The organism is Luteimonas dalianensis, from assembly GCF_049339425.1.
In the GTDB taxonomy this organism is placed as follows: Bacteria; Pseudomonadota; Gammaproteobacteria; order Xanthomonadales; family Xanthomonadaceae; genus Luteimonas; species Luteimonas dalianensis.
The window spans coordinates 55,830-111,949 of the sequence record NZ_JBMPPO010000005.1 but is presented as its reverse complement, the minus strand read 5'-3'; the positions used below and the strand labels follow the sequence as shown (position 1 = coordinate 111,949).

Annotated in this window: 51 protein-coding genes and 2 tRNA genes (1 of these 53 only partly in view); 37 read left to right on the top strand and 16 right to left on the bottom strand. The window is 69.2% G+C overall.

From position 1 onward, the window contains the following. Positions 1-61 precede the first annotated feature (61 nt). The gene (locus ACOZ90_RS08765; RefSeq protein WP_422893278.1) at positions 62-1,231 is read left to right on the top strand and encodes an acyl-CoA dehydrogenase family protein; all 1,170 of its coding nucleotides are present in this window, start codon (positions 62-64) and stop codon (positions 1,229-1,231) included. Between the two features lie 146 nt (positions 1,232-1,377). After that, on the top strand, positions 1,378-3,648 hold the full coding sequence (locus ACOZ90_RS08760; protein WP_422893277.1) for a thiamine pyrophosphate-dependent enzyme: 2,271 nt from the start codon (positions 1,378-1,380) through the stop codon (positions 3,646-3,648). 41 nt (positions 3,649-3,689) lie between these two features. Here ACOZ90_RS08760 and ACOZ90_RS08755 read toward each other — a convergent pair whose 3' ends face one another. Together ACOZ90_RS08755 and ygfZ are read right to left on the bottom strand one after the other, a co-directional pair. Then, positions 3,690-4,181, bottom strand: coding sequence for an OmpA family protein (locus ACOZ90_RS08755; protein ID WP_422893276.1), 492 nt, complete (start codon positions 4,179-4,181; stop codon positions 3,690-3,692). A 96-nt stretch (positions 4,182-4,277) separates the two neighbouring features. Beyond that, positions 4,278-5,135, bottom strand: a complete 858-nt coding sequence (gene ygfZ / locus ACOZ90_RS08750) for a CAF17-like 4Fe-4S cluster assembly/insertion protein YgfZ (RefSeq protein WP_422893275.1) — start codon at positions 5,133-5,135, stop codon at positions 4,278-4,280. Here ygfZ and ACOZ90_RS08745 point away from each other — a divergent pair. From ACOZ90_RS08745 to ACOZ90_RS08610, 28 genes are all read left to right on the top strand, one after another. Beyond that, positions 5,092-5,328, top strand: a complete 237-nt coding sequence (locus tag ACOZ90_RS08745) for a DUF1674 domain-containing protein (RefSeq protein WP_422893274.1) — start codon at positions 5,092-5,094, stop codon at positions 5,326-5,328. The two genes, ygfZ and ACOZ90_RS08745, sit on opposite strands and share 44 nt — an antisense overlap. Before the next feature lie 65 nt (positions 5,329-5,393). Beyond that, a complete protein-coding gene (gene sdhC / locus ACOZ90_RS08740) occupies positions 5,394-5,789 on the top strand; it encodes a succinate dehydrogenase, cytochrome b556 subunit (protein WP_422893273.1) in 396 nt (131 codons plus the stop codon). Continuing rightward, positions 5,786-6,202, top strand: coding sequence for a succinate dehydrogenase, hydrophobic membrane anchor protein (sdhD, locus tag ACOZ90_RS08735; protein ID WP_422893272.1), 417 nt, complete (start codon positions 5,786-5,788; stop codon positions 6,200-6,202). The genes sdhC and sdhD overlap by 4 nt, the downstream gene beginning before the upstream one ends. Before the next feature lie 21 nt (positions 6,203-6,223). Further along, on the top strand, positions 6,224-8,014 hold the full coding sequence (sdhA, locus tag ACOZ90_RS08730; RefSeq protein WP_422893271.1) for a succinate dehydrogenase flavoprotein subunit: 1,791 nt from the start codon (positions 6,224-6,226) through the stop codon (positions 8,012-8,014). An 18-nt stretch (positions 8,015-8,032) separates the two neighbouring features. Further along, on the top strand, positions 8,033-8,815 hold the full coding sequence (locus ACOZ90_RS08725; protein ID WP_422893270.1) for a succinate dehydrogenase iron-sulfur subunit: 783 nt from the start codon (positions 8,033-8,035) through the stop codon (positions 8,813-8,815). A gap of 10 nt (positions 8,816-8,825) precedes the next feature. Further along, the gene (locus ACOZ90_RS08720) at positions 8,826-9,080 is read left to right on the top strand and encodes an FAD assembly factor SdhE (RefSeq protein ID WP_422893269.1); all 255 of its coding nucleotides are present in this window, start codon (positions 8,826-8,828) and stop codon (positions 9,078-9,080) included. Between the two features lie 28 nt (positions 9,081-9,108). Next, the gene (locus tag ACOZ90_RS08715) at positions 9,109-9,483 is read left to right on the top strand and encodes a hypothetical protein (RefSeq protein WP_422893268.1); all 375 of its coding nucleotides are present in this window, start codon (positions 9,109-9,111) and stop codon (positions 9,481-9,483) included. A 52-nt stretch (positions 9,484-9,535) separates the two neighbouring features. Then, the gene (locus ACOZ90_RS08710; RefSeq protein ID WP_422893267.1) at positions 9,536-10,777 is read left to right on the top strand and encodes a lipoprotein-releasing ABC transporter permease subunit; all 1,242 of its coding nucleotides are present in this window, start codon (positions 9,536-9,538) and stop codon (positions 10,775-10,777) included. Then, positions 10,770-11,465 (top strand): lipoprotein-releasing ABC transporter ATP-binding protein LolD, encoded by a 696-nt coding sequence (gene lolD / locus ACOZ90_RS08705; RefSeq protein WP_422893266.1) that lies wholly within the window; start codon positions 10,770-10,772, stop codon positions 11,463-11,465. Before ACOZ90_RS08710 ends, lolD begins: the two co-directional genes overlap by 8 nt. Before the next feature lie 215 nt (positions 11,466-11,680). Next, a complete protein-coding gene (locus ACOZ90_RS08700; RefSeq protein ID WP_422893265.1) occupies positions 11,681-14,245 on the top strand; it encodes a TonB-dependent receptor in 2,565 nt (854 codons plus the stop codon). Positions 14,246-14,364: 119 nt separating this feature from the next. After that, the gene (locus ACOZ90_RS08695) at positions 14,365-14,862 is read left to right on the top strand and encodes a CinA family protein (protein ID WP_422893264.1); all 498 of its coding nucleotides are present in this window, start codon (positions 14,365-14,367) and stop codon (positions 14,860-14,862) included. 31 nt (positions 14,863-14,893) lie between these two features. Beyond that, positions 14,894-16,582: an ABC1 kinase family protein gene (locus ACOZ90_RS08690; protein WP_422893263.1), complete on the top strand. Its 1,689-nt coding sequence runs from the start codon at positions 14,894-14,896 to the stop codon at positions 16,580-16,582. A 100-nt stretch (positions 16,583-16,682) separates the two neighbouring features. Then, the gene (gene lexA, locus ACOZ90_RS08685; protein WP_422893262.1) at positions 16,683-17,351 is read left to right on the top strand and encodes a transcriptional repressor LexA; all 669 of its coding nucleotides are present in this window, start codon (positions 16,683-16,685) and stop codon (positions 17,349-17,351) included. Positions 17,352-17,539: 188 nt separating this feature from the next. Continuing rightward, positions 17,540-18,577 (top strand): recombinase RecA, encoded by a 1,038-nt coding sequence (gene recA / locus ACOZ90_RS08680; protein ID WP_422893261.1) that lies wholly within the window; start codon positions 17,540-17,542, stop codon positions 18,575-18,577. Beyond that, a complete protein-coding gene (locus tag ACOZ90_RS08675; RefSeq protein WP_422893435.1) occupies positions 18,574-19,068 on the top strand; it encodes a regulatory protein RecX in 495 nt (164 codons plus the stop codon). Before recA ends, ACOZ90_RS08675 begins: the two co-directional genes overlap by 4 nt. A gap of 171 nt (positions 19,069-19,239) precedes the next feature. After that, positions 19,240-21,870 (top strand): alanine--tRNA ligase, encoded by a 2,631-nt coding sequence (gene alaS / locus ACOZ90_RS08670; protein ID WP_422893260.1) that lies wholly within the window; start codon positions 19,240-19,242, stop codon positions 21,868-21,870. 149 nt (positions 21,871-22,019) lie between these two features. Next, on the top strand, positions 22,020-22,223 hold the full coding sequence (gene csrA, locus ACOZ90_RS08665; RefSeq protein WP_422893259.1) for a carbon storage regulator CsrA: 204 nt from the start codon (positions 22,020-22,022) through the stop codon (positions 22,221-22,223). A 79-nt stretch (positions 22,224-22,302) separates the two neighbouring features. Then, positions 22,303-22,395: transfer RNA gene (locus ACOZ90_RS08660), tRNA-Ser, on the top strand. Between the two features lie 71 nt (positions 22,396-22,466). Beyond that, positions 22,467-22,543: transfer RNA gene (locus ACOZ90_RS08655), tRNA-Arg, on the top strand. 103 nt (positions 22,544-22,646) lie between these two features. Further along, positions 22,647-23,042, top strand: coding sequence for a DUF2946 family protein (locus ACOZ90_RS08650; RefSeq protein ID WP_422893258.1), 396 nt, complete (start codon positions 22,647-22,649; stop codon positions 23,040-23,042). Positions 23,043-23,102: 60 nt separating this feature from the next. Further along, complete coding sequence (locus ACOZ90_RS08645) at positions 23,103-25,178, top strand: TonB-dependent copper receptor (protein WP_422893257.1); 2,076 nt, start codon at positions 23,103-23,105, stop codon at positions 25,176-25,178. An 11-nt stretch (positions 25,179-25,189) separates the two neighbouring features. Next, positions 25,190-25,666 (top strand): copper chaperone PCu(A)C, encoded by a 477-nt coding sequence (locus ACOZ90_RS08640; protein WP_422893256.1) that lies wholly within the window; start codon positions 25,190-25,192, stop codon positions 25,664-25,666. Positions 25,667-25,808: 142 nt separating this feature from the next. After that, a complete protein-coding gene (locus tag ACOZ90_RS08635; RefSeq protein ID WP_422893255.1) occupies positions 25,809-26,630 on the top strand; it encodes an EcsC family protein in 822 nt (273 codons plus the stop codon). A 256-nt stretch (positions 26,631-26,886) separates the two neighbouring features. Further along, positions 26,887-27,993 carry a glycosyltransferase family 4 protein gene (locus ACOZ90_RS08630; RefSeq protein WP_422893254.1) on the top strand — a complete coding sequence of 369 codons (1,107 nt, stop codon included), beginning with the start codon at positions 26,887-26,889 and terminating at the stop codon, positions 27,991-27,993. Between the two features lie 82 nt (positions 27,994-28,075). Beyond that, a complete protein-coding gene (locus ACOZ90_RS08625) occupies positions 28,076-29,749 on the top strand; it encodes a GMC oxidoreductase (protein ID WP_422893253.1) in 1,674 nt (557 codons plus the stop codon). Then, positions 29,749-31,395, top strand: a complete 1,647-nt coding sequence (locus ACOZ90_RS08620; RefSeq protein ID WP_422893252.1) for a hypothetical protein — start codon at positions 29,749-29,751, stop codon at positions 31,393-31,395. Before ACOZ90_RS08625 ends, ACOZ90_RS08620 begins: the two co-directional genes overlap by 1 nt. Beyond that, entirely contained in the window at positions 31,377-32,993 is a 1,617-nt protein-coding gene (locus ACOZ90_RS08615; RefSeq protein WP_422893251.1) for an FG-GAP repeat domain-containing protein, read from the top strand. Before ACOZ90_RS08620 ends, ACOZ90_RS08615 begins: the two co-directional genes overlap by 19 nt. 101 nt (positions 32,994-33,094) lie before the next feature. Continuing rightward, entirely contained in the window at positions 33,095-33,976 is an 882-nt protein-coding gene (locus tag ACOZ90_RS08610; RefSeq protein WP_422893250.1) for a class I SAM-dependent methyltransferase, read from the top strand. A gap of 28 nt (positions 33,977-34,004) precedes the next feature. On the opposite strand, the gene ACOZ90_RS08605 is transcribed toward ACOZ90_RS08610, so the two are convergent. The 13 genes from ACOZ90_RS08605 to ACOZ90_RS08545 are packed head-to-tail and all read right to left on the bottom strand — an operon-like array spanning position 34,005 to position 48,492. Then, positions 34,005-35,162 carry a hypothetical protein gene (locus tag ACOZ90_RS08605; RefSeq protein ID WP_422893249.1) on the bottom strand — a complete coding sequence of 386 codons (1,158 nt, stop codon included), beginning with the start codon at positions 35,160-35,162 and terminating at the stop codon, positions 34,005-34,007. A 9-nt stretch (positions 35,163-35,171) separates the two neighbouring features. Then, positions 35,172-36,176 carry a glycosyltransferase family 2 protein gene (locus ACOZ90_RS08600; RefSeq protein WP_422893248.1) on the bottom strand — a complete coding sequence of 335 codons (1,005 nt, stop codon included), beginning with the start codon at positions 36,174-36,176 and terminating at the stop codon, positions 35,172-35,174. A gap of 35 nt (positions 36,177-36,211) precedes the next feature. Beyond that, on the bottom strand, positions 36,212-36,982 hold the full coding sequence (locus tag ACOZ90_RS08595; protein WP_422893247.1) for a glycosyltransferase family 2 protein: 771 nt from the start codon (positions 36,980-36,982) through the stop codon (positions 36,212-36,214). Continuing rightward, positions 36,979-37,920 (bottom strand): methyltransferase domain-containing protein, encoded by a 942-nt coding sequence (locus ACOZ90_RS08590; RefSeq protein ID WP_422893246.1) that lies wholly within the window; start codon positions 37,918-37,920, stop codon positions 36,979-36,981. The genes ACOZ90_RS08595 and ACOZ90_RS08590 overlap by 4 nt, the downstream gene beginning before the upstream one ends. After that, entirely contained in the window at positions 37,908-39,149 is a 1,242-nt protein-coding gene (locus ACOZ90_RS08585; RefSeq protein ID WP_422893245.1) for a hypothetical protein, read from the bottom strand. The genes ACOZ90_RS08590 and ACOZ90_RS08585 overlap by 13 nt, the downstream gene beginning before the upstream one ends. A gap of 2 nt (positions 39,150-39,151) precedes the next feature. Next, complete coding sequence (locus tag ACOZ90_RS08580; protein ID WP_422893244.1) at positions 39,152-40,315, bottom strand: glycosyltransferase; 1,164 nt, start codon at positions 40,313-40,315, stop codon at positions 39,152-39,154. Continuing rightward, positions 40,312-40,953 (bottom strand): polysaccharide deacetylase family protein, encoded by a 642-nt coding sequence (locus ACOZ90_RS08575; RefSeq protein WP_422893243.1) that lies wholly within the window; start codon positions 40,951-40,953, stop codon positions 40,312-40,314. Before ACOZ90_RS08575 ends, ACOZ90_RS08580 begins: the two co-directional genes overlap by 4 nt. An 8-nt stretch (positions 40,954-40,961) precedes the next feature. Further along, positions 40,962-42,122: a glycosyltransferase family 4 protein gene (locus tag ACOZ90_RS08570; protein ID WP_422893242.1), complete on the bottom strand. Its 1,161-nt coding sequence runs from the start codon at positions 42,120-42,122 to the stop codon at positions 40,962-40,964. Next, entirely contained in the window at positions 42,119-43,228 is a 1,110-nt protein-coding gene (locus ACOZ90_RS08565; protein WP_422893241.1) for a glycosyltransferase, read from the bottom strand. Before ACOZ90_RS08565 ends, ACOZ90_RS08570 begins: the two co-directional genes overlap by 4 nt. Further along, complete coding sequence (locus ACOZ90_RS08560; RefSeq protein ID WP_422893240.1) at positions 43,225-44,580, bottom strand: phenylacetate--CoA ligase family protein; 1,356 nt, start codon at positions 44,578-44,580, stop codon at positions 43,225-43,227. Before ACOZ90_RS08560 ends, ACOZ90_RS08565 begins: the two co-directional genes overlap by 4 nt. Further along, the gene (locus tag ACOZ90_RS08555) at positions 44,577-46,127 is read right to left on the bottom strand and encodes an oligosaccharide flippase family protein (protein ID WP_422893239.1); all 1,551 of its coding nucleotides are present in this window, start codon (positions 46,125-46,127) and stop codon (positions 44,577-44,579) included. The genes ACOZ90_RS08560 and ACOZ90_RS08555 overlap by 4 nt, the downstream gene beginning before the upstream one ends. After that, entirely contained in the window at positions 46,127-47,398 is a 1,272-nt protein-coding gene (locus ACOZ90_RS08550) for an O-antigen ligase family protein (protein ID WP_422893434.1), read from the bottom strand. Before ACOZ90_RS08550 ends, ACOZ90_RS08555 begins: the two co-directional genes overlap by 1 nt. After that, on the bottom strand, positions 47,398-48,492 hold the full coding sequence (locus tag ACOZ90_RS08545; RefSeq protein WP_422893238.1) for a polysaccharide deacetylase family protein: 1,095 nt from the start codon (positions 48,490-48,492) through the stop codon (positions 47,398-47,400). Before ACOZ90_RS08545 ends, ACOZ90_RS08550 begins: the two co-directional genes overlap by 1 nt. Before the next feature lie 73 nt (positions 48,493-48,565). Here ACOZ90_RS08545 and ACOZ90_RS08540 point away from each other — a divergent pair, with 73 nt between their 5' ends. From ACOZ90_RS08540 to asnB, 3 genes are read left to right on the top strand one after another with little or no spacing between them, the layout of a single operon-like run. After that, a complete protein-coding gene (locus tag ACOZ90_RS08540) occupies positions 48,566-49,261 on the top strand; it encodes a J domain-containing protein (RefSeq protein ID WP_422893237.1) in 696 nt (231 codons plus the stop codon). Positions 49,262-49,284: 23 nt separating this feature from the next. After that, positions 49,285-49,896, top strand: a complete 612-nt coding sequence (locus ACOZ90_RS08535) for a class I SAM-dependent methyltransferase (RefSeq protein WP_422893236.1) — start codon at positions 49,285-49,287, stop codon at positions 49,894-49,896. Positions 49,897-49,943: 47 nt separating this feature from the next. Next, on the top strand, positions 49,944-51,890 hold the full coding sequence (gene asnB / locus ACOZ90_RS08530) for an asparagine synthase (glutamine-hydrolyzing) (protein ID WP_422893235.1): 1,947 nt from the start codon (positions 49,944-49,946) through the stop codon (positions 51,888-51,890). On the opposite strand, the gene ACOZ90_RS08525 is transcribed toward asnB, so the two are convergent. Next, a complete protein-coding gene (locus ACOZ90_RS08525) occupies positions 51,887-53,134 on the bottom strand; it encodes a PQQ-dependent sugar dehydrogenase (RefSeq protein WP_422893234.1) in 1,248 nt (415 codons plus the stop codon). The genes asnB and ACOZ90_RS08525 overlap by 4 nt on opposite strands. Before the next feature lie 12 nt (positions 53,135-53,146). Here ACOZ90_RS08525 and ACOZ90_RS08520 point away from each other — a divergent pair, with 12 nt between their 5' ends. The 4 genes in view from ACOZ90_RS08520 to ACOZ90_RS08505 are tightly spaced (at most 11 nt apart) and all read left to right on the top strand, a layout consistent with a single transcriptional unit that may run on beyond the window. Continuing rightward, on the top strand, positions 53,147-53,413 hold the full coding sequence (locus ACOZ90_RS08520; protein WP_422893233.1) for an acyl carrier protein: 267 nt from the start codon (positions 53,147-53,149) through the stop codon (positions 53,411-53,413). 11 nt (positions 53,414-53,424) lie between these two features. Beyond that, complete coding sequence (locus ACOZ90_RS08515; RefSeq protein WP_422893232.1) at positions 53,425-54,921, top strand: class I adenylate-forming enzyme family protein; 1,497 nt, start codon at positions 53,425-53,427, stop codon at positions 54,919-54,921. Continuing rightward, on the top strand, positions 54,921-55,907 hold the full coding sequence (gene nadE, locus ACOZ90_RS08510; RefSeq protein WP_422893231.1) for an NAD(+) synthase: 987 nt from the start codon (positions 54,921-54,923) through the stop codon (positions 55,905-55,907). The genes ACOZ90_RS08515 and nadE overlap by 1 nt, the downstream gene beginning before the upstream one ends. 3 nt (positions 55,908-55,910) lie before the next feature. Continuing rightward, a protein-coding gene (locus ACOZ90_RS08505) for a hypothetical protein (RefSeq protein ID WP_422893230.1) crosses the window boundary here: on the top strand, positions 55,911-56,120 show its 5' portion. 810 nt of this gene lie beyond the right edge of the window; the window shows 210 of its 1,020 coding nt (coding positions 1-210); its start codon is at positions 55,911-55,913; the stop codon falls past the right edge of the window.

The following is a 56,120-nucleotide window of genomic DNA, read 5'->3' as shown; positions in this document are numbered from 1 at the left end:
CCCCGTTTTCTTTGCCGCGGGTCGATACAATGGCGGTTTCCCGTCAAACCCCGCGAGCATCATGGCCCTTGATCCCCTCGACCTCTACGACGTCCGTTCCCTGCTCAGCGACGAGGAGCGCGCGGTGCAGGACACCGTGGCCCGTTTCACCAACGAGAAGGTGTTGCCGATCATCGGCGAGTGCTTCGACGAGGGCCGGTTCCCGGCCGAACTGATCCCCGAGATCGCGGGCCTTGGCCTGCTGGGCGCGACCCTGCCGGCCGAGTACGGCGGCTCGGAGCTCAACTACGTCAGCTACGGCCTGATCTGCCAGGAGCTGGAGCGCGGCGATTCCGGCCTGCGCAGCTTCGCCAGCGTGCAGTCCTCGCTGTGCATGTACCCGATCTTCGCCTACGGCACCGAGGAGCAGAAGAAGCGCTGGCTGCCGGACATGGCCGCGGGCAAGGTGATCGGCTGCTTCGGCCTGACCGAGCCGCACGGCGGCTCCGACCCGGCCAACATGAAGACCCACGCCAGGCGCGACGGCGACGACTGGATCCTCAACGGCTCCAAGATGTGGATCACCAACGGCAACCTGGCCGATATCGCCATCGTCTGGGCACAGACCGACGACGGCATCCAGGGTTTCGTGGTGGAGAAGGATTTCGCCGGCTACAAGGCGCAGCTGGTCAAGCACAAGATGAGCCTGCGCGCCTCGGTGACCAGCGGGCTGTTTTTCGACAACGTGCGCGTGCCCGAGGCCAACCGGCTGCCCAATGTGAAGGGCCTGAAGGGCCCGCTGGGCTGCCTGACCCAGGCCCGCTACGGCATCACCTGGGGCCCGATCGGCGCCGCCATCGCCTGCCTGGACGAGGCGCTGGAGTACAGCAAGGAGCGGATCCTGTTCGGGCGTCCGGTGGCGGCGACGCAGAGCGCGCAGATCAAGATGGCCGACTGGGCGCGCCGGATCACTTCCGCGCAGCTGCTGAGCCTGCAGCTGGGCCGGTTGAAGGACGCCGGCAGGATGCAGCCGACCCAGGTGAGCGTGGCCAAGTGGAACAACTGCCGCATGGCCATCGACATCGCCCGCGAGGCGCGTGACCTGCTGGGCGGCGCCGGCATCACCACCGAGCATTCGCCCATCCGCCACGCGCTGAACCTGGAGTCGGTGATCACCTACGAGGGCACCGAGACCGTGCACCAGCTGGTGGTGGGCCGCGAGCTGACCGGGATCAACGCGTTCGCCGGCTGACGGCCGCTGCCCGCCACATTGGCGGGCGGGTTCCGCGCGCGGCGGCCTCGCAGAAAGGTGGCCGCGCGCTGGGGTTTGACCCTGCGCGGCCCCGGCCGCCTGCCGCCGCCGCGCGTTCGCACTTCATTCGACAGGACGGCAATCACATGTTCGCAGCAGTTCCCAATCCCATCCCGGCCCGCATGAAGGGCCTCAACCGCGCCGAGATCTGCGACGTCAACTTCAGCGAGTTCGTGCGCGGCTGGAGCGGCGGCGCCGGGCGCGCGCCCGGGCCGGGCGAGGCGGTGCTGGAAGGCAGCGCGCTGGATGTGCAGGGATTCCGCGAGCTGTTCGAATCGCAGCTGATCAGCCGCCACCTCGACCTGATGGCGCGGGTGCTGCGGGTGCAGAACAAGGTCTTCTACACCATTGGTTCCAGCGGCCACGAGGGCAACGCGATGGTCGCGCGGGCCACGCGCCATACCGATCCGGCGTTCCTGCACTACCGCTCCGGCGGCTTCATGGCCGAGCGCTTCCGCAAGCTGCCGGGAATGGATCCGGTGATGGATTCTGCGCTGTCGTTTGCCGCGTCGAAGGACGATCCGGCCAGCGGGGGGCGGCACAAGGTGTGGGGCAGCAGGCCGCTGTGGGTGCTGCCGCAGACCTCCACCATCGCCTCGCACCTGCCCAAGGCGTTCGGCACCGCGGTGGCGATCGAGCAGGGCCGGCGCATTGGCCATGCGCTGCCGGTGCCCGATGACAGCATCGTGGTGTGCTCGTTCGGCGACGCCTCCAGCAACCATGCCACCGCCCAGACCGCGTTCAACGCCGCGGCCTGGACTGCCTACCAGAAGCTGCCCGCGCCGGTGCTGTTCGTGTGCGAGGACAACGGTATCGGCATCTCGGTCAAGACGCCGGACGGCTGGGTGGCGCGCAACTTCGCCAACCGCCCCGACCTGGACTACTTCACCGCCGACGGCCTGGATCTGGCCGGCGGCTACGGCGACGTGCGGCGGGCGGTGGAGCACTGCCGCCGCACCCGCCGGCCGACCTTCCTGCACCTGCGCACCACCCGGATCATGGGCCACGCCGGCACCGACTTCGAGATCGAATGGCGCTCGATCGAGGAGCTGTGCAAGGTGGAGGCGACCGATCCGCTGCTGCGCTCGGCCGCCATCGCGCTCGAATCGGGCCTGATGACGAAGGACGAGGTGCTCGAAGTCTACGAGTCCACCCGCGCCAGGTGCTTCGCCGCCGCCGAGGACGCCGACCGCCGCCCGCGCCTGGAATCGCTGGAAGACGTGATGGCCCCGCTGGCGCCGTACACGCCGGAAGCGGTGAAGGCCGAGGCCGAGCGCGCCGACTATGCCGGCCGCCGCAGCGAGGTGTTCGGCGACGAAAAGAAGCTGCCGGAAAACCAGCCGCCCAGGCATCTGGCGATCCTGATCAACCAGGCCCTGCACGACCAGTTCGCCAAGTACCCCGAGGCGCTGCTGTTCGGCGAGGACGTGGCCCAGAAGGGCGGCGTGTACACGGTGACCAAGGGCCTGCAGAAGACGTTCGGCCCGCGCCGGGTGTTCAACACCCTGCTCGACGAGACCGTGATCCTGGGCCTGGCCCAGGGCTACGCCAACATGGGCATGCTGCCGCTGCCGGAGATCCAGTACCTGGCCTATTTCCACAACGCCGGCGACCAGATCCGCGGCGAGGCGGCCAGCCTGCAGTTCTTCTCCAACGGCCAGTACCGCAACCCGATGGTGATGCGGATCGCCTCGCTGGGCTACCAGCGCGGCTTCGGCGGCCATTTCCACAACGACAACTCGATCACCGCGCTGCGCGACATCCCCGGCCTGGTGATCGGCTGCCCCAGCCGCGGCGACGACGCGGTGACCATGCTGCGCACGCTGATGGCGCTGGCGAAGGTGGACGGCCGGGTGTGCGCCTTGCTGGAGCCGATCGCGCTGTACATGGCCAAGGATCTTTACGAGGCCGGCGACGGCGGCTGGCTGACGTCGTTCCCGGCGCCGGGCGAGGCGATGGAGGTCGGCGCCGAGCGCGTCTACGACCCGGAGGCCAGCGACTGCGTGATCCTGACCTTCGGCAACGGCGTGCCGATGAGCCTGCGCGCCGCGCGCCGGATCCAGGCCGAACACGGCTGGAAGACGCGGGTGGTGGATCTGCGCTGGCTGCTGCCGCTCAACGAGGAGGCCATCGTCCGCCACGTGGGCGAGTGCGCGCGGGTGATCGTGGTCGACGAGGGCCGCCGCAGCGCCGGGGTGGGCGAGGGCATCATCACCGCGATCAGCGAGGGCGGGCTGGGCGAGCGTCCGCTGCAGCGGGTGGTGGGTGCGGACACCTTCACCCCGCTGGCCGGCGCCGCGTTCCTGGTGATTCCGTCCGACGACGACATCGTCGCCGCCGCCGCCAGGCTCCGGTAGGAGCGCGTCTTACGCGCTCCTACAGGCCAGTCCTGCAGAGGTCAGTCGGCGAACTGGACGCGCACTTCCACCCGGCGGTTGGGCGCCAGGCAGTCGATGGCGTCCTGGCTGCTGCCGCCCTCGCATTCCACAACCGGCTCGACGCTGCCGCGGCCAACCGCGGTGATGCGGTCTTCCGGCACGCCGCGTTCGATCAGGTAGTCGCGCACGGCATTGGCGCGCTCGCTGGAGACCCGGTGGATCGCGACCGGGGTGCCGATGCGGTCGCTGTGGCCGATCACGTGCACGATTTCCACCTGGCGCTCCGCCAGCCGTGCGGCCAGGTCGTCAAGCGCCACGCGGCCTTCCGCGCTGAGGTCATCGATGCCGGACTTGCCGAAGGCGAACAGGCCGTCAGCGGACAGGCGCTCCAGGAACGTGGAGGGCAGCGGCGTGACATCTTCCACCGGCGGCGGCTCGGGCGCGGTGGCGCAGGCGGACAGCAAGGCAACGCACGCCGCGGCCGCGGCGGACAACATGAGCTTCGAGTTCATTTCCCCTTCCCCGTATTGAGTCCCCCCGTTGCGGCCGAATATAGCAGCCGGAGTCGGGGCTTGCGTGCACGTCCCGTGACGCTTTGCGTCGCGCTGTCAGCGCGCCAGTCCGTCCATCATTTCCGCCGCTGTGGCGGCGGTGCCGGCGATATCCAGCGATCCCGGGGGCAGTTCCAGCGGCAGCATGGCAAGCGCCTCGCCGCCGGCGGCGCAGATCACGCGCCCGATCTCGCTCCCGCCGGCGGCGACCGCCGCGCCGGCGGCGACCGGCTGCGCCAGCTGCAGCCGTACCAGCCCGCGCTTGGCCTGGCCCAGGAAGTGGGTGCGGGCGACGATTTCCTGGCCCGGATAGCAGCCCTTCTTGACGCTGTAGCCGTTCAGCCGCTGCAGCGCAAGCTGCTGGGGCGTCCACTGTTCGGCCTGGCCGGCTTCCAGCCGCGGCAGGCCGTGGGCCAGGTCGAAGGTTTTCCAACGTCGGGCGCCTTCAGCGTCGTCGTCGCCAGGCGCATTGGACAGCCGCAGCGAGCGAGGGCCGCCGTCGCCGCCCATGTCCAGCTCCACGGCCTGCTCCGGGGCGCCGCCGATGCGCGCGCCGGAGGCCAGCCCGGGTGCGGCGAACGCGCCGGCGGCGTGGATCTCCTCCAGCGGGCGCAGCGCCACCTTCGAACGGAACACGAACCGCTGCAGCTGCTCCGCCAGGGCGGCCGGGTCGGCATCGGGCAGCACCAGCCACAGCTGTTCGGGGCCGAAGCGCAGCAGCGCGAACAGGGCGATCACCCGGCCCTTGGGGGTGAGCCATCCGCTCCACTGCCAGTGCCCGTTTTCCAGCGCCTCCACGTCGGTGGTGAACTGGGCCTGGGCGAACTTCAGCGCGTCGCGGCCCTCCAAGGCCAGCACGCGATGGCCGGGAATGGTGAAAAAAGCATCAGGGGAAGCGTTCGACTTGTCGGACATGGGGGCGGGACTTAAACTCGACAACGTGAAAGACCCGGCCATCATAGGCGAAAGCACCCCGGCTCCCGAGCAGTCCGGGCCCGGATCCCCGGAGCAGGAGCCGCCGCGCCAGAAGGAAATTGGCGGCCGGGAGGGGCCCGATCCGACCCGCTACGGGGATTGGGAAAAGAACGGCCGCTGCATCGATTTCTAAGACGGCAACGCCCGCCAACAGCCACGCGGCCCCGCCAGGGCCGCCCAGCGAGGACCTGTCCAGCGATGAGTCACCCCGAACGTCCACTGTCCCCCTTCATGCTGGGACAGACCTACCGTTTCCAGCTCACTTCGCTGATGTCCATCCTGCACCGCGTCAGCGGCGTGGTGCTGGTCGCCGGGGCGATCGGCCTGGCCTGGTGGCTGATGGCCGCCGCCCAGGGCGGCGAGTCCTGGGCCCGCGCCAGCGAATGCCTGGCCTCGCCGCTGGGCATGATCGCGCTGTTCGGCTTCTCGCTGGCGCTGGTCTACCACCTGCTCAACGGCATCCGCCACCTGATGTGGGACATGGGCCACGGCATGTCGATCCCCGAGGTCTACCGCTCCGGCTACGTGGTGGCCGGCCTGACGGTGGTGCTGACGGCCGTGATCTGGTTCTTTGCGATGCGGGGTGGGGCATGAGCAACAACAGGGTGGGCGTGGAGGAGGGGCCGCGCGAGTTCCGCACGCCGCTGGCGCGCGCGCGCGGCCTGGGTTCGGCCAAGTCGGGCACCAGCCACTTCTGGTGGCAGCGGGTGACCGCAGTGGCGCTGGTGCCGCTGGTGGCCTGGTTCGTGGGCACCGTGGTGTCGCTGGTAGGCGCCGACCTGGCGACCGTGCAGGCCACCATCGCCAGGCCCTGGAACGCGATCCTGTTCGCGGTCTTCATGGTGGCGATGTTCTGGCACGCGAAGATGGGCCTGCAGGTGGTGGTGGAGGACTACATCCACACCCGCTGGCTGCTGCTGGCGCTGCAGATCATCGTCATCGCCGTGTGCGCGCTTGGCGCGTTCGCCTCGCTGTATGCCATCGCGCGTATCGCGCTGCTGGCCTGAGCCCCTTTTGAAAGAGCCGCAATGACTACTGCCTATCCGATTACCGAACACCACTACGACATGATCGTCGTCGGCGCCGGCGGCGCCGGCCTGCGCGCCACCTTCGGGCTGGCGCACAAGGGCCTGAAGACGGCGTGCATCACCAAGGTGTTCCCGACCCGTTCGCACACCGTGGCCGCGCAGGGCGGGATCTCCGCCGCGCTGGGCAACATGGGCGAGGACGACTGGCGCTTCCACTTCTACGACACCATCAAGGGCTCGGACTGGCTGGGCGACCAGGACGCCATCCAGTACATGTGCCGCGAGGCGATCCCGGCGATCATCGAGCTCGAGCACCAGGGCGTGCCGTTCTCGCGTACCGAGGAAGGCAAGATCTACCAGCGCCCGTTCGGCGGCATGACCACGCACTACGGCAAGGGCACCGCGCAGCGCACCTGCGCCGCGGCCGACCGCACCGGCCACGCGATCCTGCACACCCTGTACCAGCAGTCGCTGGCGCATGATGCCGAGTTCTTCATCGAATACTTCGCGCTCGACCTGATCATGGACGAGGAGGGCGTGTGCCGCGGGGTGCTGGCCCTGGACATGGCCGAGGGCACCCTGCACCTGTTCCGCGCCCACGGCACGGTGCTGGCCACCGGCGGCTACGGCCGCGCGTACTTCTCGGCCACCAGCGCCCACACCTGCACCGGCGACGGCGGCGGCATGGCGCTGCGCGCCGGGCTGGGCCTGCAGGACATGGAGTTCGTGCAGTTCCACCCGACCGGCATCTATGGCGCCGGCTGCCTGATCACCGAGGGCGTGCGCGGCGAAGGCGGGATCCTGCGCAACGCCAGCGGCGAGCGCTTCATGGAGCGCTACGCGCCCAACGCCAAGGACCTGGCCAGCCGCGACGTGGTCAGCCGCTCGATGACCGTCGAGATCCGCGAGGGCCGCGGCGTGGGCGAGCACAAGGACCACATCCACCTGGATCTGACCCACCTGGACCCGGCCGATATCCACAAGAAGCTGCCGGGCATCGCCGAGAGCGCGCGCATCTTCGCCGGCGTGGACGTGGAGAAGCAGCCGATCCCGGTGATCCCGACCGTGCACTACAACATGGGCGGGGTGCCGACCAACTACCACGGCGAGGTGGTGCAGCTGAAGAACGGCGATCCGGACACGGTGGTGCCGGGCCTGTACGCGATCGGCGAGGCCGGCTGCGTGTCGGTGCACGGCGCCAACCGCCTGGGCTCCAACTCGCTGCTCGACCTGGTGGTGTTCGGGCGCGCGGTGGCCAACCGCTGCGCCGAGACCATCAGGCCGGGCCAGCCGCACAAGAAACTGGCCGGTGACGCCTGCGACCGCTCGCTGTCCAACTTCGACCGCGTGCGCAACGCCAACGGCAGCCTGCCCACGGCGGTGATCCGCGACAACATGCAGCGCACCATGCAAAGCCACGCCGCGGTGTTCCGCACCCAGGAGACCCTGGCCGAGGGCGTGGACAAGGTGCGTGACATCCGCGAGTCGTTTGCCGATGTCAAGGTCAGCGACCGTTCGCTGGTGTGGAACTCGGATCTGGTGGAGACACTGGAGCTGCAGAACCTGCTGGGCCAGGCGCTGGTGACCATCACCTCGGCCGAGAACCGCAAGGAGTCGCGCGGCGCCCACGCCCGCGAGGACTTCCCGGATCGCGACGACGACCAGTGGCACAAGCACACCCTGTGCTGGCTGGACGACAACGGCGGCACCAGCATCGACTACCGCCCGGTGCACATGTACACCCTCGACGACGAAGTCGAAGTCGTGCCGCCCGTGGCGCGCGTTTACTGACCGGGAGAAGGACGAGACATGGCTGAGCTGACACTCCCGAAGAACTCCAGGGTCCAGAAGGGCCGGCATTTCCCCGCCAAGGGCGCCAAGCGCACCCGCACCTTCAAGGTCTACCGCTGGAGCCCGGACGAGAACCGCAATCCGACCGTGGACACCTACGAGGTGGACCTGGACACCTGCGGGCCGATGGTCCTGGACGCGCTGATCAAGATCAAGAACGAGATCGACCCGACGCTCACGTTCCGGCGCTCCTGCCGCGAGGGCATCTGCGGTTCGTGCGCGATGAACATCGACGGCACCAACACCCTGGCCTGCACCCGCGCGATCGAGGACTGCAAGGCTTCCGACGTACCGGTGTACCCGCTGCCGCACATGCCGGTAATCAAGGACCTGGTGCCGGATCTGACCCATTTCTACGCCCAGTACGCCTCGATCAAGCCGTGGATCCGCACCCAGAGCCCGGCGCCGGCCGGCCGCGAGCGGTTGCAGTCGCCGGAAGAGCGCGATCGCCTGGACGGCCTGTACGAGTGCATCCTGTGCGCCTGCTGCAGCACCGCCTGCCCGAGCTACTGGTGGAACGGCGACCGCTACCTGGGCCCGGCGATCCTGCTCCAGGCCTACCGCTGGATCGTCGACAGCCGCGACGAGGACACCGGCGCGCGCCTGGACGACCTGGAAGACCCGTTCAAGCTCTACCGCTGCCACACGATCATGAACTGCGCCCGCACCTGCCCCAAGGGCCTGAACCCGGGCAAGGCGATCGGCGAGATCAAGCGGCTGATGCTCGAACGCCAGGTCTGACCTGGGCGCCATGAGCCCGGAAGACCAGGCCGAGCTGCGCCGCCTGCGCTGGCGCGCGCGGCGCGGCATGCGCGAGCTGGACGTGCTGTTCAACCGCTACCTGGACCAGGCGTGGGCGGAGGATTCCGAGCAGCAGCGCGGGGTTTTCCTACGGCTGCTGGACTGCGAGGACGATAAGCTCTGGCGCTGGTTCATGGGCTACGAGGACGTCCCCGATGCCGAGCTCGCCGCGTTCGTCCGCAGGATGCTCGACCTGCCGCATTGAGTGGAGGCCCTCGCGCCTGCTGGGCGCGATGCTGGTGGTGCTGGCGCTGGTCGCCGTGTTTGCGATCCTGGCCTCGGAAATGCCCCGCATTGCCGCCTGGCCGCTGGCGGCGCTGGCGCTCGGCCACGGACTGCGCCGGGCGTGGCAGGAACAGCGGCGTCCGCGTTCGCGCTTCGTCTTCGCCGGCCAGGAGGCGCCGGTGCAGGTGGATGGCCGCACGGTGCGCGATGCCAGCGTGACCTGGCGCGGCCCGCTTGCGTTCGTGCGTTGGCGCGCGGACGACGGCCGCCGCCGGCACCTGGCCTGGTGGCCCGACACCCTGCCGGCCGCGGCGCGGCGTGAACTGCGGCTGGCCGCGCCGCTGCGCAGGGCTGCGCGCAGGGCGGCTTCGGTGGCACCATAGCGGGCCTTGCGCCGCGCACCGCCGCGGCGTCCCGTCCAGCCTGCGAGAGCCGATGTTCAAGCCTGTTCCCGTCGCGATCGGCCTGCGCTACCTGCGTGCAAAGCGCCGCAACGGCTTCATTTCCTTCATTTCCCTGGCCTCGATCCTGGGCATCGCCATCGGCGTGGCGGTGCTGATCACCGCGCTGTCGGTGATGAGCGGCTTCCAGCGCGAGATCCGCGATCGCATGCTGGAGATGGCGGCCCACGCCACCATCAGCGCCCACGGCGAGCCGATGGCCAACTGGGAAGGCGCGGTGGACGAGGCGATGGTGGACAGCCGCGTCGCCGGCGCCGCGCCCTACATCGAGACCCAGGCCCTGATCGCCGGCCCGCGCCGCGAGCCCGCGCTGCTGCAGGGCATTTCCCCGGAGCATGAAAAGCAGGTGTCCAAGATCGCCGAGCGCATGGTGGCCGGCAGCCTCGACGACCTGGTACCGGGCGAGTTCAACATCGTGCTCGGCCGCGACCTGGCGCTGTGGCTGGGGGTGGGGGTGGGCGATACGGTGATCGTCACCATCGACTTCCAGACCACGCCGATGGGCGCGGTGCCGCAGCTCAAGCGCTTCACCGTCAGTGGCCTGTTCCAGGTCGGCCACCAGCAGTTCGACCGCAACCTGGCGGTGGCCAGCATGCACGACCTGCAGCGGGTGCTGCGGATGGGCGAGGGCGTGACCGGGGTGCGCCTGCGCCTGCACGACATGGACCAGGCCTGGCAGGTGGCGCGCGACCTGGCCGTGCGCCTGGAGGGGCCGTACATGGTCAGCGACTGGAGCAGCGAGAATGCCAACATGTTCCGCGCCCTGCGCCTGGAGAAGACCATGATCGCGATCCTGCTGTCGCTGATCATCGCCATGGGCGCGTTCAACCTGGTGTCCTCGCAGGTGATGCTGGTGACCGACAAGCAGGCCGACATCGCGATCCTGCGCACCCTGGGCCTGAGCCCGGGCGGGGTGATGAAGGCCTTCATGGTGCAGGGCTCGATGATCGGCATCTTCGGCACCGCCCTGGGCGTGGCCGGCGGGATCCTGCTCACGCTCAACCTGGAGCACATCCTGCGGGCGATCGAGCGCGCCTTCAACGTGGTGCTGATCCCCGCGGACGTGTACTACATCACCGGCCTGCCGACCGAGCTGAGCGCCCACGACGTGGTGCTGATCGCCGCGGTCGCGCTGGTGATGGCGCTGGTGGCCACCGTGTACCCGGCCTGGCGCGCGGCGCGCACGGCACCGGCGGAGGCGCTGCGCTATGAATGAGGCCGTGGTACGCGCCGAGGCGCTCGGCAAGACCTATCGCGAGGGCGGGCTCAACACCCGGGTGTTCGAGGATCTGGACTTCGAGGTCGCCCGCGGCGAGACGGTGGCGATCCTCGGCGCGTCCGGCGCCGGCAAGAGCACCCTGCTGCACCTGCTGGGCGGACTGGATACGCCCACCGCCGGCGAGGTCTACGTGAGCGGGCGGAAGATGAGCGCGCTGTCCGATGCGGCCCGCGGCAGGCTGCGCAACAGCGAGCTGGGCTTCGTCTACCAGTTCCACCACCTGCTGCCCGAGTTCACCGCGCTGGAGAACGTGATGTTGCCGGTGCTGCTGGGCCAGGCCGACGTGAAGCAGGCTGGCGCGCGCGCGCGGGAGCTGCTGGAGGCGGTGGGACTTGGCCACCGCCTTGACCACAAGCCGGGCGAGCTGTCGGGCGGCGAGCGCCAGCGCGCGGCCGTGGCGCGTGCCCTGGTGAACCGGCCGGCCTGCGTGCTGGGCGACGAGCCCACCGGCAACCTGGACGAGAAGACCGCTGCCACCGTGTTCGAGCTGATGCTCGGGCTCAACCGGGAGCAGGGCACCAGCCTGGTGGTGGTCACCCACGACCGGGGCCTGGCGCGGCGGCTGGACCGGGTGATGGAACTGCACGAAGGCCGTCTGCGCGAGGTCGCCCCGCAGGCGGCATAGCACGCCCGCAAATTTCCATACGCTTGCGTCCGGAGTTGTGTTAGCTTTCCGTTCAAGGCACGCCGGAGCACGGGTGCCAGGCGCAGGTCACGACCCCCACCGGGACCGAGCCGACAACAGCGGACGCGCATGCGTCCGTTCCACCTGTCGACTTGATTTCTAAGGTTTGGGGGACATCCATGCATTCGATCCATCCGCAACGCAATCTTCTGGCCGTGGCCGTGTTCACCGGCCTGCTGGCCCTGTCCCACGGTTCCCTGGCCCAGGCGCAGGGCCAGGCGCAGCCGGCCGCGGCCGAGCCTGCCGACGAGCCGACCACGCTCGCCACCATGACGGTCACCGCGCAGAAGCGCGAAGAGGCCCTGCAGGATGTGCCGATCGTGGTCAACGTGCTGCCCGAACAGCTGCTGCTGGATACCGGCGTGGAGGACATCAAGGACCTGCAGGTGCTGGTGCCCGGCCTGACCGTGACCAGCACGCAGTCCGCCGCGCAGACCACCGCGCGCATCCGCGGCATCGGTACCGTGGGCGACAACCCGGGCCTGGAGTCGTCCGTGGGCGTGGTGATCGACGGCGTCTACCGTGCACGCAACAGCGTCGGCTTCGGCGACCTGGGCGAGCTTGACCGCATCGAGGTGCTCAAGGGGCCCCAGGGCACGGTGTTCGGCAAGAACACCTCGGCCGGCGTCATCAACGTGGTCACCCGCCGCCCCAGCTATTCGCAGGAGGTCGAGGGCGAGGTGACGGTGGGCAACTTCGGCCTGGTCGGGGTCGGGGGTTCCTACAACGATGCGCTGGGCGACAACGCGGCCTTCCGCATCTATGCCACCAAGCGCAAGCGTGACGGCGTGGACGACGTGTTCACGGCCGGCGGCCCGCGCCAGGAAACCGACGACGGCGACATGAACTACCACTCCATGCGCATGCAGCTGCTGCTGGAGCCCAGCCCGGACCTGAGCATCAACTTCGCCGGTGACTACACCAGCCGCGAGGAGAACTGCTGCGTCAGCGTGACCACCCACCGCGGCCCGACCGCGGCGATCATCGATGCCCTGACCCCGGGCGGGGAGGGCATCATCCCGGTGCCGGATCCCGACCGCCGCCTGGCCTACGCCAACCGCACCACCGAGCAGGACATCAAGGACAAGGGCGTGTCGGGCGAGGTCAACTGGACCACGCCGTGGCTGAACAACGCGCAGTTCACCTCGATCACCGCGGCACGTACCTGGGACGCGATCACCAGCATCGACTTCGACTACAGCGCGGCGGACATCATGTTCCGGCCGCCGGAGGAGGACTACTCGCTGGTCGCCTTCGACACCTTCAGCCAGGAGTTCCGGCTGACCGGTTCCACCGACCGGGTGGACTGGATGGTGGGCGTGTTCTATTCCGACGAGGACCTGGTCCGAAACGATTCGTACTTCATGGGGCCGGCCTACGAGCCGTACCTGTCGACGCTGATCGGCAGCCAGGTGCTGCCGGGGCTGGCGGCGGCGGTCGGCCAGCTGCCGCCGCAGCTGGGGCTGAGCGTGAACACCGCCAATCCGGCCCTGTTCCTGTCCGAGGTCACCGGGCTGCCGTTCGGCAGCAACTTCACCGGCATCGGCGCGCACGACCGCTACCAGCAGAACGCCAAGAGCGCGGCGATCTTCACCAACAACACCTTCCACGTGAGCGATGCGCTCGATATCACCCTGGGCCTGCGCTATACGCGTGAGAAGAAGACCCTGGATTCGCAGTTCAGCAACCCCAACGGAAGCGCCGCCTGCGGCATCACCCTGTCCGATCCCGCGGCCGCCGTGGGCGGGGCGCTGGTCGGCCGGGTGAACGGCTTCGCCAACCTGCCGCCGCAGGTGCAGCAGCAGCTGATGGCGCAGATGCTGCCGTTGATGACGCCGGCCATCCAGCAGGTGGCCGGCTACATGTGCCTGCCGTGGGCGAACGTGCTCCACAACGGGCGCGACACCCGGCAGGAGGCAACGGAGAAGGAGTGGTCGGGCACCCTCAAGGTGGCCTACGACTTCTCCGACGACGTGATGGGCTACGTCTCTGCGGCGCGCGGTTACAAGGCCGGCGGCTTCAACCTCGACCGCGTCCAGGTCGGCGTGACCCCGCAGGACGACACCTACTTCCCCGGCGAGTTCGTGGACAGCTACGAGCTGGGCCTGAAGACCACCTGGGCCGACGGCAACCTGCTGTTCAACGCTGCGGTGTTCCACCAGGAGTACGAGGACTTCCAGCTCAACAGCTTCCTGGGCACGGCGTTCGTGGTCCGCGCGATCCCGGAGGTCACCTCCACCGGCGTGGACATGGACGTGCTGTGGCAGACCGGCATCACCGGCCTGATGCTGCAGGGCGGCCTGACCTATGCGAAGACCGAGTACGGCAACGACCTGCTGCCCGATCCCGACCTGCACCTGCTGCCCGGCGGCCGGATGAGCTTTGCACCCGAGTGGTCGGGCAACGCGTCGCTGACCTATGACTGGGATATCGGCTCCAACCTGATGGGCCGGTTCAACGTCGGCGCCAAGTACATGTCCGACTACAACACCGGCTCGGATCTGGATCCGGAGAAGGAGCAGGATGCCTACACGCTGCTCAACGCCCGCATCGGTTTCGGCCGCCAGGATCGGCGCTGGATGGTCGAGTTCTGGGGCCAGAACCTGACCGACGAGACCTACAAGCAGGTCGGCATCGATGCGCCGATCCAGGCCGGTTCGTGGAACGCCTTCCTCGGCGCGCCGCGCACCTACGGCATGACCCTGCGCGTGCGCTACTGAGCCGTCGCGGTACGGGGCCCGCGCATCTCCGGATGCGCGGGCTTTTCTTTGCCTGATACGGCATCTGCGGCCGCGTTCTACAATCGGGCCCGTATCCGAACCCGCGAGTACCGCCAGCGATGGATCAGGTTCCCAACGACGACACCCTGCATGAGCTTGCCGCCGCGTTCGGCGAAAAGCTGCGCGCCGGGCGCGACATGCTGGTCACCGCCGAAAGCTGCACCGGCGGCTGGATCGCCAAGGCGATGACCGACGTGCCCGGGTCTTCGGAGTGGTTCGACTGCGGCATGGTCGCCTACAGCTACGAGGCCAAGCAGGCCCTGCTGGGGGTGCGCCCCGGCACCCTGGAGGAGCACGGCGCGGTCAGCCGCGAGACCGCGGTGGAGATGGTGTCCGGCGCGCTGGTGCATTCGGGGGCAACGCTCGCGGTCGCGGTGACCGGGATCGCCGGGCCGGGCGGCGGCACTGATGACAAGCCGGTGGGCACGGTCTGGATCGCGTGGAAGCGCCGCGCCGGCTACACCCGGGCCGAACTGTTCCACTTCGACGGCGACCGCGACGCAGTGCGCCGCCGCACCGTCCTGGCGGCGCTGCAGGGGCTGGAGCCGCTGCTGTGAACCGGCTCGCCGCCCGCGGAGGGCCCGGCTGATGTGGGAGACCATCGGTACCGTCCGCGACCTGGGCCGGCTGCAGGAAATCGCCTCGATCCTGATCCGCTTCGGCTTCGGCGAGTTCGTGCAGAGGATCGGTCTGGTCGGCGCGCTGGAGCGGGCAGGGCGGCTGCTGCATATCGGGCAGCACCACGAGGAGCGCGAGCGCCCGGAGCCGGCGGTGCGCTTCAGGCAGGCGCTGCAGGAGCTGGGCCCCACCTTCGTCAAGTTCGGCCAGGTGCTGGCCACCCGCATCGACCTGCTGCCGCCGGAGTGGGTGGCCGAACTGGGCAAGCTGCAGAACGCCGTGCCCGCCCTGGGCTGGGAAGAGATCCGTCCGCAGCTGGTCGAGGATCTGGGAGCGGAGCCGGAGGAGGTGTTCGCGCGGGTCGAGAAGGAGCCGCTGGCGGCGGCCTCGCTGGCGCAGACCCACCGCGCATGGCTCGAGGACGGCAGCCCGGTGGTGCTCAAGGTGCGCCGGCCCGGCATCCGCGAGGTGGTGGAAGCCGACCTGCGGCTGATGATGCGGGCGGCGGAGATCATCCAGTCGCAGGTGCCCGACCTGCGCCGCTATCGCCCGACCGGAGTCGTGCAGCAGTTCGCCAGTTCGCTGCGGGCCGAGCTGGATTTCGCCGGCGAGTGCCGCAACGCCGAGCGCATCGCGGAGAACTTCGCCGGTGACGCGCGTCTTGCCATCCCCGGCATCCACTGGCACTGGACCTGCGAGCGGCTCAACGTGCAGGACTTCATGGACGGCATTGCCGGAAACGAGCTGGCGATCGTGGACGCCGCCGGCCTGGATCGCCACGAGCTGGCGCGCACCGGCGCCGACCTCGTGCTCAAGATGGTGCTCGAGGACGGCCTGTTCCATGCCGACCCGCACCCGGGCAACATCTTCTACCTCTACGACGGCCGCATCGGGCTGATCGACTTCGGCATGGTCGGCCGGGTGGGCGAGCGGCGGCGCCAGCAGGTGGCGCAGCTGCTGCACGGCATGGTGTCCCAGGACGCCGAGGCGGTGGCCGACATCCTGCTGGACTGGACGGATGGCGACGCCGACGTGGAGGAGGGGCGACTGCAGACCGACGTCGACGCGCTGGTGGATCAGTACCGCGGCGTGCCGCTGAAGGAACTGCGGATGGGGCAGATGCTGCTCGACGTGTCCGCGATGCTGCGCAGGAACCGGCTGACCCTGCCGCCCGACCTGGCGCTGATGATCAAGGCCTTCCTGACCCTGGAAGGCCTGGGCCGGCAGCTGGATCCGGACTTCGACATGGCCAGCGAGGCGCAGCCATACCTGGAGCGCGCGCTGATGCAGCGCTATTCGCCGGCGGCGGTGGCGCGGCGCGGGCGGCGCACGGTGTCCGGGATGCTGGATCTGGTCGGCAGCCTGCCGCGCGACCTGCGCCGGCTGATGCAGGCGGCCCGGCGCGGACGCCTGCGCACCCAGGTGGAAATCACCTCGCTCAAGGCCTTCGGTGACCAGATCAACAGCGCCGCCAACCGCCTGACGGTGGGGGTGATCACCGCGGCCCTGATCATCGGTTCGTCGATCGTGACCAACGCCGTCGGCGGCGGGATCTCCAGCCGCGGGCTGATGGCGCTGGGGGTGATGGGCTTCATCGGCGCCACCCTGAGCGGGGTCTGGATCGTGTTTTCCATCTGGCGCAGCGGCCGCCGCAAGTAACCGGTTTCACGCGCCATGCGCGCGAAGCCGCGTGACTCCCGGCACCGGACGAACAGCCGCCCATTGACCGAAACCCCCGTTAGTAGTATTACTACTAACCATGGATCTCACCGACACCCAGCGCGACATCCTCACCCTCATCGCCGAGCGCATCGAGTCCGAGGGCGTCCCCCCGTCGCAGACCGAGATCGCCCGCGCCTTCGGCTTCAGCAGCGTGCGTGCCGCCCAGTACCACCTGGAGGCGCTGGAGGCCGCCGGGGCGATCGAGCGGGTGCCGGGCAGGGCGCGCGGCATCCGTCTGCTGGTTTCTCCGGAGCAGCCCCAGGGCAGCCTGGATCTGGCGGAAGCGGGCAGCCACGCGCTGCCCGACAACGCCCTGCACCTGCCGGTGCTCGGCCAGGTGGCCGCCGGCACCCCCATCGGCGCCGACGCTCCGCAGTCGCTGGAGGCGGACGACTACCTGCTGCTGGATCGGGTGCTGTTCTCGCCCGCGCCCGACTACCTGCTCAAGGTCAAGGGCGACTCGATGCGCGACGAGGGCATCTTCGACGGCGACCTGATCGGCGTGCACCGCACCGGCGACGCCCGCTCCGGCCAGATCGTGGTGGCACGGGTGGACGAGGAGGTCACCGTGAAGCTGCTCAAGCTCGGCAGCGACCGCATCCGCCTGCTGCCGCGCAACCCCGACCATGCGCCGATCGAGGTGCTGCCGGGGCAGGACTTCGCCATCGAGGGGCTGTACTGCGGGCTGGTGAGGCCGAACCGGTGAGTGTGGCGGCTGCCACCGGCATACATTCCCGCTCCCGCGCGCGGCATTTTCCTACCCCTCCTGCCGGGGTTCCCGGCTCGTTCCCGGCGCCGCGCTGACACACCCTTGGGGCGTGGTCGCAGCCTTTGCGATCCACACCCGCCAGAATCACTCCCAACCCGGATCAACCATTGCAGAGGAAAGCCAAGATGGACGAGAACAAGAAGCGCGCGCTGTCCGCCGCCCTGAGCCAGATCGAGAAGCAGTTCGGCAAGGGCTCGGTGATGCGGATGGGCGACGGCACCGCCCAGGTGGTCGAGGCCATCCCCACCGGCTCCCTGCAGCTCGACCTGGCGCTGGGCATCGGTGGCCTGCCCAAGGGCCGGGTGGTGGAGATCTACGGGCCGGAGTCCTCCGGCAAGACCACCCTGACCCTGCAGACCATCGCCGAGTGCCAGAAGCAGGGCGGCACCGCCGCCTTCATCGACGCCGAGCACGCGCTTGACCCCACCTACGCGGCCAGGCTGGGCGTCAACGTCGACGACCTGCTGCTGTCCCAGCCGGATACCGGCGAGCAGGCGCTGGAGATCGCCGACATGCTGGTGCGCTCAAACGCGGTGGACATGGTGGTGATCGACTCGGTCGCAGCCCTCACCCCCAAGGCCGAGATCGAGGGCGAGATGGGCGACCAGCTCCCCGGCCTGCAGGCGCGCCTGATGAGCCAGGCCCTGCGCAAGCTCACCGGCAACATCAAGCGCAGCAACTGCATGGTGTTTTTCATCAACCAGCTGCGCCACAAGATCGGCATCATGATGCCGGGCCAGAGCCCGGAGACCACCACCGGCGGCAACGCGCTGAAGTTCTACTCCTCGGTGCGCCTGGACATCCGCCGCATCGGTTCGATCAAGAAGGGCGACGAGATCATCGGCAACCAGACCAAGATCAAGGTGGTCAAGAACAAGATGGCGCCGCCGTTCAAGCAGATCATCACCGAGATCCTCTACGGGCAGGGCATCAGCCGCGAGGGCGAATTGATCGACATGGGCGTGGACGCCAAGCTGGTGCAGAAGGCGGGTGCCTGGTACAGCATGGGCGATGAGCGCATCGGCCAGGGCAAGGAGAACGCCCGCCAGTACCTGAAGGACAATCCCGAGGTGGCCGCGCGCCTGGAAGCCCAGATCCGCGAGCAGCTGATGCCCGAGCCGGTGGCTGCCGCCGATGAAGAGGCGGAAGACGCGGAGGCCTGAGCGCGTTGACCGGCCAGCCGCGCCGCAAGCGACCCGAGCCCAGCCCCGCCCAGCGGGCGCTGGGCCTGCTGGTGCGGCGGGAACATTCGCGCCGCGAGCTTGAACGCAAGCTCGCGGCGCGCGGCGTGGAGCGGAATGAGGCCGCCAGGGCCATCGACCTGATGTGCGAGCAGGGCTGGCAGGACGACACGCGGTTTGCCGTCAGCCTGGCCCGCAGCCGCGCCGGCAGCGGCTACGGCCCGCTGCGGATCCGCCAGGAGCTGGAAATGCACCAGCTCGACGCCGGCGCCGTGGACGCCGCGTTCGAGGCCTTGGCCGAGGATGGCGAGGATGACTGGGCCGGGCGGGCGAGGGCGCTTGTGCAGCGCCGCTACGGCCCGCTTGAAGACGCCGACCGCGCCCGCCGCCACAAGGCGGCCGAGCACCTGCTCCGGCGCGGTTTCGACGTGGAAACCGCACGCCGGGCCACCGGCTTCATGGCCGACGACTGAAATCCGGCCCGGCGCGGCCCCGGCGGATCCCTGCGGGCCGGCCACCCGCGGCGTGCTCCTGTTAACCTAACCGGTTCATACCCCGCAACCGGGTTGTCAGCTCCACGCCATGGCCGCATCTTGGATGGGCCCGGCGCCGGATTGGCGCCCTCCACGCCTGCCGATTCCAAGATGAAGACCACTTCCGACATCCGCCGGGAATTCCTCGATTTCTTCCGCGAACGCGGCCACACCGTCGTGCCGTCCGCCTCGCTGGTGCCCGCCAACGATCCCACCCTGCTGTTCACCAACTCGGGCATGGTCCAGTTCAAGGACGTGTTCCTGGGCGCGGAGAAGCCCGGCTACGTGCGCGCGGCAGACGTGCAGCGCTGCCTGCGCGCCGGCGGCAAGCACAACGACCTGGACTCGGTGGGCTACACCGCGCGCCACCACACCTTCTTCGAGATGCTGGGCAACTGGTCGTTCGGCGACTACTTCAAGAAGGAGGCGATCGCCTGGTCGTGGGAGCTGCTGACCCAAGTGTGGAAGCTGCCGGCCGATCGCCTGCTGGCCACCGTCTACCACACCGATGACGAGGCCTACGCCATCTGGCGCGACGACATCGGCCTGCCGCCCGAGCGCATCATCCGCATCGGCGACAACCACGGCGCGCCGTTCGCCTCGGACAACTTCTGGCAGATGGCCGACACCGGCCCCTGCGGCCCCTGCAGCGAGATCTTCTACGACCACGGCGCCCACATCCACGGCGGCCCGCCCGGCTCGGCCGACGAGGACGGCGACCGCTTCATCGAGATCTGGAACCTGGTGTTCATGCAGTTCGACCGCCAGTCCGACGGCAGCCTGCAGCCGCTGCCGGCGCCGTGCGTGGATACCGGCATGGGCCTGGAGCGCCTGGCCGCGATCCTGCAGGGCGCGCACAGCAACTACGAGATCGACCTGTTCCAGAAGCTCATCGCCCGCACTGCCGAACTCACCGGCACCGAGGACCTGGCCAACAAGTCGCTACGGGTGATCGCCGACCACATCCGCGCCAGCGCCTTCCTGGTGGTGGACGGCGTGCTGCCCTCCAACGAGGGGCGCGGCTACGTCCTGCGCCGGATCATCCGCCGGGCGCTCCGCCACGGCTGGATGCTCGGCGTGCGCGAGGCGTTCTTCCACCGCCTGGTGGAAACCCTGGACGAGCTGATGGGCGAAGCCTATCCGGAGCTGCGCGCCCAGCGCGGGACGGTCGAGCGTGCGCTCAAGGCCGAGGAGGAGCGCTTCGCCGAGACCCTGGACGCCGGCATGAAGATCTTCGACGAGATCGCCGCCCGCAGCGGCGGCCAGATCCCCGGCGCCGATGCCTTCCGCCTCTACGACACCTACGGTTTCCCCTTCGACCTTACCCAGGACATCGCCCGCGAGCGCAACCTGGACGTGGATCAGGTCGGCTTCGAGCAGGCCATGGAGCGCCAGCGCGAGACCGCGCGCGCCGCCGGCAAGTTCAGCGGAGGCCTGACCCTGCCGGCCGAGCTGGTGGCGCAGCTGCAGCCGACCCGGTTCCTGGGCTATGAGGAGATCCGCGCCGACGGGCTGGAGGTCGTGGCCCTGCTGCGCGACGGCCGCCCCGTGGAGGCCATCGAGGCCGGCGACGAGGCGGTGGTGCTGCTCGACCGCACCCCGTTCTACGCCGAGTCCGGCGGCCAGGTCGGCGATGCCGGCACCCTGGTTGGCGCCGAGTCCCGCTTCGAAGTCGACGACACCCGCAAGCTGGCCGGCCAGTTCCACGGCCAGCTGGGCCGCCTGGCCGCGGGCAGCCTGCGCGTGGGCGACCACGTGCTGGGCGCGGTGGGCGACCTGCGCCGCGGCAACATCGTGCTCAACCACAGCGCCACCCACCTGCTGCACGGCGCCCTGCGCGGCCTGCTGGGCACCCACGTGCAGCAGAAGGGCTCGCTGGTGGCGCCCGACCGCCTGCGCTTCGACTTCTCGCATTTCGAGCCGGTGACCCGCGAGGAGCTGGCGGAAGTCGAACGCCGGGTGAACCGCGAAGTCCGCGCCAACCACCCGGTGCTGATCCGCGAGATGGGCATGCAGGAGGCGCTGGACGCCGGCGCGCTGGCCCTGTTCGGAGAGAAGTACGGCGAGCGGGTGCGGGTGGTGAAGATGGGCGAATCGGTGGAGCTGTGTGGCGGCACCCACGTGGGTCGCACCGGTGAGATCGGGCTCTTCAAGCTGGTCTCCGAGGGCGGCGTGTCCGCCGGCGTGCGCCGGGTGGAGGCCCTGACCGGTGAGGCCGCGCTGGACTACGTGGCCACCGGCGAGGGCGAGCTGCACCAGGCGGCCGGCCTGCTGGGCGGCACCTCCGGCGAGGTTTCCGGCAAGCTGCGCGTCCTGCTGGAGCGCCAGAAGAAGCTCGAGCGCGAGCTGGAAAGCCTCAAGGCCAGAGCCGCCAGCGGCGCCACCGCGGACCTGGCGGATCGCGCCCAGGACGTGGGCGGCATCAAGGTGCTGGCCGCGCGGCTGGAGGGCTTCGACGCCAAGGCGCTGCGCGAGGCCGTGGATCAGCTCAAGGACAGGCTCAAGGACACCGTGGTGATCCTGGCCGGGGCCAGCGACGGCAAGGCCTCGCTGGTGGCTGGCGTGGGCGGGGCCGCGGCCGGCAGGGTCAAGGCCGGGGACCTGCTGCGCCACGTCGCCGAACGGATCGGCGGCAAGGGCGGCGGGCGCCCGGATCTGGCCCAGGGGGGAGGGCCGGACGGCCCTGAGCTTGCCGCCGCCCTCACGGAAGTGAACGAATGGATAGCGGAACGCCTCCAATGACGGCTGTGTGACTTCTTACCTACTCACCAAGCGTCCTGTGACCGGTATCATCGCCGTTTGACGTTCTTGAGAAAAAAGGCGGCGCCGCGGGCTGGACTGTCCCGGGCTTCGCCGCTGGTGGGCTTTGCCGCCAGTCCATGGAGAGTTTTATGTTGATTTTGACGCGACGCGTGGGTGAGACCCTGATGATCGGAGACACGGTCACGGTCACGGTCCTGGGCGTCAAGGGTAACCAGGTCCGCATCGGGATCACCGCGCCCAAGGACGTTGCCGTCCACCGCGAGGAGATCTACCAGCGGATCCAGCGTGACGAGGCCCCCGCGGCCACGGCGGAAGAGCCGTCTGACGACTGAGGGTTTGCGGCAGTCCAAGCGAGCCGGTATCCTTTCGCGCCTGCCCCCGGAAACAAGTGGTGCCGGGGCAGGCCGATACGGAGAGTTGCCCGAGTGGCTGAAGGGGCTCCCCTGCTAAGGGAGTATAGGGTTTATAGCTCTATCGAGGGTTCGAATCCCTCACTCTCCGCCATCCTCAAGCAGGCGCAAGCGCGCCAACAGCGTTGACGGATGGTGGCAAACGTTTCATAATTCCGCTTCTGCGCGCCCGTAGCTCAGCTGGATAGAGCACCAGGCTACGAACTTGGGGGTCGGAGGTTCGAATCCTTCCGGGCGCGCCATCTACCAGAAAAAAGCCAGCCTTCGGGCTGGCTTTTTTCGTATCCGGCGGCTGGCCGAAGTGAAGTCCGGCAGCCGCCTCCGCGTGGAGGCTAGAATGCCCCCATGATCCGCTCCCCCGCGACCACCCGGCGCATGGCATGGCTGGCCCTCGTGGCCGTGATGCTGATGGCCGTCGTGCCCACGGTGAGCCGGATCACTGCATCCCTCGCGTCCCACGCCGGCCCGGTGCTGATGGAGCTGTGCACCACGGCCGGGCGGGTGATGGTGGACGTGTCGCCGTTCATTGGCGAACAGAAGCAGGCGCATGCGATGGCCGACATGGGCCACGCCTGCGACTACTGCGCGCTGCTGCCGCCGCTGCAGCTGCTCCTGCTCGCCCTGCTCGTGCTGTTGCTGCGGCCGTCGCTGCGGCAGGGGCCCCGCCACTACCAGGTCGTGCTGCGACCCGTGCGCAACCTGCGCGGGCTCGGCTCGCAGGCGCCTCCGCTTCCGCTCTAGACCACAAGCCCTTCTTTCCCGCGCGGCCGCCCGGCTGCGCCCTTGTGCTTTGGAGCCGACATGTCGATCCGTGACCGCGCGACGATGCGTTCGTCGTGCCTGTGCGTGGCCGTGTGCGCCGCGCTGATGCTTCCCCTTCCTGCCCTGGCCGAGCCGGCCGATGATGAGCCGCACCACCGGCATTTGCCTGCGGTGGTGGTTACCGGCGAGGCCCCGTCCTCGCACCTGGTGTGGGAAACCGATCCGCGCCTTCCGCGCCAGCCGGTGCCCGCCAGCGACGGCGCGGACTATCTGAAGACCATCCCCGGGTTCACCGCGCTGCGCGGTGGCGGCACCAACGGCGATCCGGTGCTGCGCGGCATGTTCGGCTCGCGCCTGAACCTGATGGCCAACGATGGCGCGATGGCCGGCGCGTGCCCGTCGCGGATGGACAATCCGCTCTCCTACGTTTCGCCCGACACCTACGACCGGCTGGTCGTGATCAAGGGGCCGCAGACGGTGCTGTGGGGGCCGGGCGCGTCGGCGGGCACGGTGCGCTTCGAGCGCGATGTCGACCGCTTCGACGCGCCGGGCGTGCGCGCCCGGGGCGCACTGCTGGGCGGCTCGTTCGGCCGCAACGACCAGGTGGCCGACCTGGAGGCGGGCGTGCCGTCGGGCTATGTGCGGGTCAACGCCAACCGCTCGGAGTCCGATGACTATGAGGATGGCGATGGCAACGCGGTGCATTCGTCGTGGGAGAAGTGGAACGTGGACACTTCGCTGGGCTGGACGCCGGACGAGGACACCCTGCTGGAGCTGTCCATCGGTACCGGCAATGCCGAGGCCCGCTACGCGGGACGCGGGATGGACGGCTCGATGTTCAAGCGCGAGAGCTACACGCTGCGGTTCCGCAAGTCCGGTTTCGACGGGCCGCTGGAGTCGGTGGAGGCAAGCGCGTACCACAACTACGCCGACCACCTGATGGACAACTACAGCCTGCGTGATCCCAATCCGGAGGGATCCATGCCGATGGCGATGGGCTCCAACGTCGACCGCCGTACCCGGGGCGGGCGCATGGCCCTTGGCTGGGCCTGGTCGCAGTGGGAACTGGCGGCGGGCATGGACGTGCAGGACAGCCGCCACCGCAATCGCAGCGCGATGGGCCGCGACAACCATCGCAGCCAGCCGCGGGTCACGGATGCGACGTTCGACAACCTGGGTGTGTTCGGTGAGCTGACCCGTTCGCTCGGCGATGGCGGCAAGTGGGTGGCCGGCGCGCGCGTGGATCGGGCCGAGGCGACCGATGAGCGGGCGACGGCCGGGATGATGGGCATGCCCAACCCCACCGTCGGCATGACCCGCGAGGAGACGCTGCCGTCGGGCTTCGTGCGCTTCGAGGGCGTGGCGGATCAGGTGCCGCTGGGCTGGTATGCCGGCATCGGCCACGTGCAGCGCATGCCGGACTACTGGGAGCTGTTTTCCCCGAACATGGGGCCGATGGGCGCGGCCAACGCGTTTGCCGGGGTGGAGCCGGAGCGCACCACCCAGCTGGACGTGGGCGGGCAGTGGCGCGGTGAGCGGTTCGATGCCTGGGTGTCGGCCTATGCGGGGCGCATCGACGACTACATCCTGTTCACCTATTCCGAGGGCGGGATGATGGGACAGATGTCGTCGGTGGCGAACGTGGATGCGCGCATCGGCGGCGCGGAGGCGGGGGTCGAGTTCCGCCCGGCCGAATACTGGACGGTTGGCGCCAACGTGGCCTACGCCCGCGGCGAGAACCGGGAGACCGGCGCCGCGCTGCCGCAGATGCCGCCGCTGGATGCGAAGTTCACCCTGAACTACGACGACCGGCGCTGGAGCATGGGCGTGCTGGTGCGGGCGGTGGCGTCGCAGGATCGCGTGGCCGAAGGGCAGGGCAACGTGGTCGGGCGCGACCTGGGGGCCAGCGGCGGCTTTGCCACGCTGGCGCTCAACGGCGGCTACCGGTTCAATGCGCAGGCGCAGCTCACCGCGGGGATCGACAACGTGTTCGATCGCACCTACAGCGAGCACCTCAACCTGTCCGGGAGCGCCGACTTCGGCTTCCCCGCCGATCCGGTGCGCATCAACGAGCCGGGGCGCACGCTGTGGGTCAGGCTGAGCCTGGCGTATTGAGGAGGAAGGCCATGAACCGCAGGTTTGCAATCGCGGTGCTTGCAGCGGCGGTGTTTGCCGCCGCGGCCTGCACGCCGGAGGCAGGAGCGCCGGAACTGGCCATGCAGGTATCGGAGCCATGGGCGCGCGCGGTTCCCGCCGCTGCGCCCGTGGCCGCCGGCTACCTGGTCATCCGCAACCGCAGCGGCATCGACGACAGGCTCGTGGAGGCCCGCAGCGCGGCGGCGCAGCGGGTGGAGATCCACGAGATGCGGCACGAACAGGGCGTCATGCGCATGCGCCTGATGGAAAACGGCCTGCCGCTGCCGCGGGGCAAGCCCGTGGCCCTGGCGCCGGGTGGCTACCACCTGATGTTCATCGATCCCGGGGATGACTTCGTTGAGGGACGTCAGGTGCGGGTCACGCTGGTGTTCGAGCGGGCGCCGCCGATGGAGGTGGACATGGAGGTGAGGCCCGTTGGGACCACCCGGGATTCCGGCCACCATTGATGAGCGGCCGCCCATGTCCGGCGATCCCGAAGTATCCAGCGGCTCGGGTACGGCCGGGCGATGGCGCGTGGCGGGACAGGTTGCTGAACAGGGTCGGGTACGCGGCGTTTGATGCGCGGGTGGATCCAGCGATACTGCACGCATGAACGCCGTCACCGTGACCGAACTGGTGCCGCAGCTGGGCGAGCCCGAGCTCGACCGGCTGCGCCACGCGCGCGAACTGCTGGAGAACCCCGGCCTGGCCGCGCAGCTGGCCAACGCGGTGGGCGCGCCGATGGAATACGTGATGGCCCGGCGCCTGCCGGCGTCGGTGACGAAGCTGATCGACAGCACCACCCGCAAGGCGCTGGAGCAGTCGCTGCGGGTGGCCACGGCGACCCTGCGCAAGGGCAACGGCCGCCCGGCCGCGCGCAGGCGCACGCATACCTTCGCCGCGGCGGCGGCCGGCGCCGCGGGCGGCGCGTTCGGCTTCACCGGGCTGGCGGTGGAGCTGCCGATCACCACCACCATGATCCTGCGTTCGATCGCCGACATCGCCCGCAGCCACGGCGAGGACCTGCAGGATCCGGCGGTGACGCTGGCGTGCTTCGAGGTGCTGACGATGGGCGGGCGCAGCACGTCCGACGACGGCGCGGAGTCGGGATATTTCGCCGCCCGCGCGGTGCTGGCGCACCAGGTGGCGGCGGCGGCCGAGTACATCGCGGTGCACGGGCTGGCGGCCAACGGCGGGCCGGCCATCGTGCAGCTGCTGGCATCGGTTGCTTCGCGCTTCTCGGTGAAGCTGGGCCAGAAGGCGGCGGCGCAGGCGGTGCCGGTGGTGGGCGCGGTCAGCGGGGCGACGCTCAATACGCTGTTCATGCGCCACTTCCAGCGGATGGCCGAAGGCCACTTCACCGTGCGCGCGCTGGAGCGCAGCCACGGCGCGGTCGCGGTGCGCCAGGCGTACGACGCGCTGGCGGCGTAGCCGCAAGGCGCGGCCGTCAGTCCTCGCGGCGGCCCGGGATCCGGAAACGATGGCGTTGGCGAAGCGGCGCACCTGTGTTCAGGCGTCATGCGCATCGACAGTCCGGTCAGGGCGCCGTCCTGCGTTCTGGGAGGGAAGGGCCGGCTACCCCGGCACTCCTCCACCGCGGGCACTCCTTGCATCCAGCACCCACTCCCCCGGCCACGCTCAGGACTCTGTCGTACCCGACGGATGACCGGTTTTTGCCTGCGAGTTGATGAACGTCCTCCACCTGACCCTGTCCTACAGCAATGGCGGACGGCGCGAGGCGATCGCCACGCTTGCTGAAGGCCTGAGCGGGCTGGGCGTTGGCAACCACCTCGGGTGCCTGGAGGAGTTCGGCTGCAGCCCGGACCAGCGCGCCATGTTCGCGGGCAGCTTCACCCTTGGCCGCAAGGGGCTGTTTGACCTGGGCGCATTGCGAAGGCTGGGCGCGTACTGCCGCGAACATGCGATCGACGTTGTGCACGCGCACGACGCCGCCAGCGAGGCGACGGCGGCGTTGGCGATGCCGTGGCGCGGGCCGTCGCTGCTGATGACGTTCCACCGCAGTCGCAGCTTCGAGACCGCGCGTTTTCGCGACCGCCTGCGCAATGCAGTGGTGGGCCTGCGCGTGGGCGCGGTGGTCACGGCGTCCGAGGAGCGCCGCCGGCACTACATCGAGCGCAACTACTGCGCGTCGGGCAAGGTGTCGTGCATCCCGCTGGGCATCGACCTGGCCAGGTTCGCGCCGGACCCGGCGCTGCGCGCGCGCACGCGCAGCCTTGTGGGAGCCGGGGAGGGCACGCTGCTGGTCGGTACCGTCGGTCACTTCGGCGCCGACAAGGGCGTGGACCTTGCGATCGGCGCCTTCCAGGATTTCATGCGCCGCACGCCGGGACGCGACGCGCGCATGGTCGTGCTTGGGCGCGGAACCCCTGCGGATACGGAGGCCCTGCGCGCGCTGATCGCGCCGGATCTCGTCGACCGGATCGTGTTCGCCGGCTTCCAGGCCCGTCCGGAAACATGGTTCCCCGGCTTCGACGTGGTCCTGCACGGCGCCCGGCGCGAGGCCTTCGGGCTGGTGCTGGCCGAGGCGCAGGCGTGCGGTGTGCCGGTGGTGGCTGCCAGGGTCGGCGGCATCCCCGAAGTCGTCATCGACGGTCTCACCGGATGCCTCGCGCCCGTGCCAACGATCGATGCTCTGGCCGAGGCGCTCGACGGACTTGTGGCCGATGAAACCATGCGCCTGGCGTGCGCGGAACGGGCGATCGAACACGCGCGCCGGCAGTTCAGCCGGCGACGCTATGCAGAGGACTACCTGCAGGCCTACCAGCGGCTGTAGGGGGGATGTCCGATACGCGCGCGGTCTGCCGTTGTTCCAGGGAGTCGCATGCAGCCTGCCGCCACTTCGGGAAGGAATACCCTTGATCCTCGACTATTTCGACCCATCAGCGCCCGACGTCTACCAGTGCGACGTATGCGTCATCGGCGCCGGGCCTGCAGGTATCGCGATCGCCAGCGCATTTGCGCACAGCCCTTTCAGCGTCTGCGTGCTCGAAAGCGGGGGGCTGGAAAGCGAGCGCAGGACCCAGGCGCTCAACGAGGGCGAGTCGGTCGGCCCGGTCGAGCTGGACCCCGCGATGTGCCGCTTGCGCGCCCTGGGTGGAAGCTCGAGGCTCTGGGGCGGGGGCTGCGTGCCGCTCACGCGCCTGGACATGGCCCCGCGCGACTGGGTGCCGTCGAGTGGCTGGCCGATCGGGTTCGAAGAGCTCGTGACCTGGAGCGAGCGCGCCAGGCCGCTGTTCGACCTCGACAATGGCTACGGTATCGGCGACGGCGGCTTTGACGGCACCGGCCCAGGGCCTGCGCTGCCCCTGTGTACCAGGCAGGCGGTCCAGCGCATTTGCTTCATCAGCCCGGTGCTGTTCCAGTGCCGGTACAGGACGCTGTTGGAGGACGCCCCCAACATCACGCTGGTCCTGCATGCCAACCTCATGGACCTGGCGGCCAGCGACGACGCTGGACAGGTGCAGGCCGCGACGATCGGGAACCTGGCCGGCCGCCGCGGCACGGTGCGGGCGCGCCACTATGTGCTGGCAGCCGGCGGAATCGAGAACGCACGCCTGCTGCTGCATTCCAATGGCGTCCGGCGCGGGGGGCTGGGCAACGACAATGACCAGGTCGGCCGCTACTTCATGGATCACCCCCGCTGCGTCGGGGGGCGGATCGTGGACGGTGACTTCGATGCGCTGTTGCAGCCATACCGAGGCCAGGTCGCGCGGAAGGGCCAGGCGCTGTACCCCGTGCTGGCGCTGGCCGACGACGCGCAGTGCGAACTGGGCGTGCTGAACGCGCGCGCGCGGCCGATCCCGGTCCCTGCAACTCCCGCCGGCCTGCAGGCGCTGCGCGAGCTGCGCGCGACCTTCCGCCGTGCTGCCCCCGGCGACGGGGAAGGCGTGGAGCAGGAGGTGGACCGCGCGCTCACCGCCGGCCTGCCGGTGACGCTGCAGCATGCGCCCCGCGACAATGCGCTGCGCGCGCGCCTGGCCCTGCGCGTGGGCAGGAATGCCGGGCACGTGGCCGGCGCCATAGCACGCCGGCTGCGTCGTCGGCCGGTGGACACGTACCGGCATGCCGAGCTGATGATCTACTTCGAACAGGCGCCGAATCGGGAAAGCCGGATCACCCTCGCCGAATCGCGCGACGCGCTGAACATGCGCAGGGCACGGGTGGACTGGCGCTTCACTGATTTGGACTACGCCTCCTACCGGACCGCGGCCACCGTCCTGGGCCACGACGCGGCCCGCTGTTGCAACGGTCGCTTCGAAGCCGAGCCCTGGGTGGACGATCCGGCGTTGCGGCCCCCCCTCGTGGGCACCGCCCACCACATCGGCAGCACGCGCATGGCGGTTCGACCCGAGGACGGCGTGGTCGATCCCGACTGCAGGATCCACGGCATGGACAACCTGCACGTGGCGGGAAGCTCTGTGTTCCCCACCGGCGGCTGGGCCTTTCCCACCTTCACCATCGTGGCGCTGGCCTTGCGGCTCGCCGACCGCCTGCGCGAGCGCCTGCAAGAACCGGCAGGGTATTCGTAATGCGTATTGAAGATGGCAATCGATTGCAAAGCGCAGCCACGCGGCTGCTCTGGCTGTGCGCGCTGGTCGTGCTGCCGGGGATCGCCAGCTGCGGCAGCGTGGTCAGTGGGGAGGGTGGCCAGGCAACGGCCGCCGGGCAATCCGCACCCCTGCCGCCGCGCACCATCCGGCTGACGGCCAATGCCGATGTGGACGAGCGCGAACTCGTCAGCCTGGGCATCCCCTTCGCACCCGGCGAACTGGCCGACGCCTCGCAGGTGAGCATCGTCGATGCCAACGGAGCCGAAGTCCCGGCCTTCGTGAAGCCCACCCTTTACTGGCACTGGCTCGACGGCAGCATCCGCTCGGTCAAGGTCCAGTTCTTCGCCGATCCCGGCCGGACGTACGCATTCCGCTTCGACAGCGACCGCACGAAGTCCATTCCCGAAGAACCATACGACCGCGGCACGCGGCCGGGAAAGATGGATGCACCGGTGCCTCGCGTGATCGCCACGCTCGATCCGCAGTGGCTGGTCCACTCCCGTGTTGCCGGCCCGCAGCTGGTCCATGACGGCAAGCGGCCCTATGACCGTTACATCGACCGCCAGTGGCGCTGGGCCAGCGACGTGCCCTACGAGGGGCAGCATGCGTTCCTGTTCGACCGCGCGTCGGTGGTGGGCCTGCAGTACGTGCGCAACGGCCGGCCCGAACATTTCGCCGAGTTCTACAACGCCGCGACCTTCTATCTTTCGAAGATCAAGACCACGGGTCGTGGTGGCGGCTGGCCCGACTGCACCGGCGGCTGGGAGTTCGACGGAGCCAACCCCTGCGACACCAAGTACGCCTACATGACCCCGCAGCTGCTGCTGGTGGCGCTGGCCGGTGACGACACCCGGATCGACGCCGACACCGTTCGGCACATGGTGGCCAACCAGGTGAAGGGAGGCTGGTCAGGGCCCCTGGGGCCGTACATCGGCGCGGACCAGTCGTGGACCGAACGCCACACCGGGCTCGCGCTGGAGCACCTGGTGTCTGCCTGGGAACTCACCGGCTCGGCGGCGGTGAGGCAGCACATCGACGACCTGCTGGGCTGGCTGTACGCGCACCAGCAGACGCCGCCGGGGGGCGATCCCGTCACCGGCGCCTGGACACATTCCTGGCAGGCCCACGAGGGCAGCGACTACGATCCGGCGAGCGACGTCCGCGGCGGTTCGCCATGGATGAGCGCGAATATCGTCGGCGGGCTGTGGCGCGCGTGGCTGGTGACCGAAGACGAGCGCATCCCGGTGATGCTGCGCGATTTCGGCCGCTATCTCGACCGCCATGGCTTCGCGCCCGAAGATCTGGCCGGCAGGTGGCGTTCGAGCTGCAATGCTGGTGGCGTGGTCGGCTGGTACTTCTCTTCGGGCATCGCCCCGCTTGAGCAGGTGGTCGCGATCCAGGAAAACGAAGGCTACGGCTCCGACACCCACAACCCCGAACTGCTGATGGCGATCGCCGCGGCGCGTTACTTCGACACCGACCCGCAGTGGCGCGAACGCCTCGAACGCCGCGCCGAGCAGGCCGCGCGCTACCTCAATCCCGACTGTGCGGCGGTCTCGCACACCGCCCGTGCATTCAACTGGCAGAATCGAAACCCGGAGTTCACATGGTTGCTCGCTCAGTAAGGTGGCGGCATCTCCTGGTTGTTTCGCTGCTGCTGGCCGCAGCCGGGGCCGGCTGCGAGGTCCGTGCGGTGAGTGCGCTGACCTTCGTCAACGAAGCCCACTTGCGCGTAGACGCGCTGCACGACTCGGCCTACCGCTTCGACGCGGTGTTCGTCGATTTCAACAGCGACGGTTGCCCGGACGCGTTCATCCTGTCGCATAGTGACCTGGGTGCGACTTCGCGCCTCTGGAACAACCGCTGTGACGGCAGCGGCAGCTTCCAGTACGTGCCGAACAGCGACGCCAGGTATTTCATCGACGGCGAGCCGATCCTGTCCGGCTGGATCACCCGGCTGGACTTCAATGGCGACGGAAAGCAGGACTTCTGGGGCCGTCCAGGGGGCTTCGTGACGAGTGCCCGCTACGTCAACGGTTCGACCGCCGGGGCCTTCGTGCCCCGTTTCGACAGGAAGGAAGAGGGCTGCAACGGTTACTGCGCATTCGGGGATTTCTCCGGAGGCGGCAACCTGGAGGTCGTCAACGAAGGCCGGCTGGTGACGGATGTCATAACCGGGGCCCAGCTGTGGCCAGCGTCCGGCGCGAACGCGCCCCATGTGGTCGGGGACGTCACCGGCAACGGCTGGCCGGACATCGTGCAGCCCGGCAACGGCGGGTACTGGCGTAATGACAGCGGCAACCTGACGTGGGTCGACGTGCCTGCGTTCTCGGGCGGCAGGAACATGCAGATCCTGCTGGCCGACTTCGACAATGACGGTGACCTGGACCTGTTCCTGCTCGACGGCCCGAAGTTCAGCGACAGCACGCGGGGCCTGCTCTACCGGAACAACGGCTCGGGCGGCTTCGCCGACGTGTCCGCCGGGTCGGGGCTGGCCAATGTTGCAGCGAGCGACTACGGCAACATCATCGCCGCCGACTTCGACAACGACGGGTTCCAGGACCTCCTGGTCTCAGGAGTGTCCGACTCCGTCCGGATCTATCGCAACAACGGCGACATGACGTTCACCGCTTCCACGGCCACCCGCTTCGGTCCGTCGTCCGGGGACACGCCGGGTGGATGGGAGACAGGCGTGCCGCGCGCGGATGTCGCGGACTTCGACAACGACGGTCGCCTGGACATCGTCAGGACCCAGTTCCAGAGCAACCTCGGCCTGTGGCGCAATTCCACCGATACCGGGGGCTGGCACTGGATGAAGGTGCGCGTGCGTGGCGGTGGCGGCAACAGCGATGGTGTCGGTGCCAGCGTGCGCTGGTACCGACCGGGCACGGGCACGCTGGTCGCGCACATGCCGGTCCTGGTTGGCGAGCAGCATCCGCAGACCCATCTGCACACCGGGCTGGGCGGGCATCAGCTCGTCGACCTGGAAGTCCGTTTTCCCAATGGGGGACCTGTTCATCGTTTTCCCAACGTGGCAAGCGACCAGGAAGTCATCGTCTACCGCAACGGCTGCATGCTGACCGGGTGGAGGCCCGGCAATGGCTGGCCCTTGCGGGCGCCGGTGGACTGCGTCTCCGCGATGCCCGCGGCGCTCCTGACGCCCCTCAACGGCTCGCGTCCACCTGTTCCGTCCCACGGGCGCCAGCCCGGTGAAGGTGCTTGATGGCTATTTCGACTGATTTGACGACACTGCCCGGATGCCCCGTCTGTTCCAGCCGCCGCCTGGCGGTGCAGCCCACACCTGGGAGATGGATCGGGCCAGAGGTGTTCGAATCCCTGCGTGGCCGGATTGGACTGATGAATTGCCGGGACTGTGGACTGGACTTCGTCAACCCACGTCCATCCTCGGCGCTGTTGGGCCTGTTCTACGCGGGTAACACCTACGATTGCCATGAAACCGGTGGCTCTGCCTCGGCCGGCGCGAGTGCCGACTTCCTGCTCTCCCGCGTGCTGCCGTGCCTGCCCGCAGGCTGCCCTCGCAGCGTGCTGGATTATGGCGCCGGGGGCGGGGGCTTCTTGCTGCACATGCGCGCGCTGAACTGGGAGACCAAGGGCATGGAGCCTGGACGACGTGGGCTTTCGGCATGCCGCGCCGCCGGGCTGGATGTCACCGACCAGGTCGATGAGTTGCCGACGGGGGCCTACGGCCTGGTTACGTTGCATCACGTGTTCGAGCATCTTGAGCATCCCGGTGAGGTGCTGGATACAGTGCGCAGGGTACTGGCGCCGGGCGGTCGGCTTTTCATCGAAGTCCCCAATCGTGCTTCCTTACGTGCACGCCTTGCGTGGCCGGTATTGTCGCGACGCATGCGCATCGATGAGCGCCATCGTGCCTATCCCATCCATCTGGTGTACCACGACGTGCGTACGCTGACCCGCGTGCTTGCAGACAACGGCTGGAAGGTCGAAAAGTCATTCACGGTCGGAATGGGACTGGACGAGTACCTGGTCAATAAGCCTGCGCGGGATGCTCAGGCTGCCGCCCGGCCCGCGGCAAGGACCACGCCTCCGGAAACAGCGGCATCCCCGGCGCCATCGGCCAAAAAATATGCGCGCTCACCGCGTCGATTCCGCCGACTGGTACGCGACGCTTATCTGCGCATGGGCCTGGGTGAGAATCTTGCAGTCATCGCGCGGCCTGATTGACGTCGATGAGTGGGCCTGGGCGAGGACATCAAGTGGCCCTGCCAGGCAGTACCTTGCGCTTGAGCGTCCTGAGCGTGCCGCCAAGCCAAAGGTCGTCAATCTGCTTGAGCAGCTGCTTCCCACGGTAGCGTCGCAGCCGCTTCTCCAGCTCACGGACGGCGATGGCATTGCCCACATCGCGCGCCAGCCGGAGATTGTCGTCCCAGTCGATGTAATGGGTGTCGTTCTCGATCGGTGCCAGGTCGAGTTCGGCGTGGTCGGTCAGCGGCTCGAAGTTGCGGCTGCGCAGTCCGGCGAGGGTCAGCGCCATGCGGAAGCGCAGGCACTTCTCGCACGTGCCGCAGTTGAGACCGTCGTCCTGCCAGCAGACGCGGATCCGCTGGAGCAGGAAGTCGTCCCTGGCCACTTCCAGCAGCTTTTCGTGCCTGCGATAGCCGCAGCCGATGTGCTCGATCCGGACCCGGTCCGATGAGCACAGCGGGTCGGTCAGCGGGTGCGAACCGTGCGGGGCCAGGTCGTCCCAGGCGGCGCTTGAACTGATGCTGATTACCGGGATGCCCAGGGCATTGGCCACGCTTCCCAGGCCGCAGCACTGCGCGACGTCCCAGCCGATGCCCGTGCGCGACAGGCCGCGGATGAAGAAGCGCACGTTGCTCTCGATCGCAAGCAGGTTCTTGCCATAGTTCCAGGCAATCTCCATGTTGGCCGCGAGGCACTGCCGGTAGAGCGCATCCTGGTCCAGGCGCATGTCGATGCCGCGGACATAGACCAGCGTGTCGATCGATGCGCCGAATCTGTGCAGGCTGTGGCAGGCATCCAGGCCGCCGGAGAAGAACAGTGCGCGTCCGCGGCTGGACGCGGGCGGCTCGTCGGGCCTCGTCTCGACATGGATGCCGACCTTGCGATAGCCGGGGTACCAGACGGCGTAGATGTCCTGCAGCAGATCGAGGTTCGCGAGGAACCCGGCCGGTGCGGACAGGCCGTCCGGGATCACGATGTCACGGGCCTGCTCCATGGCGGGCACCAGCATCGCGCACAGGAACGGCTCTGCTCCCGGGACGAGTCCCAAGGGCGAATCGGTGCGGAAGTAGAGCTCATGGCCGTCCACCCTTCCCACGAGCCGGGTGCTTCCGGCGTCCTGCTCCAATGCGTGGTCTTCGAGGACGAGCTGCCTGGCCCGCGCCATCGCCGTACTTCAGCTGAGATCGTGGCTGCGCTGCGGCGGGACGCCCGCCGCCAGCAGCCGCCGCGATGCGGCATCGGGGTCCGGCAGCGGGTCCCAGTCCCTGCAGAACAACTTTTTGGCGACCTGGGTGGCGCGGTTGGCGACGCCGATCGGCGCGCCGAACCAGCGCGCGGCCAGGAAGGCCTTGCGCCGCACGACCCAGTTGTACATCGCCTGCTCGGAATAGAAGTTGTAGCCCCAGCGCCTCTCGAAAAGCCGCGACGAGGGCCCGGTCAGTCGGCGCCCCCAGCGGTAGAAGAAGTAGCGCATGTCCGAAAGCGCCATGCGTGTGCCAAGGTTGTCGAAGTGGATCACCGACTTCGGTTCGACCACCATTGTCCGCTCCATCGCCGCGACCTGCAGCGAGATGTCCAGGTGTTCGCGGATCACCATCGAGGGCAGTTCGATGCGCCGGAACAATTCGCTTTCGAACAGCACGCAGTGCAATTCGAATGTCTCGGTCTGCGAGCGCTCCTGTGGGAGGTCCGCAACCCCGGTGCGCCGGAAGTGCTTGTGCTCGATCAGGTAGGACGTGCCCTCGACGTCGACCACGCGCAGTTCCCCGGTGTAGAGGTGGTTGCGCAGCGGGGCGCCGCGATCGACGCCTTCGCGCTCCAGAATCAGTGGCGTGACCACGGCGTGGCCGTCGCGCATCGCCTGCAGCAGCGGTGGCAGCCAGCCTTCGGTGACCCGCGAGTCGTTGTCCAGCAGCACCACGGCCGGGGTGTCGCCCACGAGGTGCTGCACCTCACGCAGTCCGTCCATCGGCGTGCGCAGGCCGAGCTCGAAGAAGCGGGCTTCAGGATGGTCGCGAAGGCGCCTGCGCACCGGTTCGATCACCTTGGATGGATAGCCCAGGTCCATGATCCACAGCCGGAACGGCTCCTGGGTGTGGCGGTACACGCTGTCGACGCATTCCTCCAGGCCGGAATAGCGATCGCGCGGGGTGATGACGATGGTGACGGCGGGGGTCATGACTGTGTTCTCCGGGATCCGTCGGGCAGGGGAGGTCAGCAACGCTTGCCGAATGCGTTGCGGGCGTAGTGCATCATGTAGTACGCGCTTTGCGCCGGGCCGAGGTCTTCGACCTCGCGGTAGATGCGCCATTGCCAGCGGACGGCGCGCAGCTTGTTGCTGGAAACCGAGCCCTTGCGCACCAGGTACCAGGCCAGCGGCCCGTCGCCGTCAGCGCGGACCGCGTGGCCGGCGCGCCGGACGAGGTCGAGCCAGAACACATAGTCCTCGTGGCCGATCCGGCGGAACCGGCCGTCGCCGCCGAGCCGCGTGCGGTCGTAAATGCCGGTGCAGTTGCCGATGTGGTTGCTGTGCAGCATCTCGCGATGGGTGATCTGCGCAGGCGGCGTGACCACGCCGAGCAGGGCGCCGTCCTCGGCCACGCGCTGATAGCTGGAGTAGGCGATCGTTGCCGCGCGCGCCTCGAGCACCTCGATCTGGCGGCCGAGCTTGTCCGGGTGCCACCAGTCGTCGCTGTCGAGGAAGGTGACGTAGCGGCCGCGTGCGAGCTCGATGGCGTGGTTGCGCGCGGCCGCTACGCCGCGGTTGCGGCCGCCCCGCACCAGGCGCACGCGGGCGTCCCCGCGGGCGTAGTCGTCGACCAGGTCCGCACCGCCGTCAGTGGAGCCATCGTCCACCACCACCAGTTCGAGTTCGCCGTAGGATTGCGCCAGCACCGACTCGACCGGCCGGCGCAGGTAGCGTTCGGCGTTGTACAGCGGCATGACCACGCTGACCTGCCGAGCCCCGGATGCGGCCGCGCTCATGCCGTGGCCCTCTCCGGGCGGGAGACCAGCCAGGCGTTGAGCGTGGCCAGGATGTCGGGCGACTTGGCGGCGAAGGCGGGCGCCAGAGGCGGCTTGCCGTGCGCCAGGCGCTGCGCGGTAGCGGCGTCGGGCGCGGCGACCTGCTCGAGCACGCGCTGGCCGGCACGTCCGTAGAGCCTGCGGAAATCGTCCAGGCGCAGCCGGTTCATGTACATGTAGCGGTTGCCCGCGAGCAGGCCGAAGGCGCGCTCGCCGTACTGGAGGAAGTTGATCGGCCCGATGCCCTGGTCGGAGTGCGAGAAGTGATCGCTGAAGTCGATGTAGTGCACCAGCAGCCCCTTCGCAGACAGCAGCCGGCTCCCTTCGCGAAGTATCGCTTCCAGCACCGGGCCGGGGATGTGCTCGAACACCTCGTAGGAAACGTGCAGGTCGATCACGCCGTCCTCGAGTTCGACGCGGGCGGCGTCGCCGGGCGAGAGATAGCGGATTGAACAGGTGTCCAGCAGCCGGTCGAGATTGAAGTCGTCGGCAAGCGACAGCAGCTTCCGCAGGCGCGCGTGGACCAGGCGTTCGCCAAACAGCGCCTCCACCCGTACGCGCTCGTCGCGGATCTGCCGCAGGTCTTCATGCACCAGCTCCGGCCGCAGGTAGGGATTGAGGTCCACCGTGGTGATGTCCTGTGCACCTTGCAGCCACAGCGACAGCGGCAGGTTCAGGCGCCGGCCGGTTCCGACCTCCAGCACCCGCGCATCGGCGACGCGCAGGCCGTTGTGCTCTGCGCGTTCGGCCACTTCGATGCCCTGGCGCAGCTTGTCCTCCACCGAGATCGCGCGCAGGCCGCCAAAGCGCCTCTGGATCGCGTAATAGACCTGGTTCGACAGCGGGTCGGGCAGCAGGGCGACCGAATTCTGGATCCCGGCCTTGATCATCCAGTGCATGCCACCTCCTCTTTGCCCGTCCGTTCCCGCTGCTTGCGCCCGCCCGCCCAGGAGGCCGCCGGCGGGGGCAGGATGAAGTCGCGGTAGTCGTTCGGGTTGCCGTCGTGGCCGGCCTCGGCGGCCTTGATGATGTTGAACATCTCGCGCGAGCTGACGTAGTGCAGCACGTGGCGCTCGCCGTCGTTGTACTGCTGCTCCAGCTGCGCATGCATCGCGTCGATCGCCGGGCCGAGGACAACCTCGGCGTCCTCCTCCGGGGCACCGTGGGTGTGGATCTTCACGAACAGCCAGTCGGGCCGGCCTTCGACATGGATGCCCGCGTCGATCCAGCCATCCACGCGCGCGGGCGTGGGCGGGTAGTTGGAGCGGATCTCGGCGTTCTCCACACGCGGCACGAAGCCATGGCGGCGGTCGTCCCAGTTCAGGCCCAACGGCCCCTGGATCAGGAGCAGGTCGCCTTCGGTTCGGCGGCCGGCACGGGCAGGGGTGCCGGTGTCGTGCGACCCCGGCATTTCCGGATCGTCGGTGGCGTAGTAGATCGAGTTGATGATCCGGGTCTGGGTCGGGCTTGGCGCGGATGGCATGGTGAAATCGGCATAGCAGCCCAGGTCCCGCAGCAGGGCCAGCTCGTTGTTGAGCCCGCACCACCTGCCGTCGGGGTTCGAGTTGTCCAGGCACCAGTTGCCGTGGATGAACCCGAACATGAGCTCGCCCGTATCCGGATGGCGTGGCAGCGCGCCATGGCGTTCGTGCAGCAGTTTCTTGAAGCGGGTGATCGTCTCGCGGAAATTGGCCTCGGTGTCGTTGTCGTGGTGGATGTGTACCTCGATCTCACCGTAGCCATCACGACACAGCAGCTCCAGCTTCTCCAGGTGTTCTTCCAGGTACTCTTCTTCGGGATAGAAGAACACGTGCTGGGGCGGGCGTCCGTCGGCGTCGCGATGGCGCTCGGCGAGCGCGCGATAGTCGCGGCACCAGCGGTCCACCCTCGCGCGCTGCACCTCCAGCGGCGGCCGGCCGTGCATCGGCTCGAAGTGGTCGACGAAGCAGAACATCAGGTGGGTCGGGCCAGCCACCGCCGGCCGCTTGCGGCAGCGCAGGTAGGCCGGCAGCCAGATCTGCATGTTTCGGGCGTGGATGAAGCGCCAGGCAACCAGGCACGCAGCGGCCACGAGCAGCGCGGGGACCGCGAGGATCGCCAGCAGAACAGACTGTGGTTCGGCGGCCAATGTCATCGTGCACCCGGGGCCGGCAGCAGCGACAGCAGCTGCTCGGCGTTGTGGCACCAGCGCCGCTCGCGCTCGACGTAGGCGCGGGCGATGGCCCCGGCGCGCGCGCGCTCGTCGGGCCGGTCGACCAGGGACAGCACGCGCTCGACGCAGGCATCGAGCTGCTTGCGGGGGAACAGCCAGCCGCTCGCGCCGTCTTCGACCACCTCGGACACGGGGTCGTAGTCGGGGGCGACCACGGCCACGCCCATCGCCATCAGTTCGAACAGCTTCATCGGCGAGCCGTATTCGTTCGAATCGGGAAGGAACGCGTAGTCCATGCAGGCGATCCACTCCGGAATCGTGTGGTGGGCAACCCGGCCGGGAAGCAGGACGCGGTCCTGTAGGCCGCGTTCCATCACCTCCCGACGCACCGCTGGCAGGTCGGCGCCGTCACCGACCAGCAACAGGGTTAACGCAGGAGTCTCCTGGAGCCGGTCAAGCATGGCCTGCACGAACGTGGGCAGGCCGTGCCAGTAGGCGAAGGCACCGATGTGCCCGCAGACCACGCGTCCTTCGAGCCCGAGCTTGCGGCGCAGCGCCTCGCGGTCGTGGCTGCCCGGATCAAAGCGCGCGTCGACCGCATTCGGCGATATCACCGACGGCGGCAGGTCGCCGTAATGCGCTGACAGCAGCCGCTGGAAGTGCGTGGAGATGAACACCAGGCCGCTGGCGCGGGTCAGGCACCAGCGTTCGATGCTCCGCGCGAGCCGGCGCAGGTACAGCGGCCGCACGCGCTCGACCATCGCCGAGTCGTTGATCTCCAGGATCATCGGGATGCCGCGCCTGCGGGCCATCCACACCGTCGCGAACAGGAACAGCGAGTAGCGTTCATAGATGAAGGCGGGCCGGAACGAAGCAATCGCCCGCTCCATGCGCCACAGGGTGACGAGGTTGTAGGCGAGCTCCGCGAACTCGAAGGCCACGCCTGGAAGGCGCGATGCCAGGCGGGCGAGGGGTCCCTTGCGGGGTTCAAGCGTTCCCTCGGGTTCGCGCTCCGGATCGGCGCCCGGGAACGACATTACGCGCACCTCGTGGCCGAGCTCGCGCAGCGCGCCGACGATGCCGCGGATGTGCACGCCTTCGACGTTCCGGCCCGCGGTGCGGTGGTGGTAGAGGACCTTCATGCGCGCTCTGCCGGCATTGCGCGCAATGCATAGCCCTGGGCGCGCCACGCGGGCAGCAGCCCGGCGAGCAGCGCCACGGTGTCGTGGCTGTCGTCGTGCATCAGTACCACGTCGCCCGGGCGCGGCGGATTGGCGTGCACCTTCTCGAGCAGGGTCGCGGCCGGCAGGCGTTTGTAGTCGTTGCTGTCGTAGGACCAGAGCGCGATCGTGCGGCCGGTCCGGGCGAAGCGCAGCAACAGGTTGCGCGGCAACTTGCCGAAGGGCGGGCGGAACGGATGCCTGGCCCTGCCGTCGTAGGCTTCCAGGCAGGCGTCGGTGCGTGCGATTTCCTCCATCTGCGCGTCAATCGGCATGCCCGGCATGCAGGGATGGCTCCAGGAGTGGTTGCCCAGCTGGTGGCCCTCGTCGACGATGCGCCGCACCACCGCGGGATGGCGGTCGATGAGCTCGCCGATCAGGAAGAAGGTCGCGGTGGCGCCATGCTGTCGCAGCAGGTCGAGGATCGCCGGTGTGTGGTCGGGGTCCGGGCCGTCGTCAAAGGTCAGGTACAGCACTTTCCCGCGTGCGTGGGCGCGCGTGGTCACCAGGCGCGAGGGCAGCAGGCCAAGCAGGCGGGTCTTGTGTGAGCGCGGTTGCATGCTTGGGCTCACCTGGGTGCGGCCGGGCGGGCGGCATCCTGCAGGATGCGATCCAGCCGCTGGATGTTGTCATGCCAGCTGTAGCACGAGGCATGGGCCGTGATCGCGTCGGGCTGCCAGTCGCGGCGCAGCGCCTGGTCCAGCGCGTCGACCAGGGCCTGGCGGTCCCTTGGTGGCACCATCAGCCCGGCGTGCGCGGGCAGTACCTCGGGAATGCCGCCGACGTTGCTGGCCACCACCGGCAGGCCGCAGGCCATCGCTTCCAGGACGACGTTGGGCACGCCCTCGCTGTGGCTGGGGAGGCAAAGCAGGTTGGCCGCACGCATCCACTCCGGCAGCTCGTCGTGCACGCGGGCACCGGCGAGCAGCAGCCGTTCCGCGACGCCGAGTTCCCCCGCCCGGTTGCGAAGGATGCGCGCCGCGGGACCGTCGCCGACGAAGGCCAGCCGCGCGTCTGGTTCGCGCTTGAGCAGCCCGGCAAACGCCTCCAGCAGGTCCAGGCACCCCTTGCCGGGCTTGAGGTTGCCGGCATACAGGACCAGGGGTGCCTCGGACGGCAGTCCCAGCCGTTCGCGTGCGGCGGCACGGTCGCCGGGGCGGAAGTGGTCGCCGTCGACGCCGTTGTAGAGCACGTGAACACGGCCGGCCGGCGCGCCCAGCTCGCGTGCGCGTGCGGCGAGCGCGGCGCTGACGGCGATCACCGCCCGGGCGCCGCGCAGCGCGGAGGAGATCTGCCGCCGCTGCAGCCAGCGGCCGGCCTGCTGGTTGAGGTCGCTGCCGTGCACCTTGACCACGTACGGCATGCCCAGCGTGCGGGCGAGCCGGGCGGTGCCGACGGCATCGGGGTAGCCCCAGCTGGCCAGCAGCAGGTCGTAGCGCGCGCGCCGGAGCGCCGCCCCGCGCTGCGCCATCAGCGATGCGTACCAGGCCAGCCCGTGCAGGCTGCGGCCGATGCGCGGCGGATACCAGAAGGTGAAGTCGGAGCTGCGCGCGTGCGCCAGCCGCGGCGGCTCACCGCGGCGGCCTCGGTGGCGGTCGCGGAAGTCGACCGCGACCATCACTTCCAGATCGTGGAACCGCGCCAGCCGGTCGAACTGCTGGCGGTTGAAGCTGGCACGCAGCGGATCCCACGCGCTCGGAAACAGGTTGGTGAGGGCGAGGATGTTCATCCTGTCCCGCTCGCGTAAAGGTCGAGGTAGCGCGACGCCATGACCTGGAAGGTCGCGTTCTCCAGCAGCCAGGCGCGCCCGGCGCGCCCCATCCGGTCTGCAAGGTCGGGGTCCTTGAGCAGGCGGGCCAGTGCCGCCGCCAGCGCACCGGGGTCGGCCGGCGGCACGATCAGGCCGTTCACGCCATCGGCGACGATCTCGCCGTTGCCGCCGACCCGGGTCGCCACGATCGGGAGCGCGCTGGCACAGGCTTCGAGCAGGGCGATCGAATAGCCCTCCGAGACAGACGACATGGCGAAGATCGAGAACGCCGGCAGCAGTGACGGCACGTCGTTGCGGTCGCCCAGCAGGAACACGCGGTCGGCGACGCCGGCGTCCCCGAGCGCGGCTTCGATCGTGGAGCGCTCTTCGCCTTCCCCGACCAGCACCAGGGCAACGTCGTTGCGCTGGGCGCGCAGCCGGGCGAAGGCGGCGACCATGGTGTTCAGGTCCTTGGCCCAGTTCAGGCGGCCGACGAAGCCGATCAGCCGGGTTTCCGGCGGCAGGCCGAGGCTGGTTGCCAGCTGTTGGCGCAGCTGTGGGTCGCGCGGGCGGAAAGGCCCGGGATGGATCCCGTTGGGCAGGACGTGGATCTTGCGCGCCGGGACGAGGCCGGCGTCGACAAGACGGCGACCGGCCGCCTCCGACACCGCCACCGAGACGTCGGCCAGGCGCATCGAGTGCCGGAACAGTCTTTCGCGCCGACTGGCCGGGCTGCGGGCGCCCATGCCATGGCGCGTGTTCACTACCCGGCGCAGGCCGAGTCCGAGCGCGGCGACCGCTGCATAGTAGTGGGGGGTGTCGTTGTGGCTGTGCAGCACATCCGGGCGTTGCGCGACGAGCGCCCGCCGCAGTCGCCAGAGCGCGCGCGCATCGGGGCCGTCGCGTTTGTCGCATGCAAGCACGCGCACGCCGTGGGCCGTGAGCTCGGGTGCCAGCGTCCCGGCCTCGAACAGGCAGACGACCTGGCAGTCGTGCCCGGTCGCGGCCTGGGCCAGGGCAAGGTCGATGACGACCCGTTCCAGCCCGCCCCGGTTGAGGGTCTCGACCGCGTGGGTGATCCTCACGGCAGCCTCGATACGGTGACCCGGAACTTGCCGCTGGCGGTGAGGGGGATGTCGTCGACGCGCTGCAGTTCAAGGCTGGCGTCGCTGCCCAGCACCCTGGTGATCTCGCGGCGCACGTAGGCTTCCTGCCCGGTGTCGAATTCCGGGCCGGGCACCAGCTTCAGGGTGAAGCGGTCCAGCGTCTCCTGGACCACCTGGAACCGGCGCACGCCGGCGACGTCCTTGAGCATGTGCGGGAAGAATTCGCCCGGCAGCACGCGGCCGTCCGTGGTGCGGATGGCGTCGAGCCGGCGCCCGTCGATGCGCGCCAGGCGCGGCAGTCCGCGCGGGCCGGTTGCATGCCAGGCCCCTTTGCGGCTGGCAATATCGCCGTTGAGGTAACGGATGAAGGGCATGCCCAGGTTGTGCAGGTCGGTGATGGCGAGTTCCCCCTTCTCGTGGCCGTCGTCGGTCCGCTTCGTGTCCAGCAGCTCGACCACCAGGTGATCGGCGCTGGCAAGCAGTCCATCGCGATCCTCCGCTTCGCAGGCGATCAGCATGAACTCCCGGCAGCCGTAGGTGTTGTATGCCTTCGCGCCGGGGAACGCGGCTTCGATCACCGGCCTCTGGTAATCGTGCAGCGCTTCGGCGGCACCCAGCACCGTGGCCACGCCGGGGATGCTGCGGCCTTGCTCAAGCAGCCACTTTGATAGACGGAACAAGGGGTCGACATAGGCCACGATTACCTCTGGCCGGTAAGCGGCGATGGCGTCGGCATAGTCGGCCATGTTGTCGTCGCGCATCAGGAAGCTGTTGAGCATCCGGCGACGGAACGCGGCGTGGTACAGCCGCTCCTTCAGCAGCGCGCCGCGCCCGGGGTCGCCCACCGTGCCGCCCCAGAGGAACAGGGAGCGCCGGGCCATCCGGGCGCCGCTCCAGCCGTAGCCGCGCCACATCACCGCCGCACGCCGGTCGTTGCTCTCGCGCGTGTAGCCGAAGCGCAGCGGTTCACCGGTCGAACCGCCCGTGGCTTTGTACAGCATGTGGTGGCCGAGCGATCGTGACTGCAGGTCGTCGAAGTTCGCGCGGATGTCCTCCTTGGTCAGTACCGGCAGTCGCGCGTAATCCTGCATCGACCCGAGGTCGCCGGGTTCGAAGCCGATGGCCTGCCAGCGTGCCCGGTAATAGGGGACGTCCCGCCAGCAATGTTCGACAAGCGCCTTGAGCTTGGACCACTGGATCGCGGCGATCTCCTCCGGCGAGCGCCACTGGTTGGCCTCGTACTCTCGCAGGTGCCGCAGCGTGGCGCGCCCGCGCAACCCTTCGTAGCCGGGATAGAGGACGTGCCGGAACGCGCGCTCGTACAAGCTCATGCGGCGTTCTCCGCGCGACGCGCCGCCCAGCCGAGGATGCGGCCGACGACGCTGGGCCGCCCCCTCGCGATCCGCGCGTGCAGCGCCTGGATGTGCTGCAGGTCGCTGGCGCTCCAGAACCCCAGGACGAGCGTGCCGGCGACGTACGTGAGCGATAGCAGGACCCCTCCCAGCACCAGGCCCGGCAGCGCCCCGAGCTGGCCGCGCACCGCCAATGCGACGCCGGCGGCGAGCAGCGCCGCGACCAGCACCCGTGCAATCCGGCCCCATTCGAGCCTGGCGCCGCTGTAGCGCAGCGCGATCACGAGCATCAGCGTCGCGATCATCATGCTGGTGACGCCGTAGGCGACCACCGCGCCGGTCAGCCCGAAGCGCTGGATCAGGCTGATGTCCAGCGCCACCTTCACGATCGAACCTCCGAGCACGACGAGCATCAGCGTGCGCTGCCGGTCCGACCCCAGCAGGTAGCCGGAGGCGGCCTGGGAAATGGTCGAGAGCGCGCCGGTGGACAGGCAGACCGCGAAGGCGAAGGCGGCGGGCGCGAACGCCTCGCCATACAGCAGGCCGATGATCGCGTCCGCAAACACCACGCCGAACGCGACCACCGGGGTAGCCAGTGCGGCCAGGTAGGTGGTTGATGTCGCCATCCGCTGCCCCGCCACCTCGCGACCCTGGGCCAGCGCATTGGCCATCATCGGAAGGAGCAGGGCGCCGAACACTCCAGGTACCAGCAGCAGCGACCCGCTCGCGAGCTGGAAGGCGACCTTGAAGTGACCGGCCGAGGCCGCCGTGTCGAACAGCGTCAGGAACAGGACCTCGACTTCGCTGGCGGTGACGAAACTGATGGCCACGGTCACCGCGACCAGCGTTGTGTAACTGCGCAGGCGCGCGCGCAGCTCTTCGTCGAGCGGCTCGTGCGGCTGGGCTGGAGGCAGCAGGCGTACGACCTGCCTGCGCGAGATCCACCAGAACGCGAAGCTCGATACCGTGTAGGTGCCGAGGAACCACTCCATCGGCCCATCCAGCCACCACGCCACCAGGATCAGCAGCAGGTTCAACGGTGCGACGATGACCGCGATCATCGCGGTGACGCGGAAGTTCTCGTAGCCCTTGGCGATGGAGATATTGAGCATGTAGGACGCGCGCAGGGCGGTCGTGACCAGCAGGATCGCCAGCAGCACGCCGTGGTTGAAGTCGGCCGCCAGCCGCTGTCCATGCAGCAGGAACAGGGCGGTGCCGCCCAGCAGCACCACGACCAGGAACGCGCCCTGCACGCGCCAGGCCCACGTCAGCAGCGGACGGATCTGTGCATGGCGGCCGGCGCCACGCAGCTCGGCGACGAACTTGATGACGGCGCTGGCCACGCCCGAGTTCGTGATCACCACGCCGGTGGCGACCAGCCAGATCACCAGGCTGTAGGCGCCGAAGTCCGCCGGCCCCAGGTGCCGCGCGATGATGATCGACGTCAGCATGCCCAGGAAATACTCCGTGTAGATCCCCACGGAGGAGAACAGGGTGTTGCGTATCACCTGGCTGCGCGTGTTCATCAGCCGGCCAGCACGAAGAGGATTTTCACTAACAGCCACAAGGCGACCGTGCTGGCCACCGCGGCGACGCACCATTTGAACCAGTCGCGCTGGACGCTCAACTCCGGCAGGCCGCCCCAGCGCTCCTGCGCTCCGCCGTACCAGCCGGTGACCAGGCCCAGCAGGATGTAAAGCAGGATCACGTAGCTGCGACTGAGGAAGAATGCGCAGGCGAAGAAACCGACCATGGCGATCAGCAGGGTCATCGCCATCTTCCGTTCCTCGGTCCACAGGACCTGGTGGGCAGGGTCGTCCATGGTGGCGGGCAGGCGCAGGATCATGACCGGCATGAGGAAGCAGTAGCCGACCATCGCCAGCCAGACCGTGTAGCCGATGATCCCGGTCTCGGCCAACACCAGCACGAACGAATTGTGCGCGGTCAGGTAGGTGTGGTCGGTGAAGTTGCCCAGGCCAACGCCCAGCACCGGGTAGGCCAGGAACATCTGGATGCCGTCGTACCAGGTCTCGATGCGGCCGTAGGCGGACGACTCGCCGGCGTCGAGCTCCTGCATGCGGGTGGGCAGCATCATCAGGACGGTCATGCCCAGTGCTCCGAGCGTGCCGGCGACGAGCAGCCCGCGGCGCAGCCACAGCCACACCCCGCCCATCGCCATCACTGCGAGGAAGGCGCCGCGCGAGTCGGTCAGGTACACGCCATACAGCAGGGTCGCCGCCACGACCCACCAGAACAGCCGGCGCAGACCGAGCGCTCCGCCGCGGCCCGCCATGAGCAGCGCCATCGGGATGGCGATGATGAACAGCATCGCCAGGTCATTGGGATCGCTGAAGATGCCGACGTACTGGATGCGGCCATCCTGCACGGTGGGCATGCCGGTCCAGCCCTGGCCGAGTTCCACCTGCTCGATGCCGTGGATCGTCAGCACCATTGCGCAAAGCGCGATCGCCCACATGATCCGCAGGCAGTTTTTGGGCGCGTGGCTGGCCTGCGCGATCACCAGCAGTGCGAGCATCGACGGCAGGAACTCGAGCAAGCGCAGGTACGCGCCGCCCAACCAGCCGTTGGCCACCATCGAGAGCATGCCCACCGCAACGAACGCCCCCAGCAGCACATAGGTCGGTTGCGCCAGCGGCCGGCGCTGGTTGCCAAGCAGCCAGGCGAGCAGGGCGGCCAGCATCGTGATCGGCAGGATCGGGATCCCCATGTCGGCCAATGCGGGATATTCCTGGGGACGGATCAGTACCAGGCCAAGCCAGGTCAGCAGGAACAGCATCACGCCGGGTAGGTCCTCAGCCTGGATGGGTGGGTGAACAATTCCGGCAGTGCCAGCATGCCTTCGAACCAGGCAGCGTCGATGTTGCATTCGATGCCCGTGCGCAGGAATTCGTAGCGCACGGCCGGGCGGGGGGCGCTGACGCCATTGATGTAGGTGAACCCGATCCGGAACCCCTGTTCGCGGACGGCGTCCACGACGCGCGCATCGTATGCGTCCGGGCCGCCGACGGGGTAGGAGAAGGCAATGGGCCGAACGCCCATTTCTGCGGCCAGGCGGCTATGGCATTCGGCCACCTCCGCCCGCAGGGCATCATCGGGGAGCTTGGCCAGCATCCGGTGGTGTACGCCATGGCCGCCGATTTCCATTCCCCCGGCCTGCATCTCGCGCAGCTGATCCCAGGTCATGGGCCGGCAGTCGGGGTGGCCCACCGACCGTGGCCGCCGGCAATCCGCTTCCAGTGCCGTGATCGCGGCCTGCTGGCCCGCGTCGTCGAGGTATTTGAGGCGGTCGAGCAAATCGGCGACCAGGGCGCGCCGCTCAGCGAGTGCCATCGGCAACGGGACGTCGACCCCCAGCCCGGGCAGCCGCAGCCTGTCGGCCGTGGTGGTCAGCACCAGGTGCGCCATCCAGTCGTAGGCGTACGGCAGGCCGCTGTCGATGTGTCCGGTGGCGACGAAGAAGGTGGCGGGAACGCCCGTTTCGCGCAGGATGGGGAACGCGATCGCATGATTGTCGTCGTAGCCGTCGTCGAAGGTCACCAGCACCGCGTCGCGCGGCAGCGCCGGGCCGCCATCCAGGGCGGCGACAACTTCGCGGCAGGTCACCGGGTGGAAGCGGTCGCGCAGGTGCATCATCTGGTCGCGGAACGCGCCGGGGGAAGCACTGATGAGTCCGGGGTCGAACGCGAAGCCGTCGTCGAGGCCGCGCACGCGGTGGTAGGCGAGCACGCGCAGGTCGCGCCGGAAGCATCCGCGCACGATCCGGATGACCGGCAGCAGGCGCCACGCGTGGGCGCGGGTGGCCAGCCGCTGGCGCTGCCCGGGCGCCGGCGGCGCCGCTGGCACGAACGCGGTGGCCGTGTCACCTGCCATGGACCCACTCCTGGCCGGGGGCCGGGCCGGATTCCGTACGCTCTCCTGACTCAAGCCGTTCATGGCGCCTGTAATGATCGAACAGACCGACTTCATGGTTCTGTACCGCGAACTGGGCATCGGGCCCGACAGCTCGGTGGACGGGCTGCGCATGGCCTACAGGCGCCGCGTGGCGGACCTGCACCCGGACCGGGGCGGCGACGAGGGCGGGGACGCACTCAAGGCCCTCAACCAGCGCTACGCCGCGGCGATCGATTTCCATCGCCATCACGGCCGCCTGCCCGGAGCCGCCCCGCGGGCGCCGGCAGCCAGGCCGCTCCCGTCCGCAGAGCCGCAGGCGCAGGTCCCGGTTGCCCTGGAGGAAGAACCGCTGCAGGAGCGGCAGCCGCCGTCGAAGTTCGTCAGGTACGGCATCGTGTTGGTGGCGGCTGGCGCGGCGTGGTGGTTCACGCACAGCGATGTCCCGCTTCCCGGGTTCCTTGATGGGGTTGCAGGAAGTCAACGCGGAATCGAGCCGTCCGCGGCCATTGCCCTGCGCCAGGGGATGCAGTCGCGCGAAGTGATTGCAATCCTCGGCGACCCGGTGAGCCGCGAGCTCGGCGGGGTGCACTGGGAGTACGGACCCTCCTGGGTCCGCTTCGAGTGCGGCCAGGTGGTCGACTGGTACAGTTCGCCGCTGCACCCATTGAAGGCCTCCCGTTCCCGTCCGCAGGAACCGGCCGGCTCCGCGTCCGCGGGGATTGCGCCGCGTTGCCCGCCGGGTTCGTGAGCCCCAGGGACCTACCGCGAAGCATGAGCCGCTACGCCGCCAAGCTGAGGAAGGCCATCCGCCGCACGTGGATGAAGTACGCCATGCGCGGCGTGGGCGGCGCCGACAACTACCAGCGGCTGGAGCTGGCCTACCGGCTCGGCGATCCGTGGAACATGGATTCGGGCCTGGAGCAGGCGCGCTTCGCTGCCACCAACGACCTGGTGGAGCGTGCCTTCGGGCGCGTCGGCAGCCTGCTCGAGATCGGCTGCGGCGAAGGCCACCAGACCCTGGCGCTGCAGGCGCTCGCCGACCAGGTCCACGGCATCGACGTCAGCCCGACGGCGATCGAGCGCGCCCGCGCCCGTGTGCCCGGGGCCCTGTTCGCGGCCACCGACATTGCGCGGCAGCCCTGGGGTGGCCAGGCGGGTCGCTTCGACCTGGTCGTCGCCTGCGAGGTGCTCTATTACATCAAGGACATCCCGGCGACGCTGGAGCGCATGAACCACCTTGGACGCGCCTGCTTCGTCACCTTCTTCGCGCCGGCCCTGGGCCGGCTCGGGCCGCACCTGGCTGCCATGCCGGGGCTGCGGAAGGACTGGATCCACCACGACGGGGTCACCTGGCTGGCGTGCTGGTGGCGCAACCCGGGATGACGGTCCAGACGCCAGGCGCCGCGTCAGCGCACAGGAGGCACTGAGGCATGTGTGGGCTGGCAGGCTACGTTGGCCATCCCGTGCCCGCGGGCGCGGAGCGGCCGCTGCTGGAGCGGATGATCCGGGCCCTCGCGCACCGCGGACCCGATGGCTGCGGTTTCCATGTCGCACCCGGCGTCGGGCTGGCGCATGCGCGGCTGTCGATCATCGACCTGGCCACCGGCGACCAGCCGATCCACAACCCGGCGCGCACGGCGTGGACGGTGTTCAACGGCGAGATCTTCAACTTCGTGGAGCTGCGGGCGGATCTGGAGGCGCAGGGGCACGTGTTCCACACGCGCTCGGACACCGAGGTGATCGTCCATCTGTACGACCGCTACGGCGACCGCTTCGTGGAATACCTCAACGGCCAGTTCGCCATCGCGCTGTGGGACGACGCCCGGCGGCGGCTGGTGCTGGCGCGCGACCGCGCCGGGATACGGCCGCTGTACTGGACCAGGGCCGGCGGCGCGCTGTGGTTCGCGTCGGAGCCCGGTGCGCTGTTCGCGGCCCTGCCGGGGCACGCGCGCCTGTCGGTGCCGGGCCTGCTGCAGGCCTTCAGCTACTGGGCGCCGTGGGATCCGGACACCGCTTGGGAAGGCGTGCAGAGCCTGCCGCCCGGGCACCTGCTGGCGATCGCGGCCGATGGCAGCCAGACGCTCACCCGGTATTGGGACTGGACGTTTCCCCCGGCGGAGGAAACACATCCTTCGCGCTTCAGCGGCATCGACCAGGCCGTGGGCGAGCTGCGCGAGCGCCTGGTGCAGGCCGTGCGCCTGCAGCTGCGCGCCGACGTGCCGGTCGGTGCCTACCTGAGCGGCGGCCTGGATTCCTCCGGCATCGTGGCCCTGGTGCGCGGCTTCACCACGACGCCGGTGCGCACCTTCTCGGTTGCCTTCGATCAGCCGCAGTTCGACGAGAGCGAGCACCAGATGGCGATGGTGCGCCACCTGGGCACCGACCATTCGACCCTGCGCGTCTCGATGCGCGACATCGGCCAGGCCTTCCCGCGCCTGGTCGCGCACGCCGGGACCCCGGTGCTGCGCACGGCCGCGGTGCCGCTGATGCTGCTCGCCGACTCGGTGCGCGCCCACGGCTACAAGGTCGTGCTGACCGGGGAGGGCGCCGACGAGCTGTTTGGCGGCTACGACCTGTTCAAGGAGGCCAAGGTCCGCCGTTTCTGGGCGCGCCAGCCCGGTTCGACCCTGCGCCCCAGGCTGTTGGCGCGGCTGTACGGCTACCTGGAGAACTCGCCGGCGGCCAGTCCGGCGTTCGCGGCCTCGTTCTTCGGCCAGGGACGGGAGCACATCGACCGGGCGGTGTTCGCCCACGTGCCGCGCTGGACCACCTCCCAGCGTGCCTTCGCCTTCCTGGCGCCCGCGCTGCGCGACCGGGCGGAGGCGTGGGATGCGATGGCGTTCGCCGAGTCGCGGTTGCCCGCGGGGATCCGTGGCTGGGCACCGCTGGCGCGCGACCAGTACGTCGAGGCGAAGACGCTGCTGGCCGGTTACCTGCTTGCCGCCCAGGGCGACCGGGCGGCGATGGCGGGCTCGATCGAAGGCCGCTATCCCTTCCTCGACCACACCCTGATCGAGTTCGCCAACAGGCTGCCGCCCTCGTGGAAGATCCGCGGCCTGACCGAGAAGCACATCCTGCGCCGCGCGCTGGCCGACCTGCTGCCCGACGATATCGCCCGGCGCATGAAACAGCCTTACCGCGCGCCCGACTGCGCCAGCTTCTTCGTCGACGGCCGACCGCTGGATTACGTGGGCGACCTGTTCTCGGCGGACAACCTGCGCGACAGCGGCCTGTTCGACGTCGACCGGACCACGAGGCTGTTCGCCAAGGCGCGCGCGGGCAGGGCAACCGGGTTTGCGGACAACCAGGCCTTCGTCGGCATCCTGTCGACCCTGCTCCTGCTGCGCAGTCCCCCCGGCATCGGGACGGCGCCTTAGGGGGAGGTCGCGGGGGGTTCCAGCCGCAGCAGCTTGCCGTCGATGCCGTCGGTAAGCAGGTACACGAAGCCGTCGGGACCGACGCGCACGTCGCGGATGCGGTCGCGGCCCTGGAGCAGGCGCTCCTCGTGCACGATGCGGTCACCGTCCAGTTCCAGCCGGATCAGCGCCTGCCCGGCCAGCGCACCGATGAACAGGTCGCCGCGCCATTCGGGAAAGGCGTCGCCGGCGTAGAACGCCATGCCGCTGACCGCCGGCGAGACCGGCCAATAGTGGTGCGGCTGCTCGGTGCCCTCGACACTGGTGCCCATCGCCTCGGGCACGGCGCCGCCGGAGTAGTCCTGGCCGTGGGTCGCCAGCGGCCAGCCGTAGTTGCGCCCGGGCTGCGGGAGGTTGATCTCGTCGCCACCCATGGGGCCGTGCTCATGGCTCCACAGCACGCGCGTTTGCGGATGCAGGGCCATGCCCTGGATGTTGCGGTGGCCGTAGCTCCAGATTTCCGGCCGTGCGCCTTCGCGGCCGAGGAAGGGATTGTCCTCGGGCACGCGGCCATCCGGGTACAGCCGGACGACCTTGCCCTGGAGGTGGTCGAGCAGCTGCGCGGTGGCAGCGGACCGGTTGTCGCCGGTGCCGATGAACATGAAGCCCTGGTCGTCGAATACGATCCGCGAGCCCATGTGGGTGCCGTGCGACAGCTTCGGCTCCTGGCGGAACACCACCTGCACGTCTTCGAGCCCGCGTTCGCCAAGGCGCCCGCGCGCAACCGCGGTGCCCCCCTTGTTGCCGCGCCAGTTCGGCTCGCCGTAGGACAGGTACACCAGCCGGTCGTCGGGGAAGGTGGGGGCGATCGCGACATCGAGCAGACCACTCTGGCCTTGCAGCAACACCGTGGGCACCCCGCCGAGCGGATCGGAGATCGCGCCGTCCACTGAAATGCGCCGCAGCCGCCCCGGGCGCTCGGTCACCAGCATGTCGCCATCGGGAAGGAATGCCAGTGACCACGGGCGCACCAGGCCGTCGGCGATCAGGCGCAGGGCAAGGCTGCCGTGCTCGCCCTCGATCACCTCGGCGGGTGCATCGGCGTGGTAGCGCGGGGTCGCGATGATGTCCTGACCGCTCTGCGGATCGCGTTCTACCCCACAAGCCACCAGCGCGACCAGCAACACCAGGCTTCCGGTGGCGATGCCCGCACGCGCAACGCGCGTCGGGCCGGGATCGGGGGCGTGCGGGCTGGAAGGCTTCATCACTCTGCTCGAATGAAGGAATGGATCCACATGTGCCGGCGGCAACAGATCAAGCAGTTCATCCTCGAGAATTTCCTGTTCACCGACGACGATTCCGCGTTTGCCGATGATACCTCGCTGATCAAGCAGGGCATCGTGGACTCCACCGGCATCCTGGAGCTCATCCTCTTCATCGAGGAAAGCTGGACGGTGCGCGTCCCGCCGGAGGACATGACGCCAACGAACTTCGACAGCCTCGACGCGATCGGCCGCTACCTCGACGGCCGGCTGGCGGCCTGAGCGCAACGTTGATGCAGGCCCTGGCCGCACGCCTTGAAGACACCGCAGCGGCGATGCCCCGCCGGATCGCGATCCAGCACGGCGCGCGGCGCATCGATTACCGCACGCTGCGCGATGCCGCGTTGTGCTTTGCCGCCGGCCTGGGCAGGCACGGCGTACGGCCGGGCGATCGGGTCGGGCTTGCCTTGCCAAACGGCATCGAGGCAGCCATCGCCTGGTATGGCTGCTGGCGCGCGGGCGCCGTGGTCGTGCCGCTGAACGTGCAGGCCCGCGAGCGCGACTTCGCGACCTGGCTGCGTCACGCAGGCGCAAGGCTGCTGCTGCACGCACAGGGCCACGCCGACGCGGCACGGGCCGCCGCCACGGCCGGCGTGCCGGCGCTTGTCCTGGACCCGGAGCGGGATCCCACCGGCATGTTCGCCGGCGTGGATGCCGTCGCCGCGGCCGGCCTGCCGATGCCGGATGCTGCCGCGCTGGCGGCGATTCTCTACACCTCGGGCACCACCGGCGCACCGAAGGGCGTGGCACTGAGCCACCGCAACCTGGCCGCGAACACGGATTCGATCCTGGACTACCTCCAGCTGGGTCCCGAGGACTCCACTGTCAGCGTGCTGCCCTTCTACTACGCCTACGGCGCCTCGGTGCTGCACACGCACCTGGCGGTCGGCGCGCGGGTGGTGCTGGAGGACAACACCGTGTTTCCGCACCTGGTGGCCGGGGCGCTGGCGCGCGAGCGCGCGACCGGATTTTCCGGCGTGCCGTCGACCTTCGCATTGCTGCTCGACCGTGGCCGCCTCGGGGACTGCGACCTGTCCTCGCTGCGTTACCTCACGCAGGCCGGTGGGGCGATGGCGCCGGCACTGACCCGTCGCGTGCGCGACGCCTTTCCCGGCGCACGGCTGTTCGTCATGTACGGGCAGACCGAGGCCAGCGCGCGGCTGACGTGCCTGGCACCCGAGCAGCTGGACGAAAGACCCGGATCGGTCGGCACCCCGATCGCGGGCGTGCAGATCCGCGTGCGGCGCGAGGGCGGCGCCGACGCGGCGCCGGGCGAACAGGGCGAGGTCTGGGCACGCGGAGACAACATCATGACCGGCTACTGGAACGCGCCGGAGGCCACCGCCGCGGCCGTGGTCGACGGCTGGCTGCGCACCGGCGACCTGGGGCACCTGGATGCCGACGGGTTCCTGTGGCTCGCCGGCCGCCGCGCCGACATGATCAAGACCGGTGCCCACCGCGTGCATCCGCAGGACGTCGAGGAGGTCATCGCAGAGCTCCCCGGCGTGCGCGAAGTGGCGGTCGCGGGCATCGACGACGCCCTGCTCGGCCAGGTGGTGGCCGCCTACCTCGTCACCGGCCCGGGCGCGCCCGACGAGATGGCGGTAAAGGCGCACTGCCTGCGCCGCCTGGCCGGCTACAAGATCCCGAAGCGGGTCGCCTTCGTGGCGGAACTGCCGAAGACCGCGTCCGGAAAGGTCCGGCGCGCCGCATTGACACAGGGGACCTGATGAACGATCTCGATCCATCCGTGCTGGACATCGACTACGCCGCCGAGGCCGATCACATCGCGCAGCGGCTGCGGCACATCGTCGCGCGCGACCTGCACAGGCGCGGGCTGGTGGTTGCGATCTCGGGCGGCATCGACAGCACCGTCTGCGCAGCGCTCGCGGTGCGCGCGCTGGGCGCTGAACGCGTGGTCTGCCTGATCCTGCCCGAGCGTGATTCCAGCGATGACAGCGCGGCGCGCGCGAACCTGCTGGCCGAACACCTGGGCGTGCGCGTGCATACCCACGACATCGCGCCGGCGCTGGCCGCCATCGGGTGCTACAGGGCCCGCGACGACGCCGTGCGCACCGTGCTGCCGGACTATGGAGAGGGCTGGAAGTTCAAGATCGTCATCGCCGGCGGAGCCGAGGGACTGTTCAACCGCTTCCGCATCATTGCCGAGGATCCATCGGGCGCGCGACACGAGCACGAGCTGCCGCTGGAGGCCTACCTGACCATCGTGGCGGCCACCAACTTCAAGCAGCGCATCCGCAAGACACTGGAGTACTTCCACGCGGACCGGCTCAACTACGCGGTGACCGGCACGCCCAACCGGCTGGAGTACGACCAGGGCTTCTTCGTCAAGAACGGCGACGGCGCGGCCGACGTCAAGCCGATCGCGCACCTGTACAAGAGCCAGGTCTACGGCATGGCACGGTTCCTGGGCCTGCCGGAGCGGTTGACTTCGGTGACGCCGACCACCGACACCTATTCGCTGGCACAGGGACAGGACGAGTTCTACTTCGCGCTGCCCTACGGGCAGATGGACCTTGCGCTGTGGGCGTTCAACCATGGCCGGACGGCGGCGGAACTCGGTGCCGCGCTGGGAGTGAGTCCGGGCCGGGCCCAGGCGGTCTACGACGACATCCGCGCCAAGCGCCGCACCACGGCCTACCTGCATCGGCCGCCGGTGCTGGTGGAGCCGGTGCCCGAGCTGCGGGGGCACTGAGGCATGACGCAGGCGCCGGCCTACACCGTCCATGAAGCGGACCCGGTGCGCGATCGCGACCTCATCCTCGGGCTGTGGCGCGGCAACCTCGGCGATGCCGGGCGGATGGCCGCCAAGTACGACTGGTTCTACCTCCAGTGCCCGGACGGTGCGCCGTTGACCCTGCTGCTGCGGCATGAAGAGAGCGGGTCCTGGGTGGGTGTGGCCAGCGCC

What these genes read in the sequence shown, in the direction of transcription:
- ACOZ90_RS08765 (WP_422893278.1), top strand. Translation starts at nt 62, where the DNA reads ATGGCCCTTGATCCCCTCGACCTCTACGACGTCCGTTCCCTGCTCAGC.
- ACOZ90_RS08760 (WP_422893277.1), top strand. Translation starts at nt 1,378, where the DNA reads ATGTTCGCAGCAGTTCCCAATCCCATCCCGGCCCGCATGAAGGGCCTC.
- ACOZ90_RS08755 (WP_422893276.1), bottom strand. Translation starts at nt 4,181, where the DNA reads ATGAACTCGAAGCTCATGTTGTCCGCCGCGGCCGCGGCGTGCGTTGCC.
- ACOZ90_RS08745 (WP_422893274.1), top strand. Translation starts at nt 5,092, where the DNA reads ATGGTGAAAAAAGCATCAGGGGAAGCGTTCGACTTGTCGGACATGGGG.
- ygfZ (WP_422893275.1), bottom strand. Translation starts at nt 5,135, where the DNA reads ATGTCCGACAAGTCGAACGCTTCCCCTGATGCTTTTTTCACCATTCCC.
- sdhC (WP_422893273.1), top strand. Translation starts at nt 5,394, where the DNA reads ATGAGTCACCCCGAACGTCCACTGTCCCCCTTCATGCTGGGACAGACC.
- sdhD (WP_422893272.1), top strand. Translation starts at nt 5,786, where the DNA reads ATGAGCAACAACAGGGTGGGCGTGGAGGAGGGGCCGCGCGAGTTCCGC.
- sdhA (WP_422893271.1), top strand. Translation starts at nt 6,224, where the DNA reads ATGACTACTGCCTATCCGATTACCGAACACCACTACGACATGATCGTC.
- ACOZ90_RS08725 (WP_422893270.1), top strand. Translation starts at nt 8,033, where the DNA reads ATGGCTGAGCTGACACTCCCGAAGAACTCCAGGGTCCAGAAGGGCCGG.
- ACOZ90_RS08720 (WP_422893269.1), top strand. Translation starts at nt 8,826, where the DNA reads ATGAGCCCGGAAGACCAGGCCGAGCTGCGCCGCCTGCGCTGGCGCGCG.
- ACOZ90_RS08715 (WP_422893268.1), top strand. Translation starts at nt 9,109, where the DNA reads ATGCTGGTGGTGCTGGCGCTGGTCGCCGTGTTTGCGATCCTGGCCTCG.
- ACOZ90_RS08710 (WP_422893267.1), top strand. Translation starts at nt 9,536, where the DNA reads ATGTTCAAGCCTGTTCCCGTCGCGATCGGCCTGCGCTACCTGCGTGCA.
- lolD (WP_422893266.1), top strand. Translation starts at nt 10,770, where the DNA reads ATGAATGAGGCCGTGGTACGCGCCGAGGCGCTCGGCAAGACCTATCGC.
- ACOZ90_RS08695 (WP_422893264.1), top strand. Translation starts at nt 14,365, where the DNA reads ATGGATCAGGTTCCCAACGACGACACCCTGCATGAGCTTGCCGCCGCG.
- ACOZ90_RS08690 (WP_422893263.1), top strand. Translation starts at nt 14,894, where the DNA reads ATGTGGGAGACCATCGGTACCGTCCGCGACCTGGGCCGGCTGCAGGAA.
- lexA (WP_422893262.1), top strand. Translation starts at nt 16,683, where the DNA reads ATGGATCTCACCGACACCCAGCGCGACATCCTCACCCTCATCGCCGAG.
- recA (WP_422893261.1), top strand. Translation starts at nt 17,540, where the DNA reads ATGGACGAGAACAAGAAGCGCGCGCTGTCCGCCGCCCTGAGCCAGATC.
- alaS (WP_422893260.1), top strand. Translation starts at nt 19,240, where the DNA reads ATGAAGACCACTTCCGACATCCGCCGGGAATTCCTCGATTTCTTCCGC.
- csrA (WP_422893259.1), top strand. Translation starts at nt 22,020, where the DNA reads ATGTTGATTTTGACGCGACGCGTGGGTGAGACCCTGATGATCGGAGAC.
- ACOZ90_RS08650 (WP_422893258.1), top strand. Translation starts at nt 22,647, where the DNA reads ATGATCCGCTCCCCCGCGACCACCCGGCGCATGGCATGGCTGGCCCTC.
- ACOZ90_RS08645 (WP_422893257.1), top strand. Translation starts at nt 23,103, where the DNA reads ATGTCGATCCGTGACCGCGCGACGATGCGTTCGTCGTGCCTGTGCGTG.
- ACOZ90_RS08640 (WP_422893256.1), top strand. Translation starts at nt 25,190, where the DNA reads ATGAACCGCAGGTTTGCAATCGCGGTGCTTGCAGCGGCGGTGTTTGCC.
- ACOZ90_RS08635 (WP_422893255.1), top strand. Translation starts at nt 25,809, where the DNA reads ATGAACGCCGTCACCGTGACCGAACTGGTGCCGCAGCTGGGCGAGCCC.
- ACOZ90_RS08630 (WP_422893254.1), top strand. Translation starts at nt 26,887, where the DNA reads ATGAACGTCCTCCACCTGACCCTGTCCTACAGCAATGGCGGACGGCGC.
- ACOZ90_RS08620 (WP_422893252.1), top strand. Translation starts at nt 29,749, where the DNA reads ATGCGTATTGAAGATGGCAATCGATTGCAAAGCGCAGCCACGCGGCTG.
- ACOZ90_RS08615 (WP_422893251.1), top strand. Translation starts at nt 31,377, where the DNA reads ATGGTTGCTCGCTCAGTAAGGTGGCGGCATCTCCTGGTTGTTTCGCTG.
- ACOZ90_RS08605 (WP_422893249.1), bottom strand. Translation starts at nt 35,162, where the DNA reads ATGGCGCGGGCCAGGCAGCTCGTCCTCGAAGACCACGCATTGGAGCAG.
- ACOZ90_RS08600 (WP_422893248.1), bottom strand. Translation starts at nt 36,176, where the DNA reads ATGACCCCCGCCGTCACCATCGTCATCACCCCGCGCGATCGCTATTCC.
- ACOZ90_RS08595 (WP_422893247.1), bottom strand. Translation starts at nt 36,982, where the DNA reads ATGAGCGCGGCCGCATCCGGGGCTCGGCAGGTCAGCGTGGTCATGCCG.
- ACOZ90_RS08590 (WP_422893246.1), bottom strand. Translation starts at nt 37,920, where the DNA reads ATGCACTGGATGATCAAGGCCGGGATCCAGAATTCGGTCGCCCTGCTG.
- ACOZ90_RS08580 (WP_422893244.1), bottom strand. Translation starts at nt 40,315, where the DNA reads ATGAAGGTCCTCTACCACCACCGCACCGCGGGCCGGAACGTCGAAGGC.
- ACOZ90_RS08575 (WP_422893243.1), bottom strand. Translation starts at nt 40,953, where the DNA reads ATGCAACCGCGCTCACACAAGACCCGCCTGCTTGGCCTGCTGCCCTCG.
- ACOZ90_RS08570 (WP_422893242.1), bottom strand. Translation starts at nt 42,122, where the DNA reads ATGAACATCCTCGCCCTCACCAACCTGTTTCCGAGCGCGTGGGATCCG.
- ACOZ90_RS08560 (WP_422893240.1), bottom strand. Translation starts at nt 44,580, where the DNA reads ATGAGCTTGTACGAGCGCGCGTTCCGGCACGTCCTCTATCCCGGCTAC.
- ACOZ90_RS08555 (WP_422893239.1), bottom strand. Translation starts at nt 46,127, where the DNA reads ATGAACACGCGCAGCCAGGTGATACGCAACACCCTGTTCTCCTCCGTG.
- ACOZ90_RS08550 (WP_422893434.1), bottom strand. Translation starts at nt 47,398, where the DNA reads ATGCTGTTCCTGCTGACCTGGCTTGGCCTGGTACTGATCCGTCCCCAG.
- ACOZ90_RS08545 (WP_422893238.1), bottom strand. Translation starts at nt 48,492, where the DNA reads ATGGCAGGTGACACGGCCACCGCGTTCGTGCCAGCGGCGCCGCCGGCG.
- ACOZ90_RS08540 (WP_422893237.1), top strand. Translation starts at nt 48,566, where the DNA reads ATGATCGAACAGACCGACTTCATGGTTCTGTACCGCGAACTGGGCATC.
- ACOZ90_RS08535 (WP_422893236.1), top strand. Translation starts at nt 49,285, where the DNA reads ATGAGCCGCTACGCCGCCAAGCTGAGGAAGGCCATCCGCCGCACGTGG.
- asnB (WP_422893235.1), top strand. Translation starts at nt 49,944, where the DNA reads ATGTGTGGGCTGGCAGGCTACGTTGGCCATCCCGTGCCCGCGGGCGCG.
- ACOZ90_RS08525 (WP_422893234.1), bottom strand. Translation starts at nt 53,134, where the DNA reads ATGAAGCCTTCCAGCCCGCACGCCCCCGATCCCGGCCCGACGCGCGTT.
- ACOZ90_RS08520 (WP_422893233.1), top strand. Translation starts at nt 53,147, where the DNA reads ATGAAGGAATGGATCCACATGTGCCGGCGGCAACAGATCAAGCAGTTC.
- ACOZ90_RS08515 (WP_422893232.1), top strand. Translation starts at nt 53,425, where the DNA reads ATGCAGGCCCTGGCCGCACGCCTTGAAGACACCGCAGCGGCGATGCCC.
- nadE (WP_422893231.1), top strand. Translation starts at nt 54,921, where the DNA reads ATGAACGATCTCGATCCATCCGTGCTGGACATCGACTACGCCGCCGAG.